The sequence below is a fragment of the Gorillibacterium massiliense genome (genome assembly GCF_000455485.1).
Taxonomy (GTDB): Bacteria; Bacillota; Bacilli; order Paenibacillales; family NBRC-103111; genus Gorillibacterium; species Gorillibacterium massiliense.
Genome location: NZ_CBQR020000083.1, coordinates 1 through 46,673, shown reverse-complemented (window position 1 = coordinate 46,673; position 46,673 = coordinate 1). Strand labels below are relative to the sequence as shown.

General features: G+C 47.4%; 28 protein-coding genes and 2 pseudogenes. 25 read left to right on the top strand and 5 right to left on the bottom strand.

Going from position 1 to position 46,673, the window contains the following annotated elements:
• The 12 genes from TJ79_RS09745 to TJ79_RS09690 form a co-directional block, all read left to right on the top strand.
• Positions 1–381: vWA domain-containing protein (locus TJ79_RS09745; RefSeq protein WP_040950112.1), on the top strand; the 381-nt coding region annotated here is incomplete at its 5' end.
• Positions 378–3,323: a fibronectin type III domain-containing protein gene (locus TJ79_RS09740; RefSeq protein WP_040950111.1), complete on the top strand. Its 2,946-nt coding sequence runs from the start codon at positions 378–380 to the stop codon at positions 3,321–3,323. The genes TJ79_RS09745 and TJ79_RS09740, both read left to right, overlap by 4 nt.
• A gap of 17 nt (positions 3,324–3,340) precedes the next feature.
• Positions 3,341–4,300: a hypothetical protein gene (locus tag TJ79_RS09735; RefSeq protein ID WP_040950110.1), complete on the top strand. Its 960-nt coding sequence runs from the start codon at positions 3,341–3,343 to the stop codon at positions 4,298–4,300.
• A gap of 13 nt (positions 4,301–4,313) precedes the next feature.
• Entirely contained in the window at positions 4,314–5,174 is an 861-nt protein-coding gene (locus TJ79_RS09730; protein WP_040950109.1) for a hypothetical protein, read from the top strand.
• On the top strand, positions 5,174–14,947 hold the full coding sequence (locus TJ79_RS09725) for an RHS repeat-associated core domain-containing protein (RefSeq protein ID WP_040950108.1): 9,774 nt from the start codon (positions 5,174–5,176) through the stop codon (positions 14,945–14,947). Before TJ79_RS09730 ends, TJ79_RS09725 begins: the two co-directional genes overlap by 1 nt.
• Before the next feature lie 53 nt (positions 14,948–15,000).
• Complete coding sequence (locus tag TJ79_RS09720; protein WP_040950107.1) at positions 15,001–15,714, top strand: DUF6287 domain-containing protein; 714 nt, start codon at positions 15,001–15,003, stop codon at positions 15,712–15,714.
• Positions 15,715–16,924: 1,210 nt separating this feature from the next.
• Positions 16,925–17,353: a hypothetical protein gene (locus TJ79_RS09715; protein ID WP_040950106.1), complete on the top strand. Its 429-nt coding sequence runs from the start codon at positions 16,925–16,927 to the stop codon at positions 17,351–17,353.
• A gap of 272 nt (positions 17,354–17,625) precedes the next feature.
• Positions 17,626–18,315 (top strand): DUF6287 domain-containing protein, encoded by a 690-nt coding sequence (locus tag TJ79_RS27155; RefSeq protein ID WP_155987832.1) that lies wholly within the window; start codon positions 17,626–17,628, stop codon positions 18,313–18,315.
• A gap of 120 nt (positions 18,316–18,435) precedes the next feature.
• Positions 18,436–18,738, top strand: coding sequence for an IS66 family insertion sequence element accessory protein TnpA (gene tnpA, locus TJ79_RS09705; protein WP_040950104.1), 303 nt, complete (start codon positions 18,436–18,438; stop codon positions 18,736–18,738).
• 48 nt (positions 18,739–18,786) lie between these two features.
• Positions 18,787–20,112 (top strand): XAC2610-related protein, encoded by a 1,326-nt coding sequence (locus TJ79_RS27730; protein ID WP_202903310.1) that lies wholly within the window; start codon positions 18,787–18,789, stop codon positions 20,110–20,112.
• Between the two features lie 61 nt (positions 20,113–20,173).
• Positions 20,174–21,649, top strand: coding sequence for a hypothetical protein (locus tag TJ79_RS25855; protein ID WP_052339441.1), 1,476 nt, complete (start codon positions 20,174–20,176; stop codon positions 21,647–21,649).
• Between the two features lie 9 nt (positions 21,650–21,658).
• On the top strand, positions 21,659–22,165 hold the full coding sequence (locus TJ79_RS09690; RefSeq protein ID WP_040950103.1) for a hypothetical protein: 507 nt from the start codon (positions 21,659–21,661) through the stop codon (positions 22,163–22,165).
• A 145-nt stretch (positions 22,166–22,310) separates the two neighbouring features.
• Here TJ79_RS09690 and TJ79_RS09685 read toward each other — a convergent pair whose 3' ends face one another.
• Positions 22,311–23,147 carry a helix-turn-helix transcriptional regulator gene (locus TJ79_RS09685; protein ID WP_040950102.1) on the bottom strand — a complete coding sequence of 279 codons (837 nt, stop codon included), beginning with the start codon at positions 23,145–23,147 and terminating at the stop codon, positions 22,311–22,313.
• Positions 23,148–23,281: 134 nt separating this feature from the next.
• Here TJ79_RS09685 and TJ79_RS09680 point away from each other — a divergent pair, with 134 nt between their 5' ends.
• On the top strand, positions 23,282–25,360 hold the full coding sequence (locus TJ79_RS09680; RefSeq protein ID WP_040950101.1) for a beta-galactosidase: 2,079 nt from the start codon (positions 23,282–23,284) through the stop codon (positions 25,358–25,360).
• Positions 25,361–25,368: 8 nt separating this feature from the next.
• Here the strand turns inward: TJ79_RS09680 and TJ79_RS09675 are convergent, their stop codons facing one another.
• On the bottom strand, positions 25,369–26,238 hold the full coding sequence (locus TJ79_RS09675) for a helix-turn-helix transcriptional regulator (RefSeq protein WP_040950100.1): 870 nt from the start codon (positions 26,236–26,238) through the stop codon (positions 25,369–25,371).
• A gap of 141 nt (positions 26,239–26,379) precedes the next feature.
• Here TJ79_RS09675 and TJ79_RS09670 point away from each other — a divergent pair, with 141 nt between their 5' ends.
• The 3 genes from TJ79_RS09670 (at position 26,380) to TJ79_RS09660 (ending at position 31,852) form a co-directional block, all read left to right on the top strand.
• Entirely contained in the window at positions 26,380–28,347 is a 1,968-nt protein-coding gene (locus TJ79_RS09670; RefSeq protein WP_040950099.1) for a glycoside hydrolase family 31 protein, read from the top strand.
• 225 nt (positions 28,348–28,572) lie between these two features.
• Positions 28,573–30,933, top strand: coding sequence for a beta-galactosidase (locus TJ79_RS09665; protein ID WP_052339440.1), 2,361 nt, complete (start codon positions 28,573–28,575; stop codon positions 30,931–30,933).
• A 40-nt stretch (positions 30,934–30,973) separates the two neighbouring features.
• A complete protein-coding gene (locus TJ79_RS09660; protein ID WP_040950098.1) occupies positions 30,974–31,852 on the top strand; it encodes a glycoside hydrolase family 43 protein in 879 nt (292 codons plus the stop codon).
• A gap of 383 nt (positions 31,853–32,235) precedes the next feature.
• Here TJ79_RS09660 and TJ79_RS25850 read toward each other — a convergent pair whose 3' ends face one another.
• The 3 genes and pseudogenes from TJ79_RS25850 to TJ79_RS28665 all read right to left on the bottom strand — a co-directional run.
• Positions 32,236–34,026, bottom strand: coding sequence for a sensor histidine kinase (locus tag TJ79_RS25850; protein WP_052339439.1), 1,791 nt, complete (start codon positions 34,024–34,026; stop codon positions 32,236–32,238).
• A complete protein-coding gene (locus tag TJ79_RS25845; protein WP_238322920.1) occupies positions 34,023–35,321 on the bottom strand; it encodes an AraC family transcriptional regulator in 1,299 nt (432 codons plus the stop codon). Before TJ79_RS25845 ends, TJ79_RS25850 begins: the two co-directional genes overlap by 4 nt.
• A pseudogene (locus TJ79_RS28665) lies at positions 35,322–35,609 on the bottom strand (response regulator); the annotation flags it as partial.
• Between the two features lie 199 nt (positions 35,610–35,808).
• On the opposite strand from TJ79_RS28665, the gene TJ79_RS09645 reads away from it, so the two are divergent.
• The 9 genes and pseudogenes from TJ79_RS09645 to TJ79_RS09600 form a co-directional block, all read left to right on the top strand.
• A complete protein-coding gene (locus tag TJ79_RS09645; protein WP_040950096.1) occupies positions 35,809–36,732 on the top strand; it encodes an ABC transporter permease in 924 nt (307 codons plus the stop codon).
• A gap of 12 nt (positions 36,733–36,744) precedes the next feature.
• Positions 36,745–37,626, top strand: a complete 882-nt coding sequence (locus TJ79_RS09640; protein ID WP_040950095.1) for a carbohydrate ABC transporter permease — start codon at positions 36,745–36,747, stop codon at positions 37,624–37,626.
• Between the two features lie 54 nt (positions 37,627–37,680).
• The gene (locus TJ79_RS09635; RefSeq protein WP_040950094.1) at positions 37,681–39,288 is read left to right on the top strand and encodes an extracellular solute-binding protein; all 1,608 of its coding nucleotides are present in this window, start codon (positions 37,681–37,683) and stop codon (positions 39,286–39,288) included.
• Positions 39,289–39,408: 120 nt separating this feature from the next.
• Entirely contained in the window at positions 39,409–40,500 is a 1,092-nt protein-coding gene (locus TJ79_RS09630; RefSeq protein ID WP_040950093.1) for a glycoside hydrolase family 53 protein, read from the top strand.
• Between the two features lie 35 nt (positions 40,501–40,535).
• Positions 40,536–41,873, top strand: a complete 1,338-nt coding sequence (locus TJ79_RS09625) for a family 43 glycosylhydrolase (protein WP_040950092.1) — start codon at positions 40,536–40,538, stop codon at positions 41,871–41,873.
• An 86-nt stretch (positions 41,874–41,959) separates the two neighbouring features.
• Positions 41,960–43,543 (top strand): ABC transporter substrate-binding protein, encoded by a 1,584-nt coding sequence (locus TJ79_RS09620; protein ID WP_040950091.1) that lies wholly within the window; start codon positions 41,960–41,962, stop codon positions 43,541–43,543.
• Positions 43,544–43,802: 259 nt separating this feature from the next.
• Positions 43,803–44,561 (top strand): hypothetical protein, encoded by a 759-nt coding sequence (locus TJ79_RS09615; RefSeq protein WP_040950090.1) that lies wholly within the window; start codon positions 43,803–43,805, stop codon positions 44,559–44,561.
• A 146-nt stretch (positions 44,562–44,707) separates the two neighbouring features.
• Positions 44,708–46,138 carry a DUF4163 domain-containing protein gene (locus TJ79_RS26625; RefSeq protein WP_081756810.1) on the top strand — a complete coding sequence of 477 codons (1,431 nt, stop codon included), beginning with the start codon at positions 44,708–44,710 and terminating at the stop codon, positions 46,136–46,138.
• Between the two features lie 240 nt (positions 46,139–46,378).
• A pseudogene (locus TJ79_RS09600) lies at positions 46,379–46,673 on the top strand (ABC transporter substrate-binding protein); the annotation flags it as partial.

Here is a 46,673-nt window from a genome sequence, read left to right as displayed (position 1 = left end):
CTCGCCTTTCCTTCCGGCTTGGGGACGGTTTTCGCCCAGACCGAAAGAAAAGCCGATATCGTTTTTGTCATCGATACGACGGGTTCGATGGGCGGGGTGATCAGCAACGTCAAGAACAATGTCACTCAGTTTGTCGATCTGTTAGCCAGCAACAACATAAACGCAAGATTGGGCCTGGTCACTTTCAAAGATATCTATGCCGACGGCTACTATTCCACGAGCAACTACGGTTGGTATGCGAATAGCACAGATTTTAAGAATACATTGGCGGGCATTGGTGCGGACGGTGGCGGAGACACTCCGGAATCGGCCGTCGACGGTCTGGAAGAAGCAAGAAGAATGAGCTTCAACACCCTTTCCAAAAATTCATTATCCTTGTGACGGACGCGGATTTCAAAGAAGGCACTCATTTTGACACATCAAGCGATCCAATTACGATGAGCAAAGAAGTTGCCTTATTGAAAAATGACAACATCGTCACGTCAGTCGTAGCACCAACCGGCTATATGTCGGTCTATCAGAGCCTGTTTACGACGACTGGTGGAATTTTTTCGGAGATTTCTAATGCGTTCTCAGGAAATTTGAACGCCTTGGCCAGCATGATCAACACGAATAGCGCTCCTTCCCTTACCGTATTGAGCCCTTTGGCCAATCAATGGGCAGGACGCACCGTCTCTGATCTGGTGCCGAAAATATCGGTATCCGATCCCGACGGTGATGCTCTCATTTGTACCTATTATGTGGATTCCGAAACGGCGCCCCGCGACACCCGGACGATCACGAATACGGCTACAGCGCAGGAGGCCACCTTCAATGCGCTTTCTCTTGCCGGACTGGCGGATGGGGTGCACACGCTAAAAGTTCAAATTACCGACCAATGGGCGGCGCCTATCGTTAAAACGGTCACTTTCCAAGTCGACCAAACTGCGCCGACAGTGGGCACCATCTCCGCCTCTTCAACGGAAAACTCAATTGTTGCGCAGGCGTCCGCAACCGATTCCGGTTCGGGAATGGCAGCTCTTCCTTACCGCTATACATTGAATAGTACGCTCAGCCCATGGACGGCAAGCAGCTATACGTTCACCGGTTTGTCGCCGAACACGCTTTACACGGTCAAGGCCGAAGCGAAGGACAATCTGGATCATATCGGCGGCAAGCAGCAAAATGTCTACACAAAAGCGCAGACTCCCGCATTCACGTTGTCCAATGCGACGGAAACGAGCCTGCGGATCAATCTCGCCGATAGTAACCCTTCGACAACTCTCTATCAATTTAAGGTTGGATCGATGTATGTGGATGCTGCCGGTAATCTGACTTCGAGCACGGTTTCCGTGACGCCGTCCGGCAGACAGCTCACCATCAATGGGCTGGCATCCAATACGGAGATCAGCGTCACGGCCACTGCGATCAATGGCGAGGGTGTGGCATCAGCCTGGAGTTCCGCTGTGAAGGGCACGACGGCAGCTATGCCGCCTGCAAACCTTCAAGTTTCGCAAACGCAAACCTCCGTTACTTTGAAATGGGACGCCGTTGCGCGAGCCACCGGCTACGATGTTGAAGCAGACGGCGCCGTGATCTCTAACGGAACGGCAACCAGTTACACCCATTCCGGGTTGTCTCCGGAAACCCGCCACACGTATAGGGTACGAGTAACCAACGCCGGCGGCACCGGCAATTGGAGCCAAGTGTCGGTCGTCAATACATTACCGAATCCCCCGGGAATCCCGCTCAATCTAAGCGCAGTCCCTCATCTCAAGGAAATTTTGCTCGACTGGGATGGAGTGGCCAAAGCGGACAGCTATGACATCGAACTGGATGGAAAGGTCCTCCAGCTTGGAGCGGAGACCGCTTATTCGCATACCGGGCTTGATCCGGATACGGCGCATACCTATCGGGTCAGAGCCAGAAACACCGGCGGCGTTAGTAGCTGGAGCTCTGTCGTAACCTTGTCGACCTTGCCTAATCCCCCGGAGGCCCCGGTTAAACTTTTGGCCGAGCCGTCCATCCATGAAGTGACGCTTACTTGGGAAAAGAAGGAGCGGGCTACCGGGTATGAGGTCGAAGCGGACGGTATTATTTTGGACAACGGAAAAGAAACCTCCTATGTTGACCGTGATCTCGATGCCCTTTCCGGGCATACCTACCGAGTTAGAGCGGTAAATGCGGGCGGAAAGAGTCCCTGGAGCGTGCCGGTTAGCATCACCACCCATCCCGAGAAGCCGGACATGCCTTCCAATGTGATCGCAACCTCGGACGAAACGTCGATATCGCTCACCTGGTACAAAGTCGCGAACACGGATGTTTATGAAATCGAGGTGGACGGGGGTAGAGTCTATTCCGCCGGTACCACGCAAATTGAAGTGGCCGACCTTACACCGGACAGCCGCCATTCATTCCGCATAAGAGCGAAAAACATCAGCGGTTATAGCGAATGGAGCATGCCGGTCACGGCAGTTACGCTGCCGAAGGCGGAAGGTGGCAATGAGACTTATTCGCTGACGAATGTTGCAGCAATTGTAACCAATCATGATATCGCGATTTCCTGGGAAACCGTTGCTCCCGATGCCGAATACGACATGGAAGTGGACGGAACCATTCAGAGCATCGGAAAGGATACGGTTTTCCATCATACGGGATTGAAGGCGAATGAATTCCACACCTACAAAGTCCGCTTCAAGAACGGGGATTCCGCCGGACGCTGGGTCGCGGTGCTTACTCTGTCCACGCTGCCTGATCCGCCGGATGCCCCGGTTGAAATCAGTGGGACATCAACGAACCATTCCATTGAATTGCATTGGAAAAAGGTGGAGGGGGCTACCGGATACGATATCGAAATCGACGGCAAAACCGTCAGTATCGGCGCGGATTCCACCTATGTCGATGAGAATTTGGAACCCGGCACGTCGCACACTTACCGGGTAAGAGCGAACAATATGACCGGTGTTACGGCTTGGAGTCAAGCCCTTGTGCAAAGCACGACCAATCCCAACTATGTCATTGACGCGACGAAGGACATGGCGTTCGATCTGACTTTGTTTGCCTATAATGTTCAGGATTTTGGCGAAAAGACCTTTGTCGTCACGTTCGATCCCGATGCGCTTGCGATCGCCGATTTGATTGAAGCTACGCCAGAGTTGGAGACGAGCGGTTCGGGAACGGTGACTCAAGGACTGCCGCTAACCTATCGGGTAACCTCCGGCCGCATCGAGTTTCAGGTCAACCGCAATGTCGTTCCTGGGACTTCGTGGTCCGGTGAGATTGCGACGATCGCATTCAAAGCGGTAAAGGCAGGACAAACCTCTATAAAAGTCACTGTTGAGTAGGGAGTAGGGGAAGAACCATGAAAAAGCTATCCAAACCGTTGATCTTGCTGTCCGCATTTATCGCCCTTACTCTAGCTGTACCCGGCGGGCTGTTTCTCTTTTCGTCCGCCGGGTCACACCCGGGCGTCGCTTCCGGAACGGCGGCAAGCGATGGCGACTTGAGTACGGCCTCCGATATTTCCAATATGACAGGAGTCAGCACGGAACGAATCTTACAGATGCGGTCTGCAGGAAAGTCATGGAATGAGATTCTTGAAGATTTGAAAGCTGCAGACACTTCGAAAACTTCCAAAAGTGATAGGAGCCAGAGTCTGCTGGAAGAAGGGCTCGGAGAGGATGCGGTGCAGCGTCTCGTCTCGGCAGGGTACACCAAGCAGGACATTCAAAATGCAAAAATGCTGGCGGAACGGGTCACCATGCAGATCCGGGAGTTAACGGACACCGGCGGCCTGCCTGCTGTGGATTTGCCCAGTGCAAGTCCGGATAACCAGGGAACGTCGGATCGCGAGAAGTTCCGGACAGAGCTTACCGGCGTTGCCGGAAAATTCGATTTGGAGACAGCAGTCCGCTTCATGCTTGAATTGAAGATCGCCTTTGGGAGTATGGAAGCGGTGTTGGACGAATATTTGTATGCCCTCCAGTTCGATCTAGATTTAGGGCAGTACTCCAAAGATAAAGATCAATACATCCAGGACAAAGAAAACAAAAAAACGGAGCACCCTGACGCCACGGTGATTTCCATGGCGGAAATCGAAAAGCGCTTGCTGGAGCAAATCCAAAGTGAAAATAAGAAAGAGCAGGGTGCAGCGGGCAGCAAAACTGTTGATCCCGCCCGTCCAGACTCTTCGGCTCCGGCGGTCAATCCACTTCCCGAACCGCCATCGGCAACTCCGGAGGACGTGAAGCCCGTCAACCCTGCCAAAGCCGTTGAAGCGGAAATGCAAAAGCTGAATCCCAATGTCTCCATCCCAAAATGAGGAGTCTCTTGTTATGAGAAAACATAGAAAAATCATTGTCGTTGCCGTCATATGTATTTTGGTTCTTCAAGCGGGTTATGCCGTTTTCGCTGCGGTTTCCGACGTCCCTTCTCTTCAGAAGGCGGCTCCGGCTTCGCAAGAAACGAAGGACAATGCCGCCTACCAGTCGGAAGACGACGTCAAGATCGATACGCAGGTAATAAATCAAATCAAGGACAATCAGCCTTCTGGCGATGACCGTGTCATCTCCGCCTATAAATCCTTACTTGTCTCGCTACAAGTTCATCCATTAATGAAAGCCGAGATCGAGAAGCTTGTCCAGGAGGGGCATCCTCTCTCGGAAATCATGATCGGGTATACGTTTTTATACCATAGCTTCGGGACCGTTTCTGATCTGAAGTCTTTTGTCGATCAGCAAGCAAAGGGAACGTCTTGGAAGGAGATTTTCACAGAGTATGACCGCAGTCATAAGGAATTTCAGCCGCGTTCCTTCGACTCCGATTATTTGGAGAAGCTGATGAGCACGGCGAGCGTGACGGCTGACGATGTTATGATCGCCGACCATTTATCCGTCGTCTCCGGGAAATCCTTTGATGAGTTGATCGAGCAAAAACAAAACAGCCTCCACTGGAACGTTGTGGCGGCTAACTTGGGCATTTTGTACGGAGCCGATACTTTACCCCGGGTGCAAATTAAAACCGAGCAGCTGAAATCATTCCAGGAGTCGACCGGTTTGTCCGAAGAGCAAATTACGGATGCGTTCGTGCTCGCCGACAAGGTCGGCAAAGATCCAAAAGTCGTTATAAGTCTGATCAAACAAGGCGAAAGCGCAGAAGCGATCTTCGCGGAAAGTTATGAGGATAAGTATCGATAATGGTGAAAAATATGACGAAATCCCTGAATAAATCGCCCATCCGTATTCTCCTGGTCGCCTTTCTCATCTTTTTCTTACCAGCCAAGCTTGCATCGGCGGCAACGCTGGAAGATCAATTGAATCATTTAATCGGTCCCAAACAGCAATATGACACCAAGCTGTCTCCGGTATATTTGCAGACGAACGCGACGGAGGAGTCGATCAGTCCCCAGAGCGGGCAGCTTACCATTGCCCAAACCGACTTTGTGCTCCCCGGACGCAACGGTCTCGATTTAGAGTTTAAGCGCATTTACAAGAGCGGCATCTCCAACGTTCAGAACATGAACGTGCGCTACTTGAACGGGGCTTGGGTGGATTATGTGGAGTCCAATGCGGAGACGTCCTCCTTTAATGAGGACAGGTACAACTTGGGTGTGGGCATGGGTTTTTCTTTCCCGCAAATGGAAATCAAAAAGAATGACGACGGAACAAGCTTCAAATTTTTACACACGGAAAGCGGGGACATTTATACACTGAGCTACGAAAAAGTTGACGGTGATTATGTTTATGTGCCGGAAGGCCAGACCGTCAAGGACGTTTACGTGAAGGAAACGGCTGAATACAGCAACGGCCAAAGCGACGGAACCTCAAAGTATGTCATGGTGGGGAAGGATGGCAAAAAGTCTTACTTCGCCGAAGACGGCAGACTGCTGGGCATCCGCGACCGTTACGGCAATACGATCAATTTCGAGTATTCCGTACTTACCTATTCCATTGATGGAAAAACGATCAGCAAGAAGCTGATGTCGCGGATTACGGACTCGGTGGGCAGAACGGTGGACCTGGAATACAAAGAAGATCATTCCTTCCTCGTTACTCCGATCACCAATGCGCAATATGGCAAGGATGAAAGCTGGAAGGCTTCGCAAAATCCGAACAACACCGATTCGGGCGACCTGCAGGGAAAATTCCAGGTGATCCTGCATTTACCAGGCAACAAGACGATCGTTTACGATAAGTCGGCCGTTCTCGTCAACTCAGCCAAGCAGGTGATTCGCACCCGGCTGCAGCGGGTGATCGACGTAGACAACAAACCGAAATATCATTTTTGGTACGAACAGCCAGATCTTGGCTTTACTTACATGAACGGTAATACTTACGCCGTCTTTAACCGTTACGAAAACCTGGTGCAAATCGATTACGCCCGGACCAACCGGATCGTGCGGTACACGTACAACACCTTTACCAAAACGTTGAATCAAGGCAGCATGCAGTACCGGAAAATTTTTGAGAAGAAAGAGCTTGCTAAAACGGGATACGATGCAGCGCAGACGAATTTTTTGGACAAGTTCGTTACGAATGAAGTGAGCAAAACCAACTATGCCTACGGCAATGAACCTGACGGGTACGGTTTTGCAGGTTATAAAGGCTATGACAACGCCTATTTGGGCGATACCTATCGCTACACCTCATCAGTTACGGACGCCAAAGGCAATACGACCCAATATACATACGACGGCTTACATCAATTGCTGCTGACGGAAGAAAAGGGTTCGGAACATCATGAGGTATACCGGACCGAACACGACGAAATGAAGCTGGTTAAGAAGAGGGAAACCCTGTCCTATCAAGTGGAAAACGGCCAAGATATCGGTACTCCGCTGAGGAAGGTCGAGAACTTCCGCTACGATGAGTACGGGAACATGACAAATTACACGGGACCCGAAGCGAAGCGGGATGAGAACGGGAATCCCGTCGATAATGAGCACACCGTCATTTATTCCTACGCCTACAACAAATTCCATGTGCTGACGTTGAAATCATGGAAACAAGACGCGAAGACGACCAACCAAATTGCCTATGAGGTCGACAACCTAGGGAATGTAACCAAAGAAACGAAAACCAACGGGGCGAAGCAGGACGATTGGGTCGTTACGGATTACAAGTACGATTCATACGGAAACGTTACGTCTAAAGCCATGACAGCAGGAGGAACAACAAGTCAAACCTTTTACGAGTATGCGCAAGATGCTAACGGAGTCGATGTAAAGGGGGCTTATTTGACAAAGCAGTTCACAACCGTAAACGGAGCAGCAGCGGCTACCGCATACGGGTACGATTGGAATACGGGCGACCGCACGGTGGAGATTGATCCCAACGGAAACAAGACCGTTTACAAATTCGATGCCTTCAGCCGTTTGGTACAGACGACTGCAGCGGACGGGAGCTTGGTTTCTTACAGCTACAACGAAACGCCGTATACCAACCAGTCCATCCATTATACGGACGCCGTTAAAAACGAATTTGCTTACGAGTACGATACTCTTGGCCGTTTGAGCGCAGCGAGCGCGAAGGTTGACGGAGCTTGGCGAGTGTTGAACTCGATAAACTATGATAAGCTCGGAAATAAAATCAAAGAAATGGATGCCAATGGCAACAGCACACGTTACGAATACGATAGCGCCAACCGACTGATTCGGAAAACCTTGTATGAGAAAGATACCGTCAATAAAGGAGCCACGCAAATCGCTTATCGTATCGGCTATGATGCGGAAACGCCTTTATTGGTCACGCAAACGGATGCAGAAGGGAACATTCGGAAGACGTTCTTTGACATTTTGGAGCGGATGACCAAGCTTGAACTTTCGCCTGACGGCAAGTCCAGTGTGACGACAACCTATTCCTACGATTACGAAGGCAACTTATTGGCCGAAAAGGATCCCCGCGGTAATGAGACGAGCTACTCCTACGACAGCTTGGACCGTCAGGTGCTGCGCAAAGATGCGCTGGGCAATGAAACGGAGTATTCCTATAACGTCTGGGGCAAAATTGCGCGGCAGACCGAGCCAGGCGGCAAAATAACGGAGAGCCTGTACAACGCGCTAGGCTTGGAAGTGCAGCGGAAAGTTTATCAATCCGGCTCTGCGGATTATACCTATGAATCGCATGACTATGATCTCGCCGGTAATCTCAGGCGAACGAAGCGGGGCAGCGTCGTATCCGCAAAGGATGCAGTATCTTCGGACTCTTCGTTCGCATACGATGCGATGAATCGGATGACCGATGAATATAAACGGATGGATGCCACCCGAACCGGTCATACCGAATATGAATACGATGCCAATGGAAATCGATCCAAGATGATCCAGCTTGGCGATGCGGCAGGCGCGAAATCGCGCACTTATGCGTATGCCTATGATTATGCCGGAAGATTGATAGAAGAGAGTGGTAAGTATCAAGAGTCCGACGGGCACGGTGGGTTCACGGAATATGGCCATTATCATAACCTTTTTTCGTACGACGATGCCGGAAACCGTATCCGTGGGTCGATAGATAACGGCAGCGGTTTGGATGTTACGGAGTATGCCTATAATTATATGAATCTCGTTATTAGCACGAAAGTTTCGCTTGATAAAGCTAGAATGAAAGAAACCCGCATTCAATATGATAAAGTCGGAAACAAAGTGTCGGAGACCATCATCGTGGGCGGAATTTCCTTGACAACAACCTTCGTTTACGACGGTCTGGGAAGGATGACCAAGCAGATAGACCCACTGGGGAACACTACCCGCTATCTCTATGACGCAAACGGTAATGAGATTAAAGAGATCGATGCCCGTTATTTGTCCATGACCGATTCGGAAGCGCCAGGGGTGGAGGCGGAATATGACGTTTTGAACCGTCTCGTAAAAACCGTGGCTTTCGACGGTAAGAACCGGGAAGTGACGAGTTACCGCGTTTACGATGCTCGGGGTAATGTTGTGTTGGAAGCTGACGGAGTTGGCTATAATGCCGACCATCCGGAGCAGTCCATCGGTACCAAGTACCGCTATGACGCTAATGACCGAAAGATCGCGGAACTATCCGCGCAAACGACTGCATGGAACGATGAAAATCATTCCGATGCCGTCAGCCATTCCTATACGTATGACAATGAGGGGCATGTGCTGACTGATACCGACGTTTTCGGAAAAACGACACAGTATGTGTACTACTTGAACGGAATGCTGAAGGAAGTCACTTACCCCGACAAGGTCACCGAGTACTACGACTACGATCTGTCCGGGTATATGATGACCGTATACAAGGACCGCATGGGAAGAACGACGAAAACTTGGAACGGCATATTCGACAAGCCGTACCGGATCGAAAATCCCGATGGCAGTGTCGCAAGTTACTCCTATTCTCCCAAGGGAGATTTGATCGAGCAGATTGATCCTCTCGGTTATGTGACCCGGTACGAATACGATGCTTCCGGCAATCAAACGGCGATGATGGAGCAAATCGGGTCCGATAGCGATTACACGTCATTCAAGAGAACTGAAACGGTGTATGATGAAGCGGACCGCAAACTGTCCGCTGAAACCATCCTTGTCCGCGAGCCGAAGCGTTCGGGACTTGCGGAAGAGAAAGTTTCGTCAGGTGATAAAGTTACTTTCGCCTATGATAAGGCTGGACATCTGACGATGCAGTCTGGACTCTTCGGACATCAAGTTTCTTATGCATACGATGCGGTCGGAAACGTGTTGACCAAACAGACCAAGGTCGATGACGGTTCTTCCGACGTCGAGCGGTACGAGTACGACACCCGTTCCCACATGATCGCTTCGTCACTGCTTGTCCGTACGGGGGAGCTCAGTCCGGAAAGCTTGGCCGGAGCGAAATTTGATAATGAATTTGGGGACCGCGTTTACTCCACAACACGCTTTGCTTACGATGCGAATGGAAATATGGTGAAGCGCACCAACCCCAATGGCGGAGAAACGGTTTTTGAACATAACTATGACGGACAGCTAGTCAAAACGACGAATCCGGTTATGGCGGCAACGGAAAACATCTATGATCTGAAGGGGCGTCTTGTTCGGCAAGTCAAAGCGAACGGCGCAGTGGAGCAGTACGACTATGACGCGTTGGATCGACTGATCCGCAAGCACGAACCAGCGGCGGACGGCGGCGAGGCAGTGACGAGGTATGTCTATGATGCAGCCGGCAATCTGATTCGGGAGATCGCACCGAACCAATATGACGCTTCAAAGGATACGTCCGATTCCGTCGCATCGCTTCCCGGAACCCGGTACGAATATGATGCGATGAATCGCAGAACGGCTACCTTTTCCCCTGACGGCAAAGGGGTGCTCTACATCCTTTATGATGCAGCCGGTCGTGTCGTCAAACAGGCGGACGGGTTGGGTTACACGGGAGACATGGCGTCTTCCCAAGGGACAACCAATGGGTACGATGGACTGGGGAGAATCGTCTCACAGACGGATTCATTGGGGAATCGGAGCACATACGGCTACGATGTTCTTGGCAACGTGACCATACGGAACGATGCTCTCGGCAACAAGACACTATTTTCGTATAACCCTGACAGCACGCTAGCGCGTACAACCAGTGCAGATGGAGGCGTCGTATCGTATGCCTACGATAAGCTGGGCAGAATGACGGCGCAAACCGATGCTCTTGGCGCTGTGACGACATACAAATACAATGCCTTCGGCCAAGTGAAGCTAGTGACGGATCCTTACGGATATGCGATCGAAACGAAGGTTGACTTGAGCGGCAAATCCGCTACGGTGAAAGACAAACGCGGCAGCGTGACGACCTTTAAGTACGATGCTACCGGGCGCCTGGCCGAGAAGCGGTCGCCTCTTGAGCGGGATGCCAGCGGAAGTGTCGTGTATGCGGTTGATGCCTATCAATATGATGCGGTTGATAATGTCATCAAATGGAGCTTGACTCATTCCAAGGATCGCGCCTTTTTGCGGGAAACAACCTATACGTACGCTCTCGACGGCTCGGTCATAACGGTGTCCGACAACAGCGGGGCATACACGAAGAACGGTTACGACAAAAACGGCAATCTCATCCTGGCTGAAAAAGCGCGAAATGCCGCGAAATCCGATATCGTGCAGTATGAATACGATGAGGAGAATCGCTTGGTAAAGCAGATTAAGCTTGTAGAGGAGGAAGCTCTCGATTCGGTCTCTTTAAGCGGCTCATCCGAGCTTCGCGATGATGCCTATCCCGGTATGATCCGGCTCATCACGAGCTATGAATACGATCAGCAGGGGAACATGATTAAGGCCATCGATCCGCGGGCATATCTGTTCGCGGGATCCGATACAGCCAATCGCAACAAATATACCACAACCTACAGTTATGACGTCTTGAGCCGGCTCATCAAAACCAGCCGCTGGGAAGACGGCGCAACGGTCAACGAAAAGTATGCTTATGATGCGAGAGGCAATCGTCTATCGGTGACGAATACTAGAGGGTATACGACATCCTACCAATATGACGGAATGAACCGTGTCGTATCCGTGACGGATGCAGAGGGCTTAACGGAACGCAATCAGTACGACTTGGCGGGCAACCGGACGGCGGTAACCGACAAACGCGGCCATGAAACGACCTACCAATATGACAAGCTGAACCGGCAGGTTGCAGTCAAGGATGCGGCCGGGACGGTTACAACCCGGAATGTCTATGATGCCGATGGCCATGTTGTAAAGAAGATCGATGCGAAAGGCTACTTGGCGGCGGATTCGGACGATGCCCGTTACGGTACGTTATATGAATACGATCTGGCCGGTCGTTTGACCGCATCAACTGATGCCGAAGGGGGAAGGACTGTATATCGTTACAATGCGGCAAACGAGAAGACGAGCGAAAGGAACGCTCTCGGCCAAAGTTATGTCTACAAATACGACAATGCCGGCCGTTTAGCCGCGGTCACAGATCCGCTGGGCATCACCACCTCTTATAGCTACGACTTAGCCGGCAATGTGCTGGACATGACCGACGGCAGAGGAAAAGTGACGCACAACCGCTTTGCAGCATTCGGGCTGCTGATCGAAGAGGTCAATGCGCTTGACAAGCCGCTGAAGTACCGGTATGATCTGGCGCAAAATGTAACGGAACTAACGGACCGGAACAATCACCGCACCACCTATACGTACGATAACCGCAATCGCTTGTTGGAAAAACAAGTTGCCGAAACGGGAGACCGGATTTCCTACACCTACGACGCGGCAAGCAACCGGACAACCATGACGGACGGCAGCGGCAAGAGTGAGTATACGTACGACGGCAATAACCGCTTGATTCAAATAACCAAGAACGGAACCGTTCAATTGGCCTACGGTTACGATGCGGCGGGCAATATCGTTTCGGCTACAGACAAAAAAGGATATTCAACGACATACGGCTATGACGTTTTGAACCGTCTGGATGCGGTCACCGCCAATGGCAAAACAACGCGATACAGCTACGACACCAACGGCAACCGTGCGTCCATCGCCTATGCCAACGGCATGAAGGAAATCTACTCGTACAACAAAAACAATCTCCTGGTGACTCTGCAAAATAAGCGAGCAGACGGCAAATCAATTTCGGCTTATGCCTATACCTATGATGCAGCGGGACGGCAGACCTCAAAAACCGACAGCTACGGAACGACGGATTACACCTACGATGCGGACGGGCGGATTACACAAGTCGACGCGCCGGGTAAGACGACGGCATATGCTTATGACGCTGCCGGCAACCGTCAATCGGAGCTAGAGACCTACGAATCCGAACAGCCCAGCGGTTACAACGATCCGGGGACTGGCAAGGATATTGCGTATCTCGTCAAACAGAGCCAATACGTGTATACCGCAAACAATGAATTGGTCAAGCTTGTCGAGACGATGTTCTCATCCGACGGCAAGCAGGTATTGGAAAAAACGACGGCATACGTGTATGACGGCAACGGCAATGAGCTCCGCCAGCAGGTAAGTTACATCCGGCCCCACAAAAAGGGGATGGGGGAATCCAACGGGGCGGATCCGTACGGGGATAAAATCGGCGGCGATATTGACACCCTGATCGAGAGAGTGAGCAATACTTTTGACGGGTTCAACCGGCTTGTACGCGCCGAGCGCGTCAAAGGCGGAAAACGCAACACCGTTGAATACACCTACGATGGTGACGGGCTCCGTACGCAAAAGCTGTCCCGCAGTTCTGCCGACGGTTATAAAACAGTAGTGACTAATTATCTTTGGGACCGCGGGGCTGTAATACAGGAGACAGACGGATCCAACAAGGTAACCGTCCAGTACACCCGGGGCCTCAATTATGTTTCCCGCACAGACAGCACAGGCCAAACCTTATATTATTTGTATAACGGCCATGGAGATGTCGTGCAGACCGTAACGGAAGAGGGAGAAGTCGTCAATCAATATGATTATGACGTATTCGGTAACCCAACCTTAACTATTGAGGCTTATTCGGAATCGATCCGATATGCAGGTGAATTTTACGATGCGGAAGTGGGCTTATATTATCTGAAAGCCCGTTATTACGATCCGTACATCGGACGCTTCATCTCGCAAGACAGCTATAGGGGTGAAAACCGCAATCCGCTCAGTCTCAATCTGTACACGTATTGTTTCAACAACCCTATAACCTATGTCGACCCGACCGGGCATGCAGCTGGTTCTGTCGTCGATTATCTGAAGTCCCAAGGCAAGGATAGCTCTTTCTCGTCTAGAGAAAAAATCGCACAAAACTTGGGAATCAAAAATTACACGGGAACATCAGCTCAGAATACACAGATGCTCAATATGCTGACGACAAGCAAAACCAGCACGACGACGAGCAGTACGTCAACTAACAACACGAAGACCAGCAGCACGACGACGAGCAGTACGTCAACTAACACCACAAAAACCAGCAGCACGACGGCGAGCAGTACGGCAACCAACACCACAAAAACCAGCAGCACAACGACGAGCAGTACGTCAACCAACACCACAAAAACCAGCAGCACAACGACGAGCAGTACAACAACCAATACCACAAAAACCAATAGTACGTCGACTAGCTCCACGACAACAAATAGTTCGAAGACCACTACCTCGACAACCAGCAGTACTAAAGTCGTGACGGGGTCGGTTGTTGAATACTTGAATTCGCAAGGCAAGGACAGCTCCTTTACAGCAAGAGAGAAACTCGCGAAGGACCTGGGAATAAAAAATTATACCGGTACAGCCGCACAGAATACGCAGATGCTCAACATGCTGTCAAACGGTAGCAAGACCACTACAGCGAGCAACAGTTCGACTGGCAGCAAAACCGGCAGCAGTTCGTCGGCTGGGAACAGTGGTAAGACAAGTGGTTCGAGCAATTCTCAGGGGACGGGTAATACTAATCTTTCAGAACTAGAAAGGTTTTGTGAACAGCCTATTACCTCGACCTGGGGTATATCCAATAGTACTGCTGAGGCATGGTTCTTAAAGCAAAAAACTGCCCAGCCTGTGATTAAAAGATACGGTCTCAATTCCACCAATATTGGTGATGTTACAGCAGCACTCGAGGCAGCTGGTGTTTCACCTGTCTTCTTTTATGCTTATACTGTGAACGAAGGTGGCGGTGCCGGAGGTTTTATTAATCATTATGGGAAAAGCTACTATTCAAACCACGGTGGTGACACAGCAGTAAATGCAGCGAGTGGAGATGCGCAATATCTAGCTTCGCAATCAAAAAATATGAACAGCCAACCAGCTTGGATAGACTTAGGAAATTATGTAGACTTTGTACCCCAGAGTGTTAAGAATAGCGGGAATGCTAGTTTTGCCAATATGCCCAGCGGCTCAATAGGCAGGGCGTATATAGCAGCAACGGCAGCAACCACTTGGGAAGTCTATTATCCTAACGGGTTGCTAAAGAAGTATAACACAGTCCAGAATTATGGTGCCCCGATGCAAGGAGTTATGAAATCTATTAAAGCCATGGGTGATAACCCGTAAAGTGCGACTGGCCAGAAATCACATATGATTATTTCTCGATAGGAGTTGAAAAAATGAAATCTTTAAATGAACATAAGCTGATTCTTGTTGCGTTCATCACGGTATGCGTTTTTCAAACCGGATGTGCCAGCAAGACAAATGTTAACCTAGCTGCACGAACGCCTTCAAGCCTGGCGAGCCAAGGCAATTCGACAATGCCAACGGATATCGACACAGCGAATATTACATCAGCGCCATCGGCCGTTATTCCAAGCCTTACTGTAAATCCAAGTCCGACCGTAACCCCAAGCCCTACGGTGCCCAGTTCAACGCAAGATACCCAAAATACAGCGATGAACTTCACACAAATCCAAGCCGGGGATTATTCGAGCTTGCTCGGAACTTGGATAGAAGTGGCTTATGCAGATAACCCATTTGACGGGACTGGAGCGCAATGGCATGCGGGTACATCTGGCGCTGCTCCTCATACTCTCTCTGTGTCAAATGACAAAATCGTCTACAGTGACTCAGCGATGGTCATGCAGGGAAATACGATTACAGACGCTGCGGGTTCTCATCTTCTTTCGTTTATAAATAATGGAAGTTCTCTCTCCGCTGACTTCGCCGATGCCAATACCGCCATCAACTGGGCTGTTACATTTTACCCAAAAGGGATAGCAAATGAAATCCAACCCAATAATGGCGTGAAGATTGACAACACTAAAAATCTCATTGACATTTGGTACAGCGGAATGCAAAACGAAATAGTTTTTGCACAAATTGATTGATATATATTCAGCCGCCCGAATGAGTTCCTTGGAGTTGTCAAGATTAGTGCTTGATCTGAGTTGTCGTTCGATCATTTCCATACTTTCCACGAAAACGTTAGGTATAAGGGGTACTCGCAAGTTGAGTCCCGTCGATTTGAGCAGTCAAGAACTGATTGGTCTGTTGAGTCGTAATGGATCAACCTAAAATCAGTGCTTGACGATCAACTGTACATGCGGTGACGGTTGCATTTGATAAGATTGATGAACTCGACGTGATCGGATGTTATAAACGCCCCGGGCAAGATTTGCGGTTCGGAGAGATTACCAAGCGCCAATCCATTGATCACGTCTTTTCGAGACCGGAGGCGCAATTATGGAGACTGTATATCCAACTGTGTAAATGGAAATAACCTCCAATAAGGAGATGATGTCAAATGAACGAACGTGAAAAAGAATTAATTGCCCTATTAGCCTAACAATGCAAAAAGGCGGAAGCTGCAGTTTTCACTGTTTTCATGCCTCTCCAGCCGGAAACAGCACGTTGAACATCGGCACCAGCAGGAGCTGTGTTTCTTGACTTTAAACAATAACTAATTCCACAAACAGGCACATCTTCCCAAATAACTATTGACCTTGATTGGCTTTTGCCTTTCTAGGTTTTTTTGTGGGCTACCCAGTGCCGAATGAATCCAATATTCAACCAATAACACATATAACCCATGTAATACCCGTAGAGTAACAAAATTGATTTCTTTTGAACCTTGGTTGGCTTTATGCCTCTCAAGGTTCTTTTTACGAATTACTCATGATGGTCACATTTAATGTCAAAGTGAAATTCTACGAGAGACTCATGAATGTGATTTTTAATGTGAAAATTTCTCGGAGTCGGAGATAAGGAATGGTTCCTTGAGCTCATTAGCTGGAAAAAGGAACTGGAAGCGGCAGATGAGGAAGTGCGTCGCGATCTCGGATTCATTGAATTGGCGCAGATTAACGAGAAACCGGCGAGATGACTTTTCAAGTATGATGGGTGAAGATTATACCGGTCATCCGACGAAAGTGGCTGAGAACCAAAGCTCGAAGGTCTAAGCGTTAGTGCAATAGTTGTCGGTCGGAGAAACTCGTCAACATCATGCTATAGCATGATGAAGAATAAGACCGATTACGGTCCAGCAATGCCTCTAACGGAACGCCAAGCCGGATGATATAATGGCGATAATTCGATAAAATGATTGCCGCCATTTCTTTGGCTGAGTTTACGTGGAAAGGTTTTGTAGCGAGCCTATTACCTCGACCTTGGGTAGTATATCGGATAGGGCTATTGAATCTAAGTCATAGTAATGTTAAGAGCAAGAATGCAGAACATAATCTTAATGCCGATAATATAAAAGAGGTCACAAATGCAGTTAGAGCTGCTGGAGTTTCACCTGTTTTATTTTACATCTATTCAGATAACGAGGGTTCAGGTGGAAACATAGCTGGAGGGTTTATTAATCACTGGACACCTAAAAACGTAGATACTACTGACATGTCGACCTCATCTGCGATACAGGATGCTAATTATTTGGTGAAGCAATCTAAAAAAACAAACTCAAGCCCCGCAGCAGGCGGTGTTGAACTAAAGACATGCCGGCCACAGCTGCTTTCGCCTTATTGAAACCTCTCCCAGCCGGAAGCATAGGAATTGTTTACATTCCGTCGACATCTGTGAGTACTGCGGAAATAGAGGATCTCAATGGCATAACGGGGGACTGGACAGGATTATACGGTAACCCATAGCAAACTCTTAGGAAGAGTATTAAAGAGCTGGGAGGCAAACTCTGATTAATTAATGCCTCCGCCTTGTTCGGGTAGAGGCAATGAAAAGAGTTTGCAGAACATTAAATTACGGTTTTTCTCAAAAACTAATTTAATCGTGGGGTATTCAATATGAAAAGGTCTTTCGTTCTTGCACTGATCTTGGTACCTATGCTATCCCTTGCCGCTTGTGGTAACAATGACAACACGTCAACTAATAACTCAAGTATTTCAATCAATACAGCCACACCATCAGATGAATCCTCAGTGTATTCCCAAAGTTCATCTGTTTCCTCTTCAACATCGACGGGCGTTTCGACAAGTACTTCCAGTTCAACACAAGATATTCAAGGTACAGGAATAAACCTCACACAAATCCAAGCTGGGAATTATTCGAGCTTGCTAGGTACTTGGACAGAAGTGGCTTATGCAGTAAACCCACAAAACGGCACTGGGGAGCAGTGGAAAGAGGGTTCTCTTTCTACCCTCTCTGTGTCAAGTGACAAAATCGTATATGGTAATGGGGACTTGGTCATTCAGGGATATAGACTTAAGGATAGTGCGGGTTCGCATACCCTTTCGTTCGAAAAAAATGGAGGTTCACTTGATGCTTCGCTCACAGATGAAGATGTCACCATCAACTGGAATGTTTCATTTTACCCAAAGGGGGTAACAAATGATATTCAACCAAATAATGGGGTGAAGATTGACAACACTAAAGACCTTATTGTCATTTGGACAAGCAATAATGGCTTAACAGAAGTTTTTGCGCAAACAAATGCAAGTAATTCTGTAGCGAGCGGAATGAAAAATAGTCACTAATTTATCGCAGTAATTTTCAGTAACAAGCAAAAAACAATATACATTTTTAATGGCGGTTGTAAGCGTCAAAAATTATCCATGAGATAATCCTCCTCAGAGAACGACAGAGGAGGATTTTTCATGGCCAGAGCAGAGATTCGGCAACAATGGGAAACACGGATCGCAGCGTTCCGGGCAAGTGGAGAAAAAGCAACCCATTGGTGCAAGGCGAATCAGGTGAATCGTCGACAACTATATAATTGGTTGAAACGAATCGAAGGCACCGGCGTTTCGGGGGCACCTTCCAAGCGAACAGCATGGGTACACGTGGAGATCGCGCCTGAACTTGAAACAAATTTGCCTTCCAGTTCGTTCATCATTTCGTCCGATTTCTCGAAAAGGATAATGGAAATGATCTGCAGAAATACTGTTAATTGGAGTTAATTCGCTGTTATTTTACACTATGTGCTTTTGTCGGGGGCGAATGTTGCAATGAAAAGAAGAGTTGTGTTGGGAACATTATTATTCGGTCTTCTAGCGACTGCGTGCAGCGGTCAGACGGTTGATAATGCCAGTCAATCCTTATTAGAGAATGGCGCAAGCAGCGGAGAAAAGGCGACGGTACCTGATGGTACAATCAGCCCCAAAGTAGCGGAACAAAGCAGCCCAGCCGCCGAAACGATGGAACCACAAAGCACTTCCGAAACAACCAGCACCATAGAACCGACAACCCCGGAACCAAAGGGGATCGAACCGCCGTCTGATAGGCCATCCAGTTATGTTAAAATTTATAAAAATGAATCTCTTAAGGAAATCCAATTCGGGAAACTTTTAATTAATTTAGATGAATATCATGTAGTATCAGATACGCTCAGTAATGATACTGAAACATTTAAGACTGAAATTGATAAAGGAGAAGCTCGGCCAGAACCTCATATGACTATTACAATTCAGGCAATAAAAAAACAAGATTTTCTCAATACGGAAGACATCGTAACCTACTTAAGTAGTCTGTCTCCTGATTATGAGCAAATCGAGATTTATATTCATGTAACCGATGATTCGGGAATAGTCGGTTTATATAGTGTATCAGGGGATGGGATGACGAACTATTTAGTTTACTACCGGGATGCTTACTATTTAGTTGAATCTGATTACAGTAAATTGGACAATTATCTATTCAATGATTATCCTACAGCGAATTATGAGGTGAATAAACAAAAAATAGAATGCGCCAACTCTTTTACAGCTAATGTTAATAAAACGATTTCTTATGATGATAACAAAGTGGAATATGATATCACTCAAGGTAAAGATGGAACGAAATATTCCGCTGAATTAAGTTTCGATAATAAGGAATATATAAACAATTTTACTCTGAAAAGTGAGAAGGGCGAAAACCTGCTTGCATTATCCACAGATGCATCAGGTTTAAATGAATATATGGCTATTAATTTTATAGATGTTAACATGGATGGTTATGCAGATATTCAAGTTTTGGAAGAAGAAGGCGCTAAGAATAATAGTTATGCACTGTATGTCTGGGATGATTCTGCCAATAATTTTATTAAAGTAAAATGTGATGAGATGCTTTCGGAAATAGAAGTGCACGATGGTTACTTGCTTAATTGGCAAAAAGCAGATGCAGTTTCTGGAGGCCTACAAAAACTTGTCTGGACGGATAAGAATACGTTGATAAAAGAATCAGAAGAAGAATATCAAGCGGAACAATCGAAGATGGACGATGGTGTCACCGCCGCCTGTCGCCGGTTATTCAAAGCTAAAATACACTCTTGGGTAAACTCTACACCTCAGTAATCTCACCCTTTGGATGATTAGCAACGTTATTTTAAGTCATTTAAATTAGGCGGTTACTTAAATGAAAAAAAGAACAGCAATAGCACTAGCAAGCATTCTAATATCTATAACAATGATGCTTTGTTCTTGTAGATTTCAACAAAATAGTAGTCCAGTGAGCACTTCAGTAAGTACTCAGAGCTCAATGGCAAAGGCAACGGAAAGACCTAATGATTCATTGAAGACTCCTGAATCTTCGCCGGTTACAACATCTGCAGTGATTACTACGAAAGAACTTATGGGATATCTGAATTTAAAGAGGTCTGAAATTCTAGAGATAAATGGGGCTGAGACTGGAACTGGAACTATTTCAGTTATGGAATCCCATATGGTTTTTCCATGTATATTTGTAGAACAGTTGGGATTGACATTTATCTTTGCTGATGATGTGGAAGACCTGAAGCCAACATATATTTTTGTTAGCAGTGAAACGAATGTGAAAAATATCGATGTTAACGGTGCTAAACCAGGAATGAATTTTAAAGACATTTTAAGCAAACTCGGGAACGGACAAGTCAAGAAAACGTGGTTTTCAAACGAAGCTAACTTAGCTTACCAACTAGATTTTAAGGTTGGTGGAATGTTATACAGCTTTGTATCAGATGATGAACAAGGTATAGATTCCGAGCTTTATATATCCTTGAATTCGGATATAGCCTCTATAAAGGAAGAGAGCGATTCAGTACCTAAAAATTCTCCGGAATCAATTAAGAAAGGCGACTTTAAAATATTTAACTGGGGTGATGTTAAGTTTCAAGAATTAAGGTACGTAAGTAAAAAAACTTATGAAAAAATCGCTGAGATATGCAGTAACATAGATTTTATGGGAAATTTTAAACCTATGAAGTTGGAAGAAAATTCATTTTACAGAGAACAATTTTTAAAAGTATTAAATGGAGAGGAATCTTACATAAATAAACTAGAAGAAAAGGGACTTTCTGATTTGGTTGAATTTGACCCTCAAAATAGGAAGGAATATACCTATTACTTTTTTGACATGAATGGAGATGAAGTCCCTGAACTAATGGTATTTGGTAATGATATGAGATATATAGACATTTTTTCTTTTGATACAAAAACGAATAAAGTTGAGCTGTTAGATATTGAAAAAGCAGGAACTAGTTACTTTTTGGGTAATAATAAAATGGGTGCTTGGTACGACGGGACAGGAATTACCTATGAATTTTATGAGGTAGATGAAAACGGAGATATAAATTCTAAAATATTCTTTCATTCTGAAGGGTATCTCAATGATATTTCAAATGAAGAAGATGCGATATATATGGTTGGCTTTCGTGAAGGTTCTGAAGAATTTGAGAAATACAAATTACTAGCAAAAGAAATGGGCGAACAACTAATTAACAAAGATGGTATATATATAATGAGGATATCAAAAGAACAATATGACCAAGTAACACAAAACTATTTTAAATCAAGAAAGATAGCAGAAGAAAATATTAAAAAAGTTACGTACACATTTGACGAACTATTTGGTTAAAACTTTGACTTGCAGACACTGACAGTTGCGCCAACAGTTTCACCGACAATCGTACCATCTAGTGCACCAACAATCGCACCGACGACGCTATCAACGACGACATCGCCTACAACAGCACCAAAACGTAATAACGATTCTACCAACGACAAGCAAGCAGCTGTCATTACGGTTGATGAAGCTAAGGGAGCAGTCATAGAATTTTGTAAAAGACCTAATATTGGCGTTGAAGCATCACATATTATCAAATATGATATCGAAGTTCAGGGTACAACGTATTATTATTTCGACGTGATTTATTCATTATTGATGGGAGACCCCCCTAGTTCGAATGATAACCTTCCTAATTGGGTATATGTCAGTTGTAAAGATGGACAGTTATTTGAGATTATTGAAGAAAAATTAAACAAATTTAGCGTGGGTAAAAAGTTGACGAAAAGTAAACAGGTGCTTCAATCGGCCTGTATTCCCACAATTGCACAGATTGCCATTAAGGGTCTGTGGGCTGAGATGTTGTAAGAAGATCTGCTTTGAATGGATCATGATTTAATCTATCAAAATCAAAGTGGACGAAAAACACAAATGGTGGTGACTAGCAAGATGGTCACCACCTTCTTTTTTGTTGATTTTTCGCAAATGCAAAATAAACTTGGATTTCTTTTATTTATCCCTTCTTATACTGCTTTGGAGTCGATCCATATGTGCGCTTAAACATTCGAATGAAATAACTGGTTTCCATGCCTAGGTGCTGCGCTACTTTTTCGATGGTGATATTCGGTTGGTCCTCCATAAGTTGCAAGGATTGCCTCATGCGCAGTTGAAGGATGTATTGCTGCGGTGTCATGCCATAGTAGGCGACGAACAAACGATGAAAGTGCTGCACGGAATACCCGGCAGCCCTCGCGACATTGCTCAGCAGAAGCCGCTCGTTGTAGTGGTCGTGAATGAGCTTCACAGCGGTCTGAAGCGCTGAGTTAGGCTGGCCCGCGGGATAGATGCGCTCGGAAGAACGTTTGCCGGATGATTGGTTTTCGAGTACGGCTAATATGAGACTATACAACCGCTTGGAGGCTTCCCAATAGGCATTCTCGCCGTTGAGGCTGATCAAGTTCCAAATGGACTCCAGTTGCATCCATAGCGGATTCATATCTAGAATGGGCAAAGCACGGCATGTCACTTTAACCGCTTGGCCGAAAAGCGCAGAGGCGGCGGAGCCATTGAAGGCGACGAACCCCAAATCCCATACTTCATCCGAATGGTAAGGTTGATACGTATGGCCCAAGTGGGCGGGAAGGAAAAAGGCGGTGCCTGGCGCCAGGACAAGCTCTCCCATCCCGTCGATCCGGATGAGTCCCTTCCCGCTTCGGGTTAAAAACAACTGATGGGCCGAGTATCCGTCAGGCCTGGACAAGATCTTCTGCTCATGGCTGCCGATGCAGTATACGTAAAGGGGCAGCGACTCATCCAGGTTCGTCATTTCCGCAAGAAGAAAGGGCATCATCGAAAATTGGCCTCCATGTTAAGATCGTACGATTAATTGGTGCTTCTTTTCTATGATTATATATGCTCGTTGGATTATGATCAAAGGCGTATGAGTGAATGAGAGGAGCTTTTAACCTGAGGGAGGAAGTTTAGATGAAAAAGGTTCAGCCCATTAGCCCGAAGGTTCCGGTTTTTCTTCACGGAGCCGATTATAATCCGGATCAATGGTTGTCTTATCCGGGTGTGTTCGAGGAAGACATCCGTTTGATGAAATTGGCTCACTGTAATGTGATGTCCGTCGGAATTTTCTCCTGGTCCTCGCTGGAGCGGGCGGAGGGAGAATACCAATTTGAATGGCTCGATCACGTGCTGGATACTTTTGCGGAGAACGGCATTTTCGCCTTCCTGGCAACACCAAGTGGTGCCCGTCCCACATGGATGTCAGCTGCTTATCCTGAAGTGTTGCGGACGGGAGCAAACCGCGTACGGAATCTTCATGGCTTCCGCCATAACCACTGCTATACCTCTCCGGTATACCGTGAAAAAACCCGTTTGATCAATACCAAGCTGGCGGAACGTTATGGAAAGCATCCTGCGGTTATCGGCTGGCATATATCTAATGAATTCGGCGGGGATTGCCATTGCGAGCTTTGCCAGGAAGCGTTCCGGGAATGGCTGAAAAAGAAGTATGGATCGTTGGATGCCCTCAACCAAGCATGGTGGACGGCTTTCTGGAGCCATACTTACACGGATTGGGGGCAAATCGAGTCTCCGGCGCCCCACGGGGAGACGCAGGCTCACGGAGCGAACCTGGATTGGAAGCGGTTTGTCACCGACCAAACCGTCGATTTTTGCCGGCATGAGATGACTCCGATCCGCGAGCTTTCCCCTGAGTTGCCTGTTACGACCAACATGATGGACCTATTCGAAGGCTTGGATTACCGGAAATTTGCCGATTTACTGGACGTCATTTCCTGGGATGCTTATCCGACCTGGCACGAAAACCTGGATGACAGCAAGCTTGCCGCTTGGTTCAGCATGAATCACGATTTGTTTCGGTCGCTGAAAGGAAAGCCCTTCTTGCTGATGGAGAGCACACCGTCCCTCACAAACTGGCAGGCAGTCAGCAAACTGAAGCGACCTGGCATGCACCGGTTGTCGTCGCTTCAGGCTGTAGCCCATGGATCGGATTCCGTGCAGTATTTCCAATGGCGCAAAAGCCGCGGCTCCAGCGAAAAGTTCCATGGCGCCGTCGTCGATCATGCCGGCCATGAGCATACCCGGGTATTTCAAGATGTAGCCTCTCTCGGCAAAACACTGGAAGGCCTCTCCGATGTCATCGGAACGTTTACGCCGGCTGAAACGGCGATCGTCATGGATTGGGATAACCGCTGGGCAGTGAAAGACGCTCAAGGGGTGCGCAATCGCGGCATCGGATACGAGGAGACGCTGCTCACCCATTACCGGGCGTTTTGGGAGCTGGGCATTCCCTTGGACATTATCGGTTCGGAGGATGATTTCTCGGCATATAAACTGATTGTGGCACCGATGCTCTATCTTGTCCGCGAGGAGACCGGGCAAAAGATCGAACGCTTCGTGGAGGCAGGCGGAACCTTTGTTGCCACCTACTGGTCGGGCATCGTCAACGAAAACGACCTCTGCCATCTTGGCGGATTTCCCGGTCCCCTTCGGCGAACGCTGGGCGTTTGGTCGGAAGAGACGGAAGGATTGCACCCCGATGACCGCAACGAGCTTGTCTGTCTCGAGGCAAACCAGCTTGGCTTGAGCGGGCGCTTTGAAATCCGTGAGATATGCGAGATAACCCATTCTGAGGGAGCGGAGACTCTCGCAGTGTATGGGGATGACTTTTATGCGGGCCGCCCGGTGCTCACCGTTAACCGTTTGGGGTATGGACAGGCTTATCATTTAGCGGCGCGGGTTGCTGACGCTTCCTTCTACGAGCTGCTTTACGGACATATCGCGCAGAAAGCTGGAGTGAGCAAAGTGTTGAACTCCCATCTCCCAGCCGGTGTGACGGCACAAATTCGTTCCGATGGCGAGCACGATTATCTCTTCCTGATGAATTTCAGCGGCAAGGAAGCGGAAGTAGAGTTGGACTCGGCAGATTATGCGGATGTTGAGACGGGAGCAGCGGAGGAGCGGTTTGTTCGTCTCGGTGTTTATGGGGTTCGCATTCTTAAACGTAGAGCCAGAAGGTACACCCATCAATAACGGCAAGATCATAAGGAATTCAAGTATTCCCTTGCGGTTTGATTTTTGTATTTCTTGAAGACCCTTCCGAAGTAGGTCGTGTTGGTATAGCCTACCTTCAGAGCGACCTGCTCAATGGAGTAAAGCCGTGTTCTAAGAAGCTGCTCGGCTTCATGGACCCGCAGCAGATTGACATACTCCAGCAAGGTTTTGCCGGTTGCCTTTTTGAATAAAGCACAGAAGTAATTCGGGCTGACGCAGATCATCTGCGCAGCCTTTTCTATTGAAATGGGATCGCAAAAATGTTGGCTTAAATGCACGAGCAAAGGTTGGATGGCTGCTTGATGCTTCGTCTTGGCATCGGTTATCGAGACTAATTCATATTGGAAAGCATGTCCAAGAGCCGCGAAAAGAGCAGATTTAATGAGTAACTCATAACCGAACCGTTTCTCCCGAAAATCTTCGACGGTCTTTACGATAGCAGCATGAATGGGAGAGGCTCCAGATTGTTCCGCACGATAGAAGGGCGGCAATAGCGCCTCATGACCAAGTAAGGGCTTAATATATTTGATTTCCGTACTGTCCAGGGAGCTATTCCGGAGCAACGCTTCATTGAAAACGACTGCATACAGTTCACTGTTTTCTTCAATCGGAAAGGCCGAATGGACCTGTCTCGCGTTGACGAAGATCGCATCCCCTTCCCGCACATCCTCAAAGCGGGCTTCCACCTGAACGCGGAAGCTTCCTTTTGTTATGGCTAACCATTCGAAATGATCATGCCAATGGGGCGGTATGATCTGATAGAACTCCTTGTGCAGATGGAAAATATTTATGGGAAACGTAGAATCGGGGATGAGCGTGTGCTCCTTTTGCGACAAGGATTCGCTGTTCTTTTGCATGACTTGGTGCCTCCAAAAAAATCGTAATATCGTATGAAAAGATCTGATTTTCCGCAGTAGTTACGTCATTTTTATCACAATATAATGATTTTGTACACGAATATATGATTCTAATTCATAAAGCAGTGGAGGGTATGAGAGATGTTTCGTGCGGACAAGTCCCGATTGATTAGAGAGTATGATCACGAACAAGTTTGGATTGAGCCTTGGGGAGAAAATGCCTTCCGCGTGCGTGCTTCTTTTTCGACCATGACGGAGGAGGATTGGGCACTTCTTCCGGCGCCGCAATCCGAATCCTTCATCGAAATCGGTGAAGATAGCGCGACGATTACCAATGGCAAGATCAAAGCCGAGATTTCACGCAGCGGTCAAATGACGTTTTATAACCAGAAAGGCGAAATCTTACTGCGTGAGAGTGAGCTTACTTATCAACTCAAATATGGAGGGCGGGAGCTGATCGCCCACCCTGGCAGCAGCGATTTTCATCTGACCCTTCGCTTGGAATCCGATCCAACCGAGAAGCTGTATGGCATGGGCCAGTACCAACAAGCTTTTCTCAATTTAAAAGGCTGTCAACTGGAGCTCACGCACCGCAATTCGCAATCCAGCGTTCCTTTTGTCTTGTCCAATTTGGGATATGGCTTTCTGTGGAACAATCCCGCTATCGGCCGGGCTAACTTTAACCTAAATGTCACGGAGTGGAACGTTCCATCCACGAAGCAGCTAGACTATTGGATCACGGCAGGGGACACGCCGGCAGAAATCGAAGAGGCCTATGCTTCCGCCACAGGCAAGGTTCCCATGATGCCGGATTATGCGACGGGGTTTTGGCAGTGCAAGCTCCGTTACCGGAATCAGGAAGAGCTATTGGAGGTCGCGCGGGAGTATAAAAAGAGGAATCTTCCGATCTCGGTCATCGTTGTCGACTTCTTCCACTGGACGAATCAGGGAGATTGGAAGTTTGACCCTGAATACTGGCCGGATCCTAAGGCGATGGTCGAGGAACTGAAAGAGATGGGCATTGAACTTATGGTGTCTGTATGGCCGACCGTTCAGACGGAGAGCGAGAACTACCAAGAGATGCTGGAAAAAGGATACCTCCTTCGCTCCGACCGCGGTGTCCGCTCACAGTTCCAATTTCTCGGGCAAAGTGCGATTTTTGATGCGACAAACCCGGAAGCACGCAGCTATCTTTGGAGCAAAATCAAGAAGAATTACTATGATTCCGGCATAAAAATATTTTGGCTGGATGAGGCGGAGCCTGAGTTAACCGTCTATGATCATGACATTTATCGCTATCATATCGGTTCGAGTAAACAAGTCGGGAACATTTACCCCAGCCGATACAGCCAGACCTTTTACGAAGGAATGGAATCGGAAGGCCAGACGAACATCATCAATTTGGTTCGCGCCGCCTGGGCAGGCAGCCAGAGGTACGGAGCTCTCGTATGGTCGGGGGATATAGCATCAACGTTCGAGGTGTTCCGTTATCAGGTGGTGGCTGGACTGAACATGGCGATTGCCGGTATTCCTTGGTGGACAACGGATATCGGCGGATTCCATGGAGGGGATCCGGACGATCCATCGTTCCAGGAACTCGTTATCAGGTGGTTCCAATATGGCGTCTTTTGTCCGGTATTCCGCCTGCATGGCGATCGTAAGCCGTTTAATGCTCCCATTGGAACCTCAGGAGGAGGGGTATGCGGCAGCGGCGGCCCGAATGAAGTGTGGAGCTACGGCGATGTGGCCTACGAGATTATGGTGAGTCATCTGCATATGAGAGAACGCCTTCGTCCTTATATTACGGAGCTGATGCAGCAAGCCCACGAGAAAGGAACGCCGCCTATGCGGCCCCTGCTCTATGACTTTCCGCAAGATGAAAGAGCTTGGGACGTAGCTGACCAGTATATGTTCGGACCGGATTTGCTCGTCGCTCCCGTTTTGCACGAAGGGGCCAGAAGCCGAGCCGTTTACTTGCCGGCCGGTTCAGTCTGGGCGGATGCCTATACAGGCGTATCCTATCAAGGAGGAATCTCAATAACAATAGATGCTCCTTTGGAACGCATCCCCTTGTTCTTGAGAGATGGAGCGAAGCTCGCGATTGTGTAGGAATAAAGCAATATAAGTCGGGGTAGGAAAAATAAAAGAAGTTCCTTCGGTAACAGTGTTGGAACTTCTTTGTTGTTTCTCCTGTTATTCATAACCGGAGCGGATCGTTGCGACAAATGCTTGTATGTTAAGATCGTACGATTAATTGATGGTAATTTTCTATGGTTATATATACATATTAGATTATGATCAAAAGCAGATGAGTGAATGAGAGGAGCTTTTGACATGGAGTATGCCATTGACGCCCGGATTTCCCCAAAGGCGATTTATCCGTCAACCCTAAAGCTTGGAGGGCAAAATCCCCAAGGTTTGGACATTCGTTTTACCAACTATTATATGGAATTGGGCGGGGCGCCTTTTATCGCCATTTGCGGCGAATTCCATTATTCCCGGTATCCGGAAACGGATTGGGAGCCGGAACTGCTGAAAATGAAGATGTCAGGGATTAATGTGATCGCCATGTATATCTTTTGGAACCATCATGAAGAGATGGAAGGCGTATTCGATTGGGAGGGCTCACGGAACCTGCGGAAGTTTACGGAATTGTGCGGGCGGCACGGACTTTACGCCATTTTGCGAATCGGTCCCTTTTGCCACGGGGAAGTGCGTAACGGCGGCTTGCCGGATTGGCTGTTCGGCAGGGATTTCGACGTCCGCTCCAACGACGAAGGATATTTAAACTATGTCCGCCGGTTATACACGGAAATCGGCCGTCAAGCAGTCGGGCTGATGTTTCAGGACGGTGGCCCCGTCATCGGCATTCAGTTGGAGAATGAATTCAATGCGGCTGCCGCCTTGTGGGAGCTGACCGCCAAGCAAGGAGATGAGTATCTGAGCGGGGGCACTGGCGGCGCCGAACATATGCGGAACCTCAAGCAGCTTGCAGCCGCTGCCGGCCTGATTGCCCCGATTTATACAAGCACGGGGTGGGGAGATGCTCCTGTTCTCGAGGACGAGGTTCTGCCCCTCTATGGCGGATATGCGTATACGCCTTGGAGCATCAGTCCGGATAACCCGAAGCAGAAGCCTACCGGTGAATATGTCTTTACCAGCTATCACGATGAGAAAATCGTGAGCAGCGAGTTTCAACCGAAATACCCAAAAACGAAGTATCCCTTCGCTTGTTGTGAAATGGGAGGAGGAATGCAGACTTGGTACTTGTCGAGATTCATCGTGGAACCCGAGAGTGTTCTTGCCATGAGTATGGTTAAAATGGCTGGCGGCTGCAATTTCTTAGGCTACTACATGTTTCATGGCGGGACCAATCCGGTGGGTTTGACAGGTTATTTGAACGAAAGTACGACACCGCGGATCACCTATGATTTTCAAGCGCCGATCGGAGAATTCGGCCAGATTCGGGAATCCAATCACTTGCTCCGGCCGCTTCACTATTTCTTGCAACGGTTTGGCGGACGTCTAAGCCCCATGGCGACCGTGCTCCCGGAAGGAGCGGAGGCGATTCAGCCGGAGGATACAGAGCCGTTGAGGTATGCTCTTCGTACCGACGGCAGGTCAGGCTTTCTTTTTATCAACAACTATCAAGATCATATCGAAATGAAAACGCATGAACATGTGCGATTTTCGCTGAATATGAACGGCGGCAATCTTACATTCCCACATAAGACTGTCCTTACGATCAAAAGTAAATCTTCCATGATGCTTCCGTTTCATTTTGACTTGGACGGATTGAATTTGCGGTATGCAACGGCTCAGCCGGTGACGTCGGTTGAGGCTGCGGAAGCCATGACGTTTTTCTTCGCAATGCCGGAAGGCGTGGATGGAGAATTTGCCTTTGATATGGAGGACCTTGAGCATGTTGCCGCCGAAGGCGGCGCAGTCCAACGGGGGGAAGGCGGCACGGCGATTGTGACGGTGCCGCACAGCGGTTCCGCCTGGATTCGCGTCACCCGCGAAGGAAAACGGGAGATTCGCCTATATGTGATGTCCGCTAAAGAAGCTGCCACGCTCTGGGTATCAGAAGCGGCAGGCAAGAGTCATGTTCTCTTTTCTGAAACGCCTCTGACGGTATCCGAAAAAGGTCTCGAATTCTTTGCGAATGGAGCGAGTGAGTTTACTTTCCGCGAGTATGTTTTCGCAGAGCCGAAGTCTCAATGGGCTTCAGAAGAGGAATTGTACAAGGTACACTTGGAAGAGGAGGGAGCTTTCTGCAAATATCGGGTTAAACTGCCGTTGCTGCAGATTCCTTTTCGTATGACCAAGCTGCATCCTCACAAGGTATTGCTGCATATCAATACCGCCGTCCTGCAGGATGCGGATGATGTTATTTTTAGCATCGACTATACCGGAAATGTCGGGTATGCCTTCTCCGGAGGGAAGCTTATCCACGATCACTTCCATAACGGCGCTCCGTGGGAGTTGGGGTTGAAGCGGTTTGGCAGGCAGCTCCGTCAAGGCGATATCATTCTCGAAACTACGCCGCTGCGTAAAGGAATCATGACTGTCGATGCCGATGCGGCTATGGCTGTTGAACGGCACTTTTCCGGGGAACAATGCGCCCAGTTTCACCAAATTACCGCCGAACCCGTGCGGCGCATCTTACTGACTGCCGAGTCGCCAGAAGCTTAGAGGTTTAGGTCGATGAACGGATCAAGAGGGGGTTATAGTCTTGAAATCACTAGCTCACATTCATTTAAGAGATCCCTATATACTGCCGGTCCCATCAGTAAAGAAGTATTATCTCTACGGAACAGAAGGGGCTACGGCATGGTCGGGTAATCCCGTAGGCTTTGACGCCTATGTCAGCGAGGATTTGATTCATTGGGAGGGACCGCATGCCGTCTTTCGTCCCGCTGAGGGATTTTGGTCCGATCATCATTATTGGGCGCCGGAAGTTTATGCTTTTGGAGAAAAATATGTGATGTTCGCTTCCTTTAAGGCTGACCGCATCTGCCGGGGAACGCAGGCTCTGGTCGCCGATCATCCTTTGGGTCCCTTCTGTCCCTTGGGCGAGCGCCCGCTTACCCCGCCGGATTGGGAGTGTTTAGACGGTACGCTTTACACCGATGAGGATGGGAACCACTGGATGATATTCTGCAAAGAATGGCTGCAAGTGAAGGACGGGGAAATGTACGCCATCCCTTTATCGCACAATCTCGACATGCCCGCGGGGGAGCCGGTATTGTTGTTTCGTGCTTCGCAGGCACCTTGGTCCAAGCCCGGCGGGGGAGGTGAGCATGTGACGGATGGCCCGTTTCTCCATCGGATGGAGAGCGGTGAACTGATCATGCTTTGGTCAAGCGGCGGTACTAAGGGGTACACCATGGGCATCGCAAGATCGCTCAGTGGAAAGGTTACGGGTCCTTGGAAGCAGGGTACACAGCCGCTGTTCGGGGAGGACGGAGGTCATGGCATGATCTTCCGTGATCTGGACGGTCGTTTAAGGATGACGATTCATTCGCCCAACGCCCATCCCATGGAACGCCCCGTTATCTTCGAGCTCATCGAGCAGGAAGACCGACTGACCCTGGCACCAACGAATGACTGATCGTCCGATAAAGTTGCGAATCCCGGGCTGTTCTTAGCCCAGGATATATGTATTATGGTCCCAAAGGCATCGCATGGGATTACGATGAAAATGGCAAAGTGAAATTTATGGAACAACGTACCAAAAATTTTGAAGCTGATCCGGATGCGGCAAAGCTCAAATATGGAAACGACACCTTCAGCTGGCTTTTGAAGTGGGTACCGATTTAACGGGCATGGTCGACTCCAACCAACGAATACGACAAGCTGGTTGTCGAGCATGACCAATTTGCTTGGCCGGCGAATCAATAATCTATCTGAACAAAAATGCGGCAGTGCCGGGGATTGCTCTGGACTGCCGCATTTATTATTTAGGCGATGAGGATGACATACGGTAGTTCGTCCTTATCTTCCGTCATTTTTTATTCGTGGTAGCCGTATAAATACTTTCGTGCCTTCGCCAAGTTGGCTTTCGAAATGAAGTCCGTAGGTTAGGCCGAATAAGAGGCGAATCCGGTAATTGATGTTACGGATGCCATACCCATCTTTGTTGGCATTGGAATCATATGAACCATTTAGGCTATTGATTTGATCTTCAGATATGCCGATGCCATTGTCCTGGACGACAAGAATGATGTCGCCATTCTCACAGTAAGAATAGATGAAGATTTCGCCTCTACGATGCGCTGTTTCTCGTATGCCGTGAAGAATCGCGTTTTCGACGATAGGCTGAAGTGTGATTTTAGGTATGTCATACTCGAAAAGCTCTTCGTCCACGTCGATATTGAGCTCGATGGAATTGCCGAATCTGCGGTTTTGAATGTCCACATACAAGCGAGCATGCTCCAATTCTTTGCCCAAAGTGGTTACTTCTTCTCCCTTATTAAGGCTGAGCTTGTAGAATTGGCTGAGCGATTGTACGAGGGATGAAATTTCTGGTACTTTTCTTTGGATAGCAGTCCAATTTATCAAGTCCAACGTGTTATATAAAAAATGAGGGTTGATTTGAGAATGTAGCGCTTTGAGCTCGGCGTTTTTTGCTTCTACGCCGAGCTTGTACTGCTCATCCAGGATGACCTTCATTCGGCTGACCATATAGTTGTAGGTTTCGACGAGCTGCCCGACTTCATCCTGGCGCCCATCGGATATTACGGGTTCGAGTTCACCTGTTTGCACGCGGCGCATTTTTCGAATAACCATGCCAATCCGCCTCGTTTGGGAACTGGAAATCCAGTACACTAATAGATTTGCTGCAATAGCTAGCAAGATCATAAAGGCGAGTATTTGATTTCTGACTTTCTTGCCGGAAGCGTATAGATCCTGTAAGGGAACGATCGAAACAAGGTTCCAATCCGTTCCTTCGATCGTTTTGACGCCAGCCATAACGTTTTTGCCGCTTAGTGTTATCGTCCGCCATGGGTCGTTTTGTAACGCGATGGAGAACACGGATTCTAGATTCAAATTCCATTGTTTCGTCAATTCGGTGTTCGATGCGGCAATGATTTCGCCCTCAGCATTTTGCAGGTATGCAACACCGTTTGCAGAGGTATTCGCTCTTTTGACGATGCTGCTTAAAACGTCTTGCCTTACGTCTATATCCAGCATGCCGAGGCGAGAGTCGAATGAGCTAAGGTTTCGAATAAAACGGATGGCATGAACGGTAGGCAAGTCGGGATGAATCATTGAGGTTATGGCATCGCGGTCCGTTACCCACATTATTTTCCCGAGATATTGAGAAAGAGCGGTGTATTCCTTGGAAGATGTAAATTGACTATAGGGGAAAAAGTTTACGCCTTCGTTGGAGTATGCCAACTCATCGGGAATATAGACGCGGATTCGATAAATATCATCGTTTTTTTGGAACGTGGTCAGGTTGATGTAAAAATTTCTGAAGTCCCCCAACTGTTCCGACAACTCGTATTTTGAAGCAGGACGATTCAACATCTCGTTCAGGTTGTTATCCAAAACAATCGCGTCCGAGACGTCCTCGATTTTGCCGATTTTGTAGGACAAGAACGATTCTGTTTGGTTAAGCACCTGCTTAGTCGAAAACAGCACTTCGGAATTAAGTGATTTTGAACTCTGCTTATAAGCGATATACGAAAGCGTGCCGAGGCTGATCACAATCAATAGTGAATTTAAAAGCACTAACTTATGCTTCAGCTTCATACTGCGGAAGCGTTCGAATCGTTTCATAGATGCTTCTCCTTGAACTCCGACGGCGTCATTCCAGTAACTTTCTTGAACGTTTTGGCGAAGTAGTTCGCATCCATGATGCCCACTTGTGCAGCGACCTCATAAAGTTTATGCTGGCGGTCGGACAGCAGTTCCTTCGCTTTGGATATGCGAAACTCTATTATGTATTCGTTGATGGTTTGACCGGTTTCTTTTTTGAATTGGAGGCTTAAATAATTCGGCGTTAGGAAGATGTGATCCGCGATGGATTTAATAGACAGGTTGGGATTTTTGTAGTTGACCTGGATATACCTCATGATCGCGAATGCGATGGAGCCACCGGTCACTCTTCCTTGAAGATGCTCGAAAAACTGGTCTAATTTCTCCTTCGTATATTGAGCCATTTCCTGCAGTGTATTGAATCGGAATACGACGTTCCATAAATATTCCCGATCACCTGATGATTGTGAGAGACTAAGTTTTTTGCGATCGGCCGCTTTGAAAATGGCGAGGAGGAGTCCGAAAAATACATTCTTGGCATCGTTAATCAGTGTGTCTTCGGTTTCTTTTAAGAGTATGGAAAAACGTTCCAATAGTGCAACGGCTTTATCTGTTTGCTCTTCTTCGAGATGGTCTTCGAATTGCTGGGTAAGTAACTCCCAATCCGGATGATAACCAGCCGATGATAGAAACGATTCTTGAAATACCACAATCTGATTGTAGCCGATGAAAAATTGCCTTTGAACGGCGACAGCCGCCGAGTGATAGGATTCGAGCAAGCCTTCCGGTCGATGGACCAAGTGCCCGACGCCGATGAACGTTTGCAGCGGTGAACCCATGAGTTCCTGAAGATCGGATCGCGCAAGGGCAAGGGGGTTTAAAAGCTGTTCTGGAGCAGCAAGGTTTTTCGAATAAGCATGGATAATGAGATGCTGACTATCTTTAAATCCCCTCAACGTGTCCAAGTCGAATGCGGAGAACCTGCATCCTATTTTCCCAAGCAGCTCATGTTTGCCGAGTAGGATGCTCTGATTGTCGTTATCACGAACATGATGAAATTTAATAATCGCCGTGACGAATGATGCACCCTGAGGAAAGGAGGCGGAATCGCCGCCGGCCTTATTTGCATCTTCCCTGTGGCTAGTCAGCCAAAATAAGGCTTGTTGCTCTTGATGATGAAGTTCATTTTCGCCGAGTAGTTTCTGCTCGGCTTTTTTGTGTTTCTTTTCATCCATGCATACGTTGACGGCCCGTCGAATGCCTTCTTTAATTTCTTCTAAGTCGACAGGCTTGTCGAGGTAATCAAGAGCCTTCAAATGGATTGCGGATTTCAAATATTCCTTCTCGGCATAGCTGCTAAGGAACAGTACTTTACAGTGTGGCTGACTTTCCAGAAGCTTTTTGGCGAATTGGATGCCGTCCATCCGTGGCATTTTGACATCGGTCAACACGATATCGGGTTTAAAGCTGTCGCAAATTTGAAGCGCTTCCAATCCATTTTCGGCAATCATGACTCTTTCGATGCCAAGTTCGTGCCATTCGATAAAATGAAGCAGACCTTCGCGGGTCGTTTGTTCATCGTCCACGATCAAAAGACGGATCATCATGCCTATACCTCCGCGGTTAAAAAGTCGCATTTTCATTATCCGCGATTCGGTTCTTCGTAGCAAATGGCAAAGCGAAACTGTAGTCGATTTTACTCGAAATCATAGTTTTGTCTTGTACGAATCGCAAGTAACCGAGCTTATGATTAGTCACAGAGAAAAGATCAGCATAGACAGAAAGCGGAAGGGAGAATGAATCATGCGTAACAAAAAAGGGATCCTGTGGGAGTTGAATAAGCACAAAGCAAAGCTCCTCATGATCTCTCCTGCGGTCCTCATCTTTTTCGTACTTGCCTATATTCCGATGGCGGGGATCGTGGTTGCTTTTAAAAGATACAACTATGTAGGCGGCATGTTTGGAAGTCCTTGGGTTGGTTTCGATAATTTTAAGTTTTTCTTCGAATCCGGCCAACTGTGGCATGTCACGAAGAACACAATGCTGTATAACGTCGTTTTCATTATCTTGAATAACGGCCTCGAGATTATTATGGCGATCTGTCTTGCCGAGATGACAGGCAAGTACATTCGAAAATTCATGCAATCCGCCATTTTTCTTCCTTATTTCATTTCGTGGGTTGTCGTTTCGGCTTTTGTCTACAACGTGTTCAATTTCGAATACGGCTCGCTGAATACCGTATTGAAATCGTTAGGTATGAGTCCGATCGATGTATATTCCAATCCTAAAGCATGGATTATTATTCTCATTTTCTTCAGCGCCTGGAAATCGGTTGGTTATGGAACCGTTTTCTACTTGGCGGCCATAACGAATATCGACACGGAAACGTATGAGGCCGCAAGTATTGATGGGGCTAATATTTTTCAACGAATCCGATATATTACACTCCCGGCCCTTATCCCTACGACGGTTACGCTACTGCTGCTCTCCGTAGGCGGTATCATACGGGGGGATTTCCAGATGTTCTACCAAATCGTCGGTGACAATGGACTTGTTTTCAATACGACCGATGTGATTGATACGTTCGTGGTTCGATCACTGCTTACGAATCAGGAATTCGGAATGTCGTCAGCGGCTGGCCTTTACCAGTCGGTGATCTCTTTCTTCCTGATCATCACAGTCAACTATATTGTGCGCAAGACGCAAAAAGATTACGCGTTGTTCTAAGGAGGAGACAGCATGCGCCGGCAATCGGATAAAGTTTTATTTAATATAATCGGATATTTGATTATTGGGACATTCGCGATACTGTGCATCTTGCCGTTCTGGCTATTGATAACGGGATCATTTATGACCCAGAAGGAAATTACGCTGCAGGGGTATCGGCTATGGCCGTCGTTGTGGTCCGGGGAAGCTTACCAGTTGCTTTTCAAGACCGCGAGCAATCTTATGCAGGCTTACGGAGTCACGATCTGCGTCACGGCGATCGGAACGACGCTTGGACTTTTTTTGACGGCAATGACCGCTTATGTTCTAAACTGCAAAGATTTTAAGTTCCGGAATTATTTCGCTTTCTACTTCTATTTCACGACTTTGTTTAGCGGCGGATTAGTACCTTGGTACATTTTGATGGTCAAGTACTTGCATATGAAAAACAGCTATCTTGCTTTGATTGTTCCACTGTTGCTGAATGTGTTTCATATCATCATCATGCGGACGTTTATCAGTGCGATTCCTGGGGAAATCCGGGAATCAGCCACGATAGACGGCGCGGGGGACTTTACGATCTTTTTCCGCTTGACTCTTCCGCTATTGAAACCCGCTCTAGCGACGATCGGTTTATTTATCGCTTTGGGTTATTGGAACGACTGGTTTAATACGATGCTGTTCATCGACAAAAGCAGTATGTACAACCTTCAATATTATCTCTACCAAACGTTAAGTAAGATGGAATTTCTCAATTATGCAGCCAGCAATGCTGGCATCACGATTACCGATATCCCGTCCGATGCCTACAAAATGGCGATTACAATCGTCACGACAGGGCCAATCGTCCTTCTGTATCCTTTCGTGCAACGTTATTTCGTTAAAGGCATTACACTCGGAGCGGTCAAAGGGTAAGACCGGCAATGCCGGATTATCATATATTCAATAAACGAGAGGGGAAGCATCACAATGAAAAAGCGTTACAAGTGGCAATCGATCCTCGCGCTGTCATTGCTCACAACGTCCGTATTGGCAGGTTGCGGCAACTCGAACAACAAAGAAGCTGCGTCTTCCATCGCACCATCGGCAACCTCGGTACCTTCATCGGCGGCATTCTCGCCAGCGGCTAGTCCGAAGGTAGACACTTCTAAAGAAGTAAAGCTGAAAATGTATCTTCTCGGAGATAAGCCAAAAGACTTCGAAGAAGTGTATGGTGAAGTGAACAAACTGCTGAAGCAGGACATCAACGCAACGGTAGACGTGAGCTTCCTCTCTTGGGCAGACTGGCAGCAAAAATACCCGCTGCTGTTCGCTTCCGGCGATGATTTCGATTTGATCTATACGGCAAACTGGGCACAATATAACCAACAAGCCTCGAAAGGCGGCTTCCTGGAACTTACAAAGGACATGCTCGACCAATATATGCCGAAGACGGCGGCATCCATGTATCCAGAAGCTTGGGAACAGGCAAAGATTCAAGGCAAAGTTTACATGGTCCCAATGAATTACAAGGAAATGTTCGGCAATTTCTCATTGCTCCGTGGAGATTTGCTTGAGAAATACGGCCTGAAAGCAGAAGATATGGTCAAGGATTCGAAGAGCATCGAAGCCTATTATGAAGCGTTCTACAAAGATACGAAGATCGTTCCGCTTCAAGGCGGCGACAAGACCTGGTGGGGCATGCCATATTACCTGCCGAGTGAGATGATGAAAAACTGGTTTGAGGTCGGTTCTTTAAGCAACTTCCACGTCTATTACGATACAACACAAGACTCGCCGAAAGTTTTCCCGTTCATTGATACGGACGCGTTCGTTAAAGGCGTTACCGTAACAAAAGAATGGGTAGATAAAGGAATTATTTCGAAGAGTGCGGCAGTAAATAAATCGTCAGATGGCTTCAATGATTTCTTGAACGGCAAAGCTCCTGCCGGCGGGGGCAACTTGGCAACGGCGAACTCCAATTATGCATCTGTTAACGCTCAGCATCCAGAATATAAGCTTGTTGGTCTCAATGCGAACTACGGAAATCCTGTCGCTGTCAATCCGTTCATTCAGAACGGCATCGCGATCAACCGCAACTCGAAAAATCCAGAGCGCGCGTTGATGATGCTAGATTTGTTCCGCAACGACGAACGTTATTTCAATCTTACGACCTACGGCATTCAAGGCAAACATTACGATCTTTCTGCAGACGGCAAAAGCATTGTTCCGCTCACAGATAGCGCAGGCTTCTCTCCTGATGGCGCATGTCCTTGGGGTTGGAGGAACGATCAATTCTATAAATTAATCGATGGCGGCATGCCGGACTACCAGAAATTCAAAGACGACATGGTCAATAACGCCGCGTATCCTAAGTTGACGACGTTCGTATTCGACGACACCAATGTCAAAAACCAAATTGCGGCTGTAAACAACGTGCTCGAACAATATGAGAAGCCTTTGGTCTATGGCATGATTAAGTCCAGCATCGACAGCGATGTCGCTAAGCTTCGCGAGCTGATCAAGAAGGCCGGTGGCGATGAAGTCGTTGCGGAACTTCAAAAGCAAGTTGATGCTTTCTTGGCGGCAAACAAATAGAAAGCAGACAAACGACAGCTGATTTAATAGCATGATGCGCGGTAGGCAGGCGTATGGATCTCGTTGTCCGTATCCCTGCCCCGCGCATTTTGTTTAAGAGCACAAAGGAGGCTATATAAGATGACGAAGGACTTTTTAAAGGGCATGGATATTTCCTTCTGGGATGAAGTTGTGTCCGAAGGCGGTGCATTTTACGAAGATGGCAAAGAGAAGGACCTGCTGGATATTTTAAAAAACAGCGGAGTAAATTCGATTCGATTGCGTATATGGCATGAGCCGGAAGCCGGATACGTGAACCTGGAGCGGACATTACGTATAGCAAAGAAAATCAAGGCGGCAGGCCTTCATTTTCTATTGGATTTCCATTATTCCGATTACTGGGCGGACCCTCAAAAGCAGACAAAGCCGAAAGCGTGGGAAGGACTCGCATTTCCAGACTTGGTCAAGGCGGTAGGCGAGTACACACAGCAGGTACTATCGGTTTTAAGAGAGCAGGGGACGCTGCCTGATATGGTGCAAATCGGAAATGAAATCACGCCTGGGATGCTGTGGGAGGAAGGAATAGTCGGCGTCTTGGTTGACGCCGGGACTGGCATTGAGCGGTGGTGCGGAAGTGAACTTTGCGATACTCAAGAACAATGGTCTCGGCTTGCGGCGTTGTTGAAGTCAGGAATCGAGGGTGCAAAGCGGGCGACGGACGGTGTGCAGGATATTGAGATTATGATTCATATCGATCGTGGCGGAGACAACCAGGCAAGCCGATATTTTCTAGACAAATTAGTGGCGATGAACGTCGATTTCGATGTCATTGGACAGTCGTTCTATCCTTGGTGGCATGGTACGCTTCAACAGTTGGAAGAGAATTTTCAGGATTTGGCAGTACGGTACGATAAGGAACTCGTTGTCGTCGAGACTGCCTATCCTTGGACGATAGAACCGGAAGGGAACCTTGCGTTCATCGTTCAGGGAGAAGACCAGCTCCATGATGGATATATGGCAACAGTGGAAGGGCAAAAACGCTATCTGGCTGATCTTTTGGCGGTTATACGACGGACTCCAAATGGGAAAGGGCGCGGGTTCCATTACTGGGAACCGGCATGGATTCCTTCAAAAGAACAATGGTCAGTTGGACATCCGAACAACTGGTCAAACCTAACGTTATTCGATTTTAAAGGAAATAAATTGGACTCGCTTAACGTACTTCGGTCGTAGAGAGAGCTTAAATTGATCGAAAAGGAGTTTGGAGAATGGAGACTCGCAATCATGCGGCGATAAATGGTCCGGTCGCTGGCAATCCTTACGTGCCCGGCTACTGGGGAGATACCAACGTGTTTTATGATAACGGTACTTTTTATATGAACGCTACGACTGATGGATACGATACGGGAGAATTCACCAACGGTCCTACCTTCGGGATTTGGAAATCCACGGATTTTGTGAACTGGACCTTCAAGAACCTGGACTATCCGGAAAATTTCCCTTACACAAGCAATAAATTATGGGCGCCTAGCATGACCAAAGGGCCTGACGGCCGCTTTTACATGTACTATATCCGTGACGGGTATAACTGCTATGTGGCTTCTGCAAGTGATCCCTTTGGTTCGTGGCGGGATGAGAATGGTGGTCAGTCTATACATCCAGACATGTTTGATACTGATGTGTTCAAAGACACCGATGGTTCCTATTACTTGGTTTATATGGGACCGGCCATCGATGATGAACGTGCAGTTTACTTGGGAAAGCTCGCATCCGATATGGTGCGTTTCGAAGAAGCGCCTACTGTCATCTTTACGGGTAAATCCGATCCGAATCTCTTTGAGGGTCCCGGTATCTTCAAACGAAATGGAATTTACTATTTGACCTATTCAGCGGGCAGTCTTTCCGGCTCCTATAATGTAAGGGCTACACTCAGCACCGAATCGATTTACGGACCATACAATCAAAATCCCGCAAATCCGATCCTTTCACCGGATTCTGTTAATCATCTCCTGTGTACGGGGCACAATAACTGTTTTGCAGTTGGCGAGGAGACTTACATCGCTTACCATCGAATGTCGTATCCAAGACGAAGCCAGGATATGTTCCGGCAAGCAGCGGCTGAAAAGATGGTATTCAATGCGGACGGAACTTTGCAGATAATCGTGCCTGGAACGATGGGAGTCGGAGCGTTGGCGCCCTTAATCGATGCGAGGATAAACCTCGCTCTCGGAAAAACAGTGACGGCTTCTTCTATGGCAAGTACCGCATATTCGCCCGATTATGTCGTGGACGATAATTTCTCGACGATGTGGAAGGCGGCAAGCAATTCGTATCCTCAATGGCTGCAGATTGATTTGGGGGCCGTATGCGAGATCGGACAAATAGCCACTATTTTCGAGTATTTAACGGAATCATATACCTATAAAATTGAGCTATCCTCAGATGGAATGACTTGGCCGGCAGTTATAGATAGATCGATGAATAGCGCTACCGGGATTATGGTGGATGCGATTGAGGATAGAGCTAGATATGTGAAGCTTACGATTTTCGGTTCTACCAAGACCGACTTTTCCCCGGGGGTTTGGACCATTAAACTAATGGTGTGATTGGTAGAAAACATGTAAGCTTGCTTAAAAACCCGCTCCTGCTATTATAGAATCAAAACGGACAGACCTTCATTGGGGGCAACAGGATGCACAAACGAATTTACCCTAAGTTATTATCTATCCTTGCATTAGCGCTGGGAATCGTTGCAGGCGGGTGCAGCCATGACAGCAGCGGAGGGAACAACGCCGTTCCTTCAGAAGCCAATTCCTCGCAACCTTTTCCGACAGGTATTACGGATAAACCGGTTGCTTTGAAAATGGTTCTCCTCGGCGATAAGCCGAAGGACTTCGATCTTGTTTATTCCGAAGTCAATAAATTGCTGAAACGAGATATTAACGCGATCGTAAACGTCACCTTTCTTTCCTGGGCGGACTGGCAGCAAAAGTATCCGCTTCTCTTCGCAGCCGGTGAAGAATTTGATTTGATTTATACATCCAACTGGGCGATGTATAACGCTCAAGCCTCCAGAGGCGGGTTCTTGGAACTCACTAAAGAGATGATCGCCAAGTTTATGCCACAGACTGCGGAAACGATGTATGGGGAAGCATGGGAACAAGCCAAAGTGGATGGGAAAGTATATATGCTCCCTATGAACGCCAAAGAGGTCCAAGGCACGTTTACGATGATCCGCGGCGACATGTTGGAAAAATACGGACTGAGTATTCCGGACATCTCATCGAGTTCACGTGACATTGAAAAATTTTACGAGGCGGTCGTCCAGAATGACAGCGACTTGGTACCCTATCAAGGGGGAGGCGTTAGTTGGTGGGGCATGCCTATGTATGTGCCGATGGAAGACAAGAAGAACTGGTTCGAAATCGGCGGAGCGGGAAACTATCACATTTATTACGACGGGACATTGGTTCATCCGAAAGCTTTCGCGTTCATCGATACGGATGCTTTTCTTAAAGGTGTGACGGTATCCAATCAATGGCTGGATAAAGGTTATATCAGCAGAAGCGCCATGGTGAATAAATCCTCCGACAGTGACGACTTCCTTCATGGGAAGGCTTCATTCACGGGAGGGAATTTAGAAACAATAAATGCAAAGTACATCTCGATTACCCAACTGCATCCGGAATGGAAGAGCGTTGTGTTTGATTCGTCCTTCGGAAATCCCAGCGAGTTGAAGCCATACACTCAGAACGGCATGGGGATTAACCGATCTTCCAAAAATCCAGAACGCGCCATGATGTTTCTCGATCTGCTTCGTAACGATCCGCGTTATTATGATCTGACCCATTATGGCATTGAAGGAAAGCATTATCGGATATCCGAGGATGGCCAACGTATCGTTCCTTTACCCGATAGTGCCAATTATCCCCCTGATTCTGGGTCTCCATGGGGCTGGAACAACGATAAGCTGTCTCTCCGAATCGAAGGCGGCATACCTAATTACGATGAACTTCAAGATAACATGATTAAAAATGCGCTCACAACGCCGCTTTCATCACTTATTTTCAACGATAGCAAGGTGAAGAACGAGTTAGCTGCCATTACGAACGTGATGGAGCAGTATGCGAAACCCATGATGTATGGTGTTATCAAACAAAGCCCAGCAGATGATGTACGATACTTGAGAGAGAAGCTCAAAGAAGCTGGGTCTGAGAAGGTCCTCGCAGAGTTCCAACGTCAAATCGACGATTATTTGAGTCGAAATAGCAAATGACGATCGATAAAAGAGCGGGTACCCTGCACTATAATAGGTACACGCTCTTTTTCCTATAATGGGGCCAAGCATCAATTTGTTGTGCCTAGCAGCAAACTGAGTCCTTCCGCGAGCCGCCGCTGATGTAGCGGTTTTTTTCGTTCACCGTTTCGTTCGATTTCTCGAAAAGGATAATGGAATTGGCCTGAAGAAATCTGTTATATAGAGGTAATTCGCTATTATTTTACATATTGCGCTTCTGTCGGAGGCTAAGGTCGTCATGAAAAGTAGAGTTGCATTGGGGATCCTATTAGTAATCGGTTTTCTAACGGTATCTTGCAGCGAGAAAACGGATGATAATGTCGGGTCAACTCCATTGGAGAATAGCGTAAGTAGCGGGAAAATGGCAACTACAACCAACACAACAACCAGCCCCAAGGCGACGGCACAATGCGAATCTACCGCCGATCAAGGCACTTCCAGCCCAATCAGCACAACAGAGCCGGTAACTCAAGAACCAATAGGGATCGCATCGCTGGATTTGAAGGATTTTGCAGTCACGGATGGGAAAACGACTATTCTCCTGGATACGCCGTTCAAGGATTTTCAGACCTCCGAAGCGGAAACGCCACTGGATAACAACTATGTCGGCGAAACAACATCCGGGGATTCCGTTTATAAAAACTACATGCATGAATATGCGGATTTCGATCTCTATACGTCCAATGCCGATTACGATACAAAGAACAGGAGCTTCGACGAGTATTTTATTACGCAAATCTCTTTGAAAACAGCCGCTTTCAAGACAGCAAGAGGGATCTCAGTCGGCGTAAATCTGGATGATATAGTGCGTTTATATGGTTCTGGCAATAAAGTTGAATCGGAAGGAAGCACCTCGGTGGTATATCGGCTTAACGATATGCAACTTTCTTTTGACATGGATGATGCACAGCGCGTTCAGTCGATAACTTTAAATAGCGGCGGTTCAGCCTCCGGTTCGGATGAAGATCAAGCCACTGCAACTGATCCCGCGATGTAAAAGCTGATCAAGGACAAGCAGATTATTCAGAAGAAAGATGGAGAAGGTTTATACCGTATTCGTTGATGGGGATATTTTGAAAATAAAAAAAGTAGAGTAGAAAGAATCGGGATAGCAATCCCAATTTCGCTTATAACGGAGGGAATATGAACCGAAACTTGCTTTTCGCAACAATAGCAACATTATTTCTTTTGACGGGATGCGGAAAGGCTGTTCCAGCCAATATCGTAAAACAAAATGGACAGTCGCCATCGATGGTGGCACCAACAACAACGATTGCTAGTGCAATATCCCCAACGAAAACCAATGCCACTTCAGCTTTAACCCAAGACTCGACAGCAACTTCTAAGCCTAGTATAAACGCGGAAACAAAAAAAACGGATAGTAACTTTACGATAGAAAAGTCGAATGTCACAAAAAACGATGACAAGCTAAACTACACGATTAATTACCCGCAGATATCAGGATTAAGTGATACGGATAAGCAGAAAATGATCAATAGTACTTTAAAAAATGAAGCTCTAAAAGTGCTTAACTATTATGAAAGTCCATATGGTTCAGTGGAATTGAATTTAGATTATGAGATTGTTTTAAAGAATCCCAGCTTATTAAGTGTTCAATACCGGGGGCTTGGTAGTGTTAGCAATGCTGCGCATCCGAATAGCTTGTTTTTTACTACTAACCTTAATATCAAGACTGGAGAAAAATTAAGACTAAAAGACATCGTAAATCTTGATGAGGGATTTGCTTATAAGTTTTTGCATGGAGAATTTAAGGCCTTATTTTCTGAACATAATGAGGCATTAGGAAATCTTACAAACGGGGATATTCTGAAGGATTTCACCGAAGCGGATTCTTTGGACAATCTGGGTACAGAAAATCAATCTGACGTATTTAGTTATTTTACGAGCGACTCCTTAGGAATCTCGATAAGCGTTGGTCATGCCATGGGTGATCACGCTGAATTTGAGATAAAATACGAAGACATAAAAGACAATATATTAACGGAAGCCGAAGTATGGCCGGTTACGGCGTCAAACAATGTAAAAGAAGAAACGGCAGCAAATTCGTTTTTCTTCAATCGCAACATTTCGCAGATAAGATATAAAGCGAAGTTCCTATTCGACGACATGGTTGAAAGAGATGTGGTGTTGAAAATCAAGGCCATAAATACTCTTAAGGATGGGATATTGTACGAGCTGAAGCTTAATCCTATTGAAGGTGTTCCGGATGAACGATTGAATTTGGGGTATTTTTACGTGCAGCAGGACAGAATCTACAAAATGGATCCGACAAAAGATAATCTAGCGAAGTTGAAAGAAAGTGAAGAGTTGCCAAATGGCAGCGCGATTGTTTGCCAGGATAAAGAAAAAAAGGATGGTTTGAGCGAGAATGAACTCGGCTGGCATCACTATATCGATGTAAAAGGAGATCGGCGAGAATATCATTCTTATAATAATGAGGTTTCCACTGGATTTTACGAATCGTTTACTTGGGAGAAGGGCAAAGGCTTAATTGATTATTCGAGTGGTTACGGTGCTGAAAGGGATGCAATAGAGCTGCTGGTTAATGATTAATTCGCATGCGGTGAATCGAGAAGAACTTAAAAAATAGAATACATGGACGAGCAATTAGCCGGGAGTCTTCTCAACAGAGCGGACCTCCGGCTGTTTTGTTATGTCAACTCTTCCGTATTTGCCGTGGGCAGATCAACTACTTTTTTTCCTCAAAAGCTGGACGGTGACCTCAAGTTAATGATATACTCCCATATGATAATGATTCTCAATATCAATTAGTACAGAGGGGAGAAAAAGACAATGAAGAAAGCTTTACTGGGTGTATCTTTGGTATTTGTCCTCATTCTTGCGGCATGCGGCAATAGCAACAATTCCGGTAGTGCAAGCCCGAGCGCTTCGGCAGCGCCGACCAGCAGCGCGGAGAGCTCTTCGGCAGCAGTGAGCAGCACGCCAGCAAGCAGCGAAGGCGCAACCACCACGTACGAGACAGCTGCAGGTCCGGTGGAGATTCCGTCGAATCCGCAGCGTATCGTTGTACTTAGCGGTTCTTATGCAGGACATGCTCTGTTCTTGGGAGCACCGGTCATTGCAGTTG

Excerpts from the sequence above, each read along its gene's own strand:
- TJ79_RS09735 (WP_040950110.1), top strand. The coding sequence starts at position 3,341 with ATGAAAAAGCTATCCAAACCGTTGATCTTGCTGTCCGCATTTATCGCC.
- TJ79_RS09730 (WP_040950109.1), top strand. The coding sequence starts at position 4,314 with ATGAGAAAACATAGAAAAATCATTGTCGTTGCCGTCATATGTATTTTG.
- TJ79_RS09725 (WP_040950108.1), top strand. The coding sequence starts at position 5,174 with ATGGTGAAAAATATGACGAAATCCCTGAATAAATCGCCCATCCGTATT.
- TJ79_RS09720 (WP_040950107.1), top strand. The coding sequence starts at position 15,001 with ATGAAATCTTTAAATGAACATAAGCTGATTCTTGTTGCGTTCATCACG.
- TJ79_RS09715 (WP_040950106.1), top strand. The coding sequence starts at position 16,925 with ATGATTGCCGCCATTTCTTTGGCTGAGTTTACGTGGAAAGGTTTTGTA.
- TJ79_RS27155 (WP_155987832.1), top strand. The coding sequence starts at position 17,626 with ATGAAAAGGTCTTTCGTTCTTGCACTGATCTTGGTACCTATGCTATCC.
- tnpA (WP_040950104.1), top strand. The coding sequence starts at position 18,436 with ATGGCCAGAGCAGAGATTCGGCAACAATGGGAAACACGGATCGCAGCG.
- TJ79_RS27730 (WP_202903310.1), top strand. The coding sequence starts at position 18,787 with ATGAAAAGAAGAGTTGTGTTGGGAACATTATTATTCGGTCTTCTAGCG.
- TJ79_RS25855 (WP_052339441.1), top strand. The coding sequence starts at position 20,174 with ATGAAAAAAAGAACAGCAATAGCACTAGCAAGCATTCTAATATCTATA.
- TJ79_RS09685 (WP_040950102.1), bottom strand. The coding sequence starts at position 23,147 with ATGATGCCCTTTCTTCTTGCGGAAATGACGAACCTGGATGAGTCGCTG.
- TJ79_RS09680 (WP_040950101.1), top strand. The coding sequence starts at position 23,282 with ATGAAAAAGGTTCAGCCCATTAGCCCGAAGGTTCCGGTTTTTCTTCAC.
- TJ79_RS09675 (WP_040950100.1), bottom strand. The coding sequence starts at position 26,238 with ATGCAAAAGAACAGCGAATCCTTGTCGCAAAAGGAGCACACGCTCATC.
- TJ79_RS09670 (WP_040950099.1), top strand. The coding sequence starts at position 26,380 with ATGTTTCGTGCGGACAAGTCCCGATTGATTAGAGAGTATGATCACGAA.
- TJ79_RS09665 (WP_052339440.1), top strand. The coding sequence starts at position 28,573 with ATGGAGTATGCCATTGACGCCCGGATTTCCCCAAAGGCGATTTATCCG.
- TJ79_RS25850 (WP_052339439.1), bottom strand. The coding sequence starts at position 34,026 with ATGAAACGATTCGAACGCTTCCGCAGTATGAAGCTGAAGCATAAGTTA.
- TJ79_RS09645 (WP_040950096.1), top strand. The coding sequence starts at position 35,809 with ATGCGTAACAAAAAAGGGATCCTGTGGGAGTTGAATAAGCACAAAGCA.
- TJ79_RS09640 (WP_040950095.1), top strand. The coding sequence starts at position 36,745 with ATGCGCCGGCAATCGGATAAAGTTTTATTTAATATAATCGGATATTTG.
- TJ79_RS09635 (WP_040950094.1), top strand. The coding sequence starts at position 37,681 with ATGAAAAAGCGTTACAAGTGGCAATCGATCCTCGCGCTGTCATTGCTC.
- TJ79_RS09630 (WP_040950093.1), top strand. The coding sequence starts at position 39,409 with ATGACGAAGGACTTTTTAAAGGGCATGGATATTTCCTTCTGGGATGAA.
- TJ79_RS09625 (WP_040950092.1), top strand. The coding sequence starts at position 40,536 with ATGGAGACTCGCAATCATGCGGCGATAAATGGTCCGGTCGCTGGCAAT.
- TJ79_RS09620 (WP_040950091.1), top strand. The coding sequence starts at position 41,960 with ATGCACAAACGAATTTACCCTAAGTTATTATCTATCCTTGCATTAGCG.
- TJ79_RS09615 (WP_040950090.1), top strand. The coding sequence starts at position 43,803 with ATGAAAAGTAGAGTTGCATTGGGGATCCTATTAGTAATCGGTTTTCTA.
- TJ79_RS26625 (WP_081756810.1), top strand. The coding sequence starts at position 44,708 with ATGAACCGAAACTTGCTTTTCGCAACAATAGCAACATTATTTCTTTTG.